The following is a 57,671-nucleotide window of genomic DNA, read 5'->3' as shown; positions in this document are numbered from 1 at the left end:
AGAAGCATGCGCATATGATGGCTCAACCGCAATCAGCGGAGACGCAATCGCAAAGGGTCAATCAACTGCGACGACCGGGGACGTGATCACAAAGTATGACTCATCCGCGGTTGGTGGAACCGCAATCGCAAAAGGTCAATCAACTGCAATCGCAGAAGAAGGCTCAACCGCAATCGCAAAGGGTCAAGCAACTGCAATCGCAACGGACGGCTCAACCGTAATCGCAAAAGGTAACACGATAACAACAACTACGGCAGATGGCACAACCACAATCGAAAAACTCAATAAAGAATAAATGAGTCTCAGCTTCAACGGATGACTCAAGTGAACTACCCCTTCCTAAAATTCTCGCCTGACAGCTATAGTTTTGAGGAAGGGGCTTCATGCTTCATTCCCCTCTCCAGTGAGAACGAGTCCACAGGCTCAGTCTCTTGTTCCAGGAGTGCGATTTCTTGATAACGGTAGCGGCTTAATGTTACAATTGATACAGTTTGGTTTTTGCTTACGGGTTTTTTGAAACAGTATGCTGGAAATCATGTCTCGAGCTGGAAATCAATTATGGATCTTGCCAGCTTATGAACTGTTTTCTCCCGATTCTTAAAACCCCTGACCTTCCTTGAAACTCTTTTCTTCAAACGTTTCAGCAGATTCAGAGAAGCTTTCAGGTATTTTTGGTTCGATATGCTATTACAGTTTCCAGGCTGACCTGGGTAGATCCCAGTGTATCTTGACTTCTGTTTGACTTCTGTGTGTCTCGACTTTTATTCAGCCGAGTTTAGTCAGGAAAATTTCACAGGTAGCTAGGTTAAGTTAGTAATGTTGATGAACCTGAAAGAAAACTGGTTGTCTTTTGTGATTCATTTAAAGATACCCGCATCCATATTTGAAAAAATTTGTAAAGGCTTTATTCAGACTTTTGCTTGCTTGTTGTAGAGTTTAAGAATTGATCTCCTTTAACCAGGGATAAGCTTCCTTAAGAGTCAAGAAGTATGCTATAAACAAATTGAGAGCTACCGAAGTGTTTTTCCATAAGGCTTTTTTGTTCCTTATCAGGGTAAACCTGTACTGTGAATGCGAGCTTTCGATCATATTTATTAGAGATGTTTATCCATATTGTTTATTAAGAAGAGGAAGCATAGGATAAATGTTGACCTGTCCCAGACCCTGCACAGGCTTTATCTTGAAAGAAGAGTAATTTGCCGCAGGCTGAAAAGAGATCGCTTCAAGCTTAAGGGAGAATTTGTCTGTGAAAATGAGAAAGAAAATTGTGTTTATGCTCCTTGCCCTGCTGGTGGTCTTAGTATCGGGCTGTACGGATCAAAACAAAGAAATTGTCGTGGATGAGCCTGGCAATATTTCTAATTATGAGTATGAGGTTTTCCTGAATGAATCGGGGAATCAAACGCTTGCAAATACCACCACGTACTATCTGCTGGAAGATGATACAAAAGTACAGGTTGTAAACATCGCGGTAAATACCAGCAGGCTTGAGATTTATCCCCCTGAAACTCTGGGCGGTGGTCGAGAAGAGAATCCGATTCAGAATTTTGTACTGCTTGTGGACCCTGCTAACGAGCCCACGGCAGCCCCGCAAACTTTTGAAGAACTCTCACGCAGGAATGAGACTTCAGATCTGAATTATACCCTGACTCAGGAAATTAGCCGGAACATGAAAGTTATAAACCTGGAATTCGAAGAGCCTGTAACAGGTTTTATTGCGTATACGCTAGATGTTCCGGGAACTCAGAGCTTTGCATTCCTTAAACCGGACTCCGAATTCATCCGTGTGGTGCTTCCAGAGGGATATGTTACTGGCAACCGGGTATTCGGGATACCCAGACCGGAACCTGAGAGTGTGACCTTTGATGAAAAAGGAAGGCAAACTCTCCTGTGGATTTCCTCGAAGATGGGAGAGCGGGAAGAGGCTATTCAGGTAAAATACTATACCGAGTCTGCACCCCTGTTTTTCTCAGCCGCGATTATAGCCCTGCTGTGTGGAGTTGGCTTTGTGTTGCTGCATTATGCAAGAAGCAGAAAAGAACTTGAATCGGTTCGAGGGATTTTCGAGCTCGAAAAGGAGTATAACCAGAAACGGCGAAGAAGGAAATAATTCAGGAGGAATTCCCTCCAAACTTTTCTTAGCAAATTCCTTTTTTTCAAGAATTCTTGCTAAACTATTTATTACAGTTTTGCCTATTTTCTCATGATGAAATCCTGCGGAAAATTTCGAAATAAAGGTCTCTTCTCATCAGAATCAGGATTAAAAGCTGTAACTCCTATTATAGGTTCTCTTCTTATGCTGCTTATTCTGGTTGTACTTGCGGGTGCGACTGCAATCATTGTATTCAATAGTGCTGGAGAAAGTGAAAATTCTCAACCTTTGATAGCGAAAATTACTATTGAATCCTGCGAAGGAGGACTTTACGGGGTAGGTCCGACGGCAGAGCGGGTCAGGCTTGAAGAAAACAGGATCGTGCTTATGCACGAAGGAGGGGATTCTCTTCCTTTTGATACTGTTTCAGTGATAATCTCAGGGCATGGGAACTCCTTTAAGGGCGATGTTGGAGAAGGTGGAACGTCCGTCGAAGGAAACACTGAAGTTCTTTACAAGCATCTGAACCCCAAAGAGAAAAACAACACATATGTAAATCGAAACAGTGCAGTCCTTGAGGACAACTTATGGGATGTTGGCGAGAAGCTGATCCTGTGCGGGCAGGATAGTTCAAAATACATTAATTCGAGTGTTAAAGTAAGTGTTAACGGAGGCTTTAACACCTCAGATAATTATGGATTTAAAGCAGGTTCTGAAATAATTGTAAAAATTATTGACGTTAAAAGCAGTAATGTTATAGCTCAACAGCGAGCCATTGTAAAACATGCAGATTGATAAATTCCCGCAGTTGAAATCGAGAGACCAGAATCGTTTTCTTTCACCTTCCATAAGTCGATGACCTTCATTATTCCTAGCAGGAAAAGAATTTCAAACCCCTTTTCGAGCATATTGAAAGCCCGGAGTTAACAAATCGAGGAAAAAAGATTATAAGGCGCAAAAAATTAAAAATAGAAAATATATTTCCACACTTAAGAATCAATCAAGATTTAATAATCAAACCTGTTCAATATCCCTCTGAATCAAAACTCAAGCATTCTCTGTTTATATTTTTCCAGCTCTTCAGCCCCTCTTTCCCTTTTCATAGCACTTGCCTCGTAAATTATATGAGACGGAAGTACTTTCATTCCCATATATTCAAAAACACAGTGCGTTATGGATTCGAGGTGTTTGTTAAGGTCGCCGTGCGCTCCTCCTTCAGAATACATTTCCTTCGGAGCCCCTGTTGTAGTAACAAGCATTGCAGACTTTCCCTTGAAGAGCCCGGTATCGTAGGCGCTGTTGGTAACCGGGTTAAACCCGAAACCAGGCGCCAGTACACGGTCGATCCAGCCTTTCATAATGGCAGGCATAGCCGTAAAGTAAATAGGGAACTGAAAAATCAGAAGGTCAGCCCACTTTACTTTTTCCATTTCCTCCTTAATATCAGGTGAAAATGCTCCGGTTTTCACAGCTTTTATAGCTTCAAGAAAGGGATTGAAAACTCCCAGGTTTTTTCTTTCAGGAAAGTCCGAAGCTTTCAGGACAGGATGAAACTTCATTGCATAAAGGTCAGAGAGCTTTACTTCATGTCCTTTCTCTTGCAGGGCAGCAAGGGCTGTATCCTTTAAAGCGCCATTGAAAGATTTTGGTTCCGGGTGTGCGTAAACATAAAGAACTTTCATTCCATTCCCCCAAATTCTATCAATGAGATTAATTTCCCGGAATAAAAATGTAAGGTTGCCCTCTTTTTTGAGCTTGCAACAACGAAAAAATATGCGTCTAAACCATTGGAATCAGCTAAACTACTCATAAGAACGAAGCAGAGCAGAAAAGGCACCATTCTCTAAACGAGAGTCGGGCTGCAAATCTCAGTACCTGTTTATAAGGTACTCCGCCTGAGCGAACGAAGTGAGCGAAACGGACCCTTGCTGTTGCACTTGCAGAACAACCCTCAGAAAATCTTGAATTTTCTGTGATCCTGAAGCGGAATTCGTGCCGCCCTCCCGAAACGGGTCTCGGGCGTTACAGAACTCCTTTAGTGCTCTTTACCTCTTTACCTTCAATTTTTACAGCCCGTTTCATAGCGTAAGCAAATGCCTTGAAAAGAGCTTCGATTTTGTGATGGTCGTTGTCGCCATAGACGCTTGCATGGATAGTAATTTTTGCATTTGACGTAAGCGTTTCAAAGAAGTGTTTTACAAGCTGGGTATTGAATTGTCCCACATGAGGAGCTACAAACTCGGCTTTCAGGACAAGATAGCTGCGTCCGCCTACATCCAGGGCAACTTCGGCAAGGGCTTCGTCCATCGGGATTCTGGCTTCTCCAAAGCGGGCAATTCCTGCCATATCTCCGAGCGCATCTGCAAGTAATTTTCCGAGGACTATCCCTGTGTCTTCCACCAGGTGATGTTCGTCCACATACAGGTCGCCGTCAGCACGTACCTTAAGGTCAAACTCCGCGTGTCTGGCAAAAGAGGTGAGCATATGGTCAAAAAATCCGATCCCTGTGCTGACATCGGCAATCCCTGTGCCATCAAGGTTCAGTTCAAGCTGGATATCGGTTTCCTTTGTCTTGCGGGACATTTTACCTGTTCTCATACAGCACCACATTCTCTTTAAATTTATAAAAGCTTTGTATCCTGTTACCTGCTGAGTTCTGATTTCCTGTTTTTCGGGCAATCTAGAAAATGAACTTATTTAAATGCCTCTACCAGAAAAAGCCGAATTCCATTATTTACACAGGATTGTCTCAATTGCCGCTTCAAGCGTGAACCTGCCTGTATAGAGAGCGCTGCCTACAACAACTCCTGCCGCGCCGGTTTCCTTCAGTATCTGCAGATCCTGCAAAGAACTTACCCCACCGGATGCGATTACAGGAATACTGACAGATTCCACAAGTTCTTTTGTAGGGGCAGAATTTACTCCCTGCATAAGCCCTTCGGTATCTATATTCGTAAAGAGCAAACTGCCTGCACCCAGTTCTTCAAATTTCCTGCCCATTTCCACAGGAGTTTGCGCACATTCCTCAGTCCAGCCTTTAATTGAAATCTTCCCGTTTTTTGCATCCAGGGCAACTGTTATGCATTCGCTTCCAAAGGCACCGGAGAGTTGTTTTACAAGTTCCGGGTCCTGAAGTGCAGCAGTTCCGAGGATAACCCTCGAAGCCCCAAGCTCAAGAAGCGCGGCTGCATCCTCAAAGCTTCGAACACCTCCTCCAACCTGAATTCGCACTCCTTTTTTCTGGCATGCGCTCACTATCTTTTCAATTATAGGGGCGTTTTTACGCTCTCCTTCAATTGCTCCGTCCAGATCTACGAGGTGCAGGGTTTTTGCCCCTTGTTGAACCCAATCAAGGGCAACTTCAAGGGGGTCGTCAAGGGATACAATCTCACTGCCTGGCACTCCCTGCACCAGCTGAACGCATTTTCCACCCCGCATATCTACGGCAGGAATCACTTCAAAAACCATTTAAATCAGCATCTCCGGCAAGTCCTGGGGAAATCTCCTTCTGCTTATCTTTTCAGGATTTTCATTTTTACAGATCTATTCCTTTTTCAGGGCATTATCCTCTCGATAGGTACGACAAGGACATCCCGTGCACCAACTTTCTTCAATTTATTTACAATGGTGAAAATCAGGTCTGCATCCACGACAGCGTGAACTGCGAGAATGGATTCTCCAGACAATTTGCTGGGCTCAACCTTCATAACCGTTGGCCCTGACATCCCTGGCAAAACATCTTTTACTGCCTCAAGGGAAGCCTCGGGAACATTCATCATAAGATAACGTCTCTGTTTTGCATTAAGCACGCTTTCCAGTGCAGTTTTTATATCCAGGATTTTGTCCTTTGCCTTAAGGCTTTCCTTATTTGCTATCAGGTAAACTGTGGAAGAAAAGACTGTGTCAATAGCTTTCAGATGGTTTATCATCAGGGTCGTTCCTGAGCTTGAGATGTCCACGATCGCGTCGGCAATCCCCACATGAGGAGTCATCTCACAGGCTCCGCTGACCTTTATAACTTCAACGTTAACTCCAAGCTTTTCGAAGTACTGGCCTGTAATTTCCGGAAACTCGGTTGCAATCTTTCTGCCTTCAAGATCCTGAGCTTTCTGGAAATCCGAATCTTCAGGGACAGCCAGAACAAGGCTAGCCTTTCCAAATTTCAGATCCAGAAGAGTCTCAACCCTGGCTCCCCTTTCCGTAATCAGATCAATACCTGTAACACCAACGTCCGCAGCTCCATCCTGTACATACTCAGGAATATCAGCGGCTCTGGCAAAGAGGATATGAATATCCGGGTCTGTAGTTTTTGCAAAGAGTTTTCTACTTTCGGCCCCCCCACTGATTGGGAGCCCTGCATCTTTGAAAATAGAGATTGTGGGTTCGTAAAGGCGCCCTTTATTGGGTATTGCAATGCGAATCATCTATTATGTCCTCTTAGGTAACCTGCCGGGTAACTTTCCCCGCTTAAGCTTTTCCAGATAAAAACGTTTATTTAGAATATTTTTGTATAATATAGACTTCACGGTAAGATCAGATAGAAGTTTTCCATTGAGAAAGGCAGATTCATAGATAAATAGCCCACTCATTATTAACTAATTTAGATATGAAGGAATCGGGTGTTTTTAATAATGAGACTAAAAGGTAGCTTTTAGGAAGTATATTACTTTCAGTAATTTGATCAGGGGAAAATTATATATCCCCTAGTAAGTTAATAAAAGCTAGTTTTCGAGTCATATATATAATATTATTAGTGTCATAACGATATAGGAATTAATCAGAACCGAGTGCTAAAAATAGCAGACTGATGATACAACTGACCGAAAAATAGTAAACCAATAACATCAACATTTACTAACAAAACTATTATTAATTTTTAAAAAAGAGGATCCAAATGGCCCGAAATATCAAAGTGGAAGAGCTCTTCCAGACCCCTATAGAGAAGCAGCGGATAGAGCTTGTAGAACGCAAAGGGATAGGGCATCCTGACAGCATATCGGACGGACTGGCCGAAGCCGTAAGTCGCGCACTATGCAGGGAATACATAGGCAAATGTGGAGCCGTACTCCATCATAACACCGACGAAACCCAGATTGTAGCCGGGAGATCCAGCCCCAGGTTCGGGGGCGGAGAAATATTGCAGCCCATATACATTCTGCTGGTAGGCAGGGCAACAAAGGAATTCGAAGGGGTCGAGCTTGCTACCGAGTCGGTCGCCCTTCAAGCCGCCAGAAGATATCTTAAGAATACCCTTGTAAATATGGATCTCGAAAGAGATGTTATCATGGATTGCAAACTCGGAACAGGGTCATCAGACCTCAGGGATGTCTTCAAAAGAGACAGGGTTCCGGTTGCAAATGATACCTCATTCGGGGTCGGGCATGCTCCGTTTTCCGAGCTTGAAAACCTCGTATACAATACCGAAAGGCAACTGCTCACAGATCTTAAATCACGCATGCCTGCAATCGGCGAGGATATGAAGGTTATGGGGCTCAGGGATGGGGAGGATATAACCCTTACAATATGCAGCGGCATGATCGGCAGATACATCGACGATCTGGATAGCTATATAAGCATGACCCAGGAGATGCAGACATATGTCGAGGAACTTGCAACCCGATATACCGAACGCGATGTGAAAGTTTGCATTAATACCGGCGATAACCTGAAAACGAGCTGTATCTTCCTTACAGTTACAGGCACTTCAGCTGAAATGGGAGATGACGGTTCGGTCGGACGCGGAAATCGCTGCAATGGGCTGATTACGCCTAACAGGCCTATGAGTATGGAGGCAACCAGCGGAAAGAACCCGATTAACCACATAGGAAAAATCTATAATCTACTCTCAACCCAGATGGCCCGTGATATTGTAAAGCAGGTTCCGGAAGTCCAGGATGTTTATATCAGGCTGCTCTCCCAGATAGGAAAGCCAATTGACCAGCCGCTTGTTGCAAGTGCACAGATCATACCAAAAGAAGGCACTTCTTTTGCCAAGGTCAAAGCCGAAGCCGAGGTTGTTATGGATGACTGGCTTTCCAATGTGACGAAGATTACCGAAATGGTAATTAAAGGAGAGTTGGACACTTTCTAAATAAAGCAGATGTTACCGAGAAGAACCTTCAGGTTCTTTTCATAAAATTCTATTATAATTATTTTTGGCATTAGTTTAATTATAGTAAGATGCTGTTTATTTTAGTGATAAATTGTCTATTTTAGTGGAAAATATTTGATACTTAGTAAGAAGGTACTCAGTTTTGATGTGAAACTCTTTGTAAGAGCTGAAGGTTATGGCATGAGCCCACATATAAAAGTAGTACAAAATTGAGCCTATGCCCGCACCTAGCGAAAAACATATATATCATCACCATATATGAGATGGTGCACTCAAGCAGTGCGGTAGTGGATTAACATACATCGTCCCGCCTTAACTCAGTGGTAGAGTGCGCGGCTGTAGTTCGGCTCGTGCGGGTAAATTTACCCGTACATTTCCGCGCAGGCACCGCGATGTCCCCGGTTCGAGTCTGGGAGGCGGGACCTGATACATAACCCAGAATCGGAAACCTTCAACGGGAACATTTATATATTAAAAAAGCATTTAAGGTTTGCTCGCAACGCGGGCAAAAACAGTAGCAACAGAGACCGAAGTGTCCGGATAGTGTAGAGGCCTATCATGGAGCCCTGTCGAGGCTCCGACTCGGGTTCGAATCCCGGTCCGGGCGCTTCTTTTTTTTCGATTCGCTTACTTTATATATATTTTTGTTAAGCTTTTTAAGATTCCTGTTCTTAAAATCATTTTTAAAATGTCCTGCATAAACATCCTTTTAATTCATCCAGTCTAACTCGGGTGAAAGTCAAAGTGATGCTTCCAGACTGACCATTTTTTCATTAAAATCCATAAATTCATAATTCTGCAGCGGCAAGGATTAACTATATTTTACAAATAAAGGATGTATGAGTGAGAGAATGCAGGATGAAAACTGAGGTTGCTACTTCTGATGATTCCCAGGAAAAATTAAACCGTATACGTGAGAGATTCGAAGCCACCCGAGAAAGAACGGAACTTGAAGCTCTTGCCTTTATTGAAGCTACAAAACAGTTCGTCTCGGAATGGATTGAGAGAGAAATTGAAACGACCGTGCATTTTCCTGAGAGTGCAGCTTTTTCTGAGAATGTGGAGTTTGGTGACAGGGAAATCGGTGAATCAAACCTGTATCAGAAGGAGTTACCTCTCAAAATCTCAGATATTGTAGAAACGCACCTTAACCGCGAAGAGTACTGGATCCATAGAAACGCATTCTCTCAGCCAGACATTTCAAGGGACTATGTGGAATTTAAGAAAGAAAAAATTCGAAAGGAGCTGACCTCAAGCGTTCGAATTATCCTCGGCTGTGCCACCGAAACTTTCTGGAAACCAGAGGCGGGGGAGCCTGAGAATAAAGGATGGGTAAAAGAGAGGGGAAAGAGAAAATATGTTTGCTTTCTCAGGTTTTCGGATGAGATGACAGCCTCTCTTAACCTTTATTTTGCAATGCTTGAGGAACTTTTTGTTCTGGACTATGAAATGAAGCAGGAGATATTAAGGATCGAAGGAAAAAAGCCCTGATGATAAGACCTTTATGCACGGAAACCAGAAATATCTTGCATGGCAGAGCGAGAATTCAGCATAAAAAAAGCCCTTGAAGAAGCAGGAACTGATGCTTATCTTATGACAGGAAACCTTCACAATTCCGATATTTATTACGTGACCCACTTCCTGGCTTCCGACGATTTCGCGTACCTGCAGACCGGACCCGGAGAAGAGGTACTTTTTATTTCGGATATGGAAAAAGGACGAGCTGAAATCGAATCAAGGGTTTCGAAAATAAAAACCCTGCAGGATATGGGCTACAGAGAGAAGATGAAAGAAAAGAAAGATCCCTCTATTGCCTATGCCGCCTGCATCTCCGAACTGCTTGCAGGAGAAGGGATAAAGAAAGTGGCAGTACCTTATGATTTTCCGATATTCTACTCAAATTTTCTCACAGAAGCAGGTTTTTCCATAGTGCCCGTAAAAAGCCCTTTCAGAAAACTCAGAAGCTTGAAAAACCCGGAAGAGCTTGAAGCCATAAAATATGCCCAGATGGCCGGAGAAAAAGCAATGGAAGCCGCAACAGCCCTGATAGCAGGAGCAGACAAAAGGGAAGGTTTTCTTTACCACGCAGGGGAGGCGTTAACAGGAGCTAAAGTGCTCTCAGTTATAGACCATACCCTGCTTGACTACGGATGTGAGGCAGAAGAGACTATTGTTTCATGCGGCAGGGATACGGCAAATCCGCATGGAACTACGGATGGCCCTCTGAAGGCAAATGCCCCGATTATCCTGGATATTTTCCCCCGAAGCAAGAAAAAACGATATTTTGCGGATATGACGCGTACAGTCCTGCATGGAGAAGCTTCGGAAGAGCTAAAAAAAATGTATGAAGCTGTACTTGCAGCCCAGAAACGAGCGCTTGAGATGGTGAAGCCAGGAGTGCCGGCAGCCGAGGTGCATAGCGCCGTCTGCAATGTTTTCGAAGCACGTGGTTACCATACCTACAAAAGCGGGTCAAAAGTCGGGTTTATCCACTCGACAGGGCATGGGGTCGGGCTCGATATACATGAGCTTCCGGGGGTAGGAGAAACCGAAGTTCTACTTGAGGCAGGCAATGTGATCACCATCGAGCCTGGACTTTATTATCCCGAAACAGGAGGAATACGGCTTGAAGATATGGTCCTGGTTACTCAGAGCGGATGTCAGAATCTTACAGGGCTGGAAAAGAGATTTGTATTATAACAGGTTTACAATTTAAAGAGTATTATATTTTGTTTAGATCTTAATTAAGAGCATCGAATCTGCTCACATAAACTCTTACACTTCAACAAATTCGGTAAAATTCCAGTAAACTATCCAACAAGGGGTTAATATGACCGATAATGTGCACAATAAGCAAGAAATTCTTGAGAAATACAGGGAAGCAGGCAGGATCCTGAAAATTGTCAGGGCCGAAGCCGTGGAAATGATCAGGGTCGGAAACACTCTGCTGCAAGTTGCGGAATTTGTTGAAACCCGGACTATCGAGCTTGGGGGCAGGCCTGCTTTCCCCTGTAACATCTCAAGAAATCAGGAGGCTGCACACGCAACCCCGAAGGCAGGAGATACTGGCGTTTTTGGAAAAGATATGGTCAAGCTGGACCTCGGGGTCCATGTGGACGGATATATTGCAGATTCGGCTGTAACGGTTGACCTTTCAGGAAATTCCGATATCGTGAAAGCCGCCGAGGAGGCTCTTGCCGCAGCCATCGACCTTGCAAGACCAGGGGTCACTACAGGAGAGCTCGGGGCTGCAATCGAGGATAGTATTCGCAGTTACAACCTGAACCCGATAATGAACCTGACAGGTCACGGGCTTTCTCATTATGAGGCTCATGACGAGCCTGCTGTTCCCAACCGGCATGTGGAAGGAGGAGCCGTTCTAAAGGAAGGAGACGTGCTTGCAATTGAGCCCTTTGCAACGAATGGAGCAGGTCTGGTCCATGATGGGAACTGGGCTGAGATATACAGCCTTGTAAGAAAAAAGCCGGTCCGTATGCCCGCAGTCCGGAATGTCCTGAAACAAGCTGAAGAATACAGGGAATTACCTTTTGCAAAGCGCTGGCTCGAATCCGACAGATTGGAATTCGCATTAATTCAACTTGAAAAGGCAGGAATCCTTCATTCTTATCCTGTGCTTCTTGAAAGTGCAGGCGGGCTTGTAGCCCAGGCTGAACATACCATAATAATAACTCAGGATGGATGCGAAGTTACAACAAAATAATACCCGAAAATAAAGAGAAAAATATAACCTGTAAAGGAAAAAACTGTAAAGAAAATAAAATAAAAAAATCGAAAACAAACAGAAAACAAACCCAGGGTTAAAGAGGAGAAAGAGTATAAAAGTTAGAAAAGAGTAAAAAACTAAAAAAGATCTGAGTTGAATGCCTTGAGAGCATATATTCTTTCTCTAGCCGGTTTTTTGTTAATAACCCTTTTTGCGCCCGCTTTTCTCGCGGAGCCCTGTGATGCGGCTTTTGTACCCAGCAATAACATTACACTGGAAAGGGATGGAATGACCTGGGAATACCAGGAACAAATTACGGGTAATGAAGCCGTTCTTTTCAGAAACTTCATAGACCTGCAAGCAGGAAATGATGATAACTTTGTCAATGCATGGGAAATCCTGAAAGCTGAAACCGCTCTCAGAGATCAGATGGAAGAAGCTTTAAAAACCAGACCTGACGTGAAACTTAATGGCACTTCAGACCCGGTTAAGGCTACAAATATCGATTTCTGGCTCTCGAGAGAAGCTCTGGGTAAGGTTGGAAAAAACCTGTCAATTACCAATTCTGCCAGTGTAAGTTATATTTTTGAGAAGGAGCTTCGTCAGGATGCGAATATCTGGCTTCTGGGGACTCCATACTCGAATGTTACAATAACTCTGCCTGCCGATTTCGATATAAAAAAGACCGCCGGGCTGGACAACAAAAGTCAGGATTTCGGGAACAACCGTACCGTGCTTAAAGGTAGCTTCGGCCCGCAAAAGAATATAACTCTCTGGATCTCGGAGAATGAAAGCTCTATAGCCGGGCCAGAAGGTGGAAACGGAAGCGTTGAACAGGATGCAGGAAGCAAAAATAAAGAAGGGATAAATAAAACCGGAAATGCTGGAGAAATAGCGGAAGTTGGGAAACCTTCCGGGTCTTTCAAAGATATTTTTACACAGTTTTATCTGAGTACAAAAAGTTAATCTGGCTTGAAATTTATTCTGAAAAATATGCTTATCAAACAGATTCAGCTTGAGAAAGGGTGTGCTCTTGGTCTCCGCTTTGAGATGCAGAAATACCCTCTTCTGGTCATAAGGGCAGAGAAAGGCTTCCTGATGTGCGGATACCTCAATGTAAACGCTGCAGAAACACTTGGGGATACGGCAGCGAAGGTAAAAGGCGTAAAGAGTTTTGAAGATATGCTTAAAGCCCAGGTCGTTGAGGTAACCCAACAGGCTAGAGAACTCGGGATTGAACCTGGAATTACCGGCAGGGAAGCCCTGGAAAGAATGTTTTAAGGAAGAGATTGCTCTTAACTGAACTTATTAAGGCAGAATTTCAAGATCTACCGATTTCACTTTTCACGAAAGGGATTTAAACATAAGCATTTGCATTTTTTTCATACGCTCAACAATCTCTACTTTATTACAGTTATTTTATCGTAGTTTATTTTATTGTAATTTACTTTACTGTAGTTACTTTTAATTACTACTTCCACGTTTCACGCACGAAGTTTTATATTTACTTCTGCATTGCATGTCACGAACGCTATTTCGAATTATAATTATCAACCTATTCCGGATCACCAATGTTATACGCTTTTGAACTTTCTGGAGAACACGAAGAACTGCCCGCTGCCGAAGTTTTTGCCTGCCTTAAAACCGAGGGGCTTGATTTCCGGCTTCATACTGCGGTTGACCAGTGCCTGGTGGTGGAGATAACCGGCAAAGAAGAGAATGTGGAAAAAATTCTCACAGGTCCGGTAACCGACAGGCTGGCAATGACCCATCATATCCTGAAAGTTGCAGGAATTTCCGAAAACACTCCGGATGCAATCCTGCAACTTTCAGAAGCCTTTGATCCTTCAGATTACATAACGGAAGGACAGAGCTTTGTGGTTAGAGCAAAGCGAATCAAACATCACGTGGATTTTCCTGGGGAACTTCTGGAACGGAAAGTCGGAGGATGCATTTACAGGAAAGGCTTCAGGGCAAACCTGAAAAACCCTGACATCGAATTCAGGGTTATCCTGAGCGAAAAAGCTGTGTTCGGAACTCTCCTGTCCTCTATAGACAGAAGCGCATATGAAGCCAGGACTCCGCAGAATAAACCTTTTTTCCATCCTGGCGTTCTTATGCCTAGAGTCGCACGCGCCCTCGTAAACCTGGCGGAAATAAAGCCAGGAGAATTGATTCTTGACCCCTTTTGCGGGACTGCCGGGATTCTTATTGAAGCCGGGCTTGTGGGAGCAAGGGTTATAGGAATCGATGCGCAGGAAAAATTGGTTATGGGTGCCCGTATGAACCTTGAGGCTTTCAAACTGGATTACGCCCTGATGGAAGGAGATGCCTGCAGAATGCCTCTTAAAGAAGCCACAATAGATGCAATTGTCACTGATCCCCCATACGGCAGATCGGCAGCAATTCTTGCCGAATCCCTGGAAGAGCTTTACTCCTGTGCGCTTAATGAGATCCAGCGCGTGCTTAAGCCAGGAGGCATTGCAATTGTAGTCTCGGATAAAGCTGCATCGGAATACGGGGAAAAAGCAGGGCTTAAAGTTCTCAATATATATGCCCAGAGAGTGCATAGAAGCCTTACCAGGACAATAACCATTTTTCAGAAAGACAATTTTTCAGAAAGAATTGAAGAATAAGAATGGGAAATGAAAATAAAAATCAAAGTAAAGACGAATCAAGGATCAAAGTAAAAATGAAATTGTAATAAAGATTACTTGTGAGAAATCAGTTCTTCCAGTACTTCTGCCATAACCCTGTGTCTGAGGATATGCTTCTGGTTTTGATCGCCTGCTCTTCTGATAGAGTAGTTGTCTTCAATCCATTCTATTTTCTCGTCATAATTCACTTTCAGAAGAGTCAGTCCATAGGCAGGCGCCGGCTCAATCCCTTCTTCATAAATATCCGGATTAAGCATCTGGAGCAGCCAGTCATTGTCACGTACTCCTTTTCCGATCATGGAAAGAGCAGTTACGATTTTCCTGACCATATTCCAGAGGAAACTATTCCCTACAACATCGATTTTTGTAAGGTCTCCATCTACGCGGGCATTGATCCGTTCTATGGTTCGAACCGTACTTTTTTCTCCGTTGGTTCGTGAAAAGTTCTCAAAGTCATGGGTTCCAAGCAGCAGTTTTGAGGCTTCCCGAATCCTGGAAATATCGTATTCTTTCCCGGTCATCACATATCGGTAATGCCTGGAAACCGCATCTCTCCTGGCATCAAAGCTTCGAGGTACTTCCGCGTGAGCCCAGGTCCAGATTGCCGGAGGGAGTTCAGAATTTATAATCCTTGGAATTGCCAGATTAGGTTTATCCGTGTCAAAAGCGACAACCTGTTCAAGGGCATGGACCCCGGCATCAGTCCTGCCAGCGCAGGTATAATTCGCAGATTTGGGGCTTTCTATAATCCCGAGATTCCGGAGAGCCTTGAAGAGTTCTCCCTCCACGGTCTCGATATTGGGCTGGATCTGGGAGCCGTGAAACTCGGTGCCTATGTATGCAAGTTTTAAAGCGACTCTCATAAGAATCTTTACCTGGCTTTCTTCTTAGAATAGATTTCTCTTACAATCAGCAGGACTACTATAAAAAGACATCCTAAAAGGAACCAGATTCCGGGGTGAAGAGAAAGCGTATCATAAAGCCCGTGAATCCCTCCTGCGTGAGTTAACCCTTCAGGTGGGATAGATGGAACTCCCTGGACAGAGTCTAAACCATCTGGCACGGATACGGGAACTTCAGCTGTTTCCTGAATAGGGCCGGCTTCCAGTCCGGAAGAGGTGTTTCCAGTTCCTGTGTCCAGAGCCCCGGAACTTGCATTAAGGGCTCGGCTTTCGGGCATCTGCTGGTCGAGAGCGATTTTAGGACTTATATTGCTGCTCTCGTCCATTTCCATAGCCATTTGCTCCGGGGAAGGCTCAGCCGGTATTTCCATTGTCCCCATTCTCAAAGGTGCAGTCGCATCAATAACCCTTTTTGCCTGCATATACGCCGAAAAATACTCTATTCCTGCAGCTGCGAAAAACGCAGCCCCTATTACCCCCAGGTATTTCTGAAGCAGACTTATTATAGAGAGCCTGTCCATCGGGCTCTTTGAAGGGACAAGCACAATGAGTTTATCTACTGATTCATAGATCTTTACCTGCCGCCCTTTCTGGCTCCACTTTATCTGTTTTATTTTTATAAGATCGGATTCGACAAGGGCGTCAAGATTATACTTGACAGTAGTAAGGGGAAGCTTCAGTTCTTCTGCAATACCGGTTGCAGACATGCTTTCTTTCCCTAGTAGATCAAGAATTTTTAAGGATGTTTCATTGGAAAGAATTTGGGTTATCTTTCTGGATTCTCCGTTTACCGGAAGAACAAGTACCTTATCTCTCTGCTCAGTCTTCTCTGGACCTTCTGAAGGCTTACCCGTGTCCGAGAAACCGTCCCGATTTTCAAGCCCGTCCATAATTACTTCCTGGATTAAAAATCTGCCTATTTTTTATTCAGTCTGCCCTCTGGTTTACGCAGATCTTAATATAAACTTTTATTTTTGTATGTAATATACATCCGCTACTATGTTTATAAATAGAATCCAGACCTTAAACTTAAATATAACATTGTATATTCTAATCTAAATTTCCGCTGGTACCAATCATGATCACAAAACAGCAGGTTCTGGAACTTCTGAAAAATTACGACTTAGATAATATTACAATTGCGACAGTCTGTTCTCACTCAAGTCTTCAAATCTTTGATGGAGCTCGAAAAGAAGGCTTCAGAACTCTGGGAATCTGCGTTGGCAAACCTCCCAAATTCTATGAAGCTTTTCCGAGGGCAAAACCTGATGAGTACCTCATTGTCGATAGTTATGACGATATAATGAATAAGGCTGAGGAACTCAGAAAGAAAAACACCATCATTATTCCACACGGCTCGTTTGTTGCTTACCTTGGCACGGAAAATTTTGCAGAAATGACCGTACCGACTTTCGGAAACCGTGCTGTGCTCGAATGGGAATCGGACAGGAATAAAGAGAGGGAATGGCTTCTCGGAGCAGGTATCCATATGCCCGGAAAAATTGACGACCCTCGCGACATTAATGGGCCTGTAATGGTTAAGTACGACGGGGCAAAGGGTGGAAAAGGTTTCTTTGTCGCAAAAACGTACGAGGAATTCGATGAACTCGTAGACCGGTCCCAGAAGTACACTATTCAGGAATTTATTACCGGAACCCGCTATTATCTGCACTATTTCTACTCCCCGATCCGAAACGAGGGATACACTTTAAGCGAGGGCAGTCTTGAACTCCTGAGCATGGACCGCAGGGTAGAATCCAATGCCGATGAGATCTTCAGGCTGGGCTCACCAAAAGAGCTCATAGAAGCAGGCATCCGCCCGACATATGTGGTCACAGGAAACGTACCTCTCGTAGCAAGAGAATCCCTGCTGCCCCTTATCTTCTCTCTGGGAGAAAGGGTAGTTGAAGAATCCCTTGGACTTTTTGGCGGAATGATAGGGGCTTTCTGCCTTGAAACAGTCTTTACGGACGAACTTGAGATTAAGGTCTTTGAGATCTCAGCCAGGATTGTTGCAGGGACAAACCTTTACGTTTCAGGCTCACCTTATGCAGATCTGATGGAAGAAAATCTTTCAACTGGAAGGAGAATCGCCCGGGAAATCAAAATCGCTGCCCAGACGAACCAGCTTGATAAAATAATATCCTGAGTAGATAATGTCTTAGAATTATTTGAATGTGAAATTTATATTTAGAGGTTGAGGTAACTCCCAACCTCCAGATTTTTATAGATCCTAATTTCCGGAGAAATTTGCCGAACTTTTTAGGATTTTTGATTTACAGATTTTTGATGGCCAAACCGTTAGTTCTCTTTTTGATATTGCTTCCGGAAGTTCTCAAACCTCGAAAATTTAAAAATTGAGTTTTATTTAATCTCATGTGAGTAAATTATTTTAAATAGTTTTCAGTCCGATACTATCAAGATGCCCAAAGTCGAAAACAAAGAGCTCAGACCTGCTTTTGGGGGAAAAATTACCGGGAAGCTTCATGTGCTTGGAAATGAAGGAAACCCCGGAAAAGGTCTCCTGTCCGTTGGAAATTATATGGCACTTGATCACTCCAGGGGGGCTGCTGTTTATCTTGACGCCCTGAAGCCTCACGCTGTTTTGATCTGCGGCAAAAGAGGATATGGAAAATCCTATACTATGGGCTGCTTGCTTGAAGAGCTTACTTTTCTTGAGCCGGAGATTAAGAAAAGGCTTGCATCCCTTGTTATTGACACTATGGGAATTTTCTGGACAATGAACCAGCCAAACACATTTGAAGCCAGGAAGCTTAAAAACTGGGATCTTATTCCGGAAGGGCTTGAAACTGAAGTTTTCGTACCTGCAGGAAAAGTTGAGGCTTACAGGAAACGGAATATCAATGTAAAGCCGTTTTCCATCTCAATACAAGAACTTTCAGGAAGCCAGTGGTGCAGGATTTTTAATATAGAGGAAGTTACTCCCCCTGGAATTCTGCTTGTAAGGGCAATCGAGTCTCTCAGAGAAAGAGGGTCTGCATATTCATTTGAGGAAATTCTTAGTGAGATCAACGGGGACACACGCTCTGATGAGGCTTCGAAAGGGGCTGTAGAGAATTACTTCAGGGCAGTGAATTCCTGGGACCTTTTCTCAAAAGAAGGGACAGCACTATCGGAACTTGTATCGGGCGGGAAGACAACTATTCTTGATGTGAGTACGCTTGAAAATGAAAATGTCTGCGCTGCGGCAGTATCAATTCTTGCAGGCAGGCTGTATGAAGCGAGACTTGAGGCAAGAAGAATCTATGAAAAGAGGCTTATGGGGGAAAGGACTGACGAGGAAGAATTTCCCATGGTCTGGCTCTTTATAGATGAAGCACACATTTTCATACCTGCAAAGACTGAAAGCCTTGCCTCGAAAGTACTCATTAACCGCTGTCTCAGGCAGGGCAGGCAGCCTGGACTCTCCCTGATTCTGGCAACCCAGAGACCTGCAAGCCTGCATCCTGATGTCGTCTCCCAGAGCGATCTTCTTATCTGTCACCGCCTTACTGCGAGCGATGATATCCTGGCTCTGGAAAACTCACGTCCTCTTTATATGCAGGAAAGCCTTCAGTCCCATCTCAAGAAGATGGGAAGTGAAAGAGGAGTTGCCCTGATCGTGGACGACCATTCCGAGTCAGTTCATCTTGTGCGCATCCGCCCGAGATTAAGCTGGCACGGAGGAGGAGAGCCAAGTGCTTTTGAGCCTTTTTCCGAAAAAAAGAGCGCAGAAAATTCAGTTAGGCCATAAAAGTAACCCATTTTTATAGATTTTTCGGGGGAACTCGGGAGTAAAAATATGGGAATTATCAACCAATTTTTATATCATACCAGAAAATAGTTTAAATATTACCTGCGATACTTCAACCCTGTGAATGCAGCTAAATTCAGGCTGTAAGAATTCTAATAATAGCAGCATTTAATTGCAGCAAAAGACCGGTGATGTTATGAAAGGAAGAGCCTGGAAATTCGGAAATGACGTGGATACGGATGCAGTAATTCCCGGAAGGTACCTTATTTACAATACCCCTGACGAGCTTGCAAAGTACACGTTTGAAGGCGTGCGCCCCGAATTTGCAAAAAACGTTCACGAAAATGATATCGTGGTCGCGGGAAGCAATTTTGGTTGCGGCTCCTCACGCGAGCATGCGCCCCTTGCCCTTAAAGGGGCAAAGGTTGCCTGTGTAATTGCAAAGTCTTTTGCAAGGATCTTTTTCAGGAACGCAATAAATATCGGAGTTCCTGTTCTGGAATGCCCTGACACTGACAGGATCGATGATGGAGACGAGCTTGAAGTGGATCTTGCGACAGGAGTTATTGTAAACAGGACAAAAAATGAGACCTACCATGCAACCCCTCTCCCTGATTTCGTGCGTGAAATCGTTGATGAGGGAGGGTTTATAGAATATGCCAGGAAACTGGTCTCTGAGCGCTCAGAAACAGAAAATCTGTCCTGAGACAGCCCTGTCCGCGTTTGACATCTCGCAACAAAAAAGGCAGTTTTGCCTGTAAATTTGAAAGGAGTATAAACATGACGCAGTATAAGATTCCGGTCCTCCCGGGCGACGGGATAGGCCCAGAAATTATCGCCGAAGGCAGAAAGGTTATAGATGCTGCTGGCGAAAGATTCGGTTTTGATGTAGAATGGATTGAATACCCTCATGGAGCAGATCACTACCTTGAGACGGGAGAACTGATTTCGGAAGAGACCTTAAAAGAATTGTCAGGATACCCTGCCATTTACCTTGGCTCCATCGGAGACCCCAGAATTGCCCCTGGCATTCTTGAGAAGGGAATCTTATTAACTGCACGTTTTTACCTGGACCAGTACATCAACCTCCGCCCTATAAAACTCCTTGAGGGGGTCTGGACCCCTATTAAAGACAAGACCTCAAAAGATATCGACTTCGTGGTTGTCAGGGAAAACACCGAAGACTTCTATGTAGGTATCGGCGGCAGGGCAAAAAAAGGAGAGAGCAAAGATCTCCTCGAAGTCAAGCGAGCACTTTATTCCGTGAAATTCGGGCTTGATATCGAAACCGACAGCGAAGAGATAGGATACCAGATAGGCCTGATCTCCAAGGAAGGTACAAAAAGGGTTATCGAGTACGCCTTCGACCTTGCCGAGAACCGGAAAAAACACGTCTCGTCCGTTGACAAGGCGAATGTACTTTCTGATATTTACGGCTTCTGGAGAGAGGAATTCAACGCAGTTGCTGCAGAACATCCCGATTTCACCACGGATTTCAACTTTGTTGATGCCATAACTATGTGGTTTGTAAAAAATCCGGAGTGGTTCGACGTGGTAGTAACCCCGAACATGTTCGGAGATATCATCACGGATCTCGGAGCCATGATTCAGGGTGGCCTCGGCCTTGCTCCCGGCGGAAATATCAACCCTACAGGCACAAGCATGTTCGAGCCTATACACGGCTCAGCCCCGAAGTATAAGGGCCAGAATAAAGTTAACCCGATTGCCACAATCTGGGCAGGTGCCATGCTAATAGAACAGCTTGGAGAAAAAGAAGCCTCAGATATGATCGTGAGCGCAATCCAGAAAAATATTCTGGACGGCAAAGTCAAAACCTACGACATGGGCGGCAAGAACACCACCTCAGATGTCGGGGACGACATTGCAAGAGTAATAAAGGGAGAATAACTCAGGTCTCTCTTTCTTCTATTTTCTTTTTATAAAGATACAATTGCCGGAATAGGAGATTCACTCCAGATTTTAGCCTGTTTTTCAGGCAGCTTATCTCCGGGAAAACTCCTGCAAGAATCTCATATGTAAAGATACAAGTTTTTACAGCAGGGTCATCCTCCATTTCCTGATATTTACGGCTTCTATCTTTTTAGTTTCTTCTTCATCTGTGCCGAAAATTCCAAATCCTTTTACCTCGGTGCCGTCAATCACAGGACAGACAATTGATAGTTTTCCTTCCTAAGGGAAAAATTCCTTCCTGCCGAAGGGAAAATTCCTTCTCCCGTGTTCCCGGATTATTTCTTCAGCCCCAGGCTCGTTTAGGTATCTTGCAGCCTTCAGGATAACGAGAGTGTACACTCGGTTTTTGTAATCATTCTTTCATGTATTCGTCGGTAATCGGTATGGTTCATTCCTCCGGAGAAACTGATAATTACTGAGGAATGAGTGTTAACAGAGGGAATTTATTAAGGTTCTTATTGTGACTTGTTATCAAGTTTCTAATTATAATCTCATATTATTCGCGAACAAAGCCACTAAAAAGAGACTAAAATCTGCTGTAAAAGCGGGAATCTAAAGGTCAGGTTAGCGTTATAACCTCCAGGTTAAAAACCCGGAGATTTTACGCTTCATTGTACAAAACAAAAGCCTTTCATGTGAACGATCGACAGCCCTTTACTCAAGCACTGGATATATCTTTTAAATAAACGGTATTGTGGCATAAGCGATTAATTAAATTCCTGTCATGGCTTACAACAAGTACTCCGATATTGAGTTCTTCGACAGTATTTAAAACTACATTCCAGATCTGGGCTTGAGTAATAGCATCTACCATTGTGGTTATCTCATCAGCGATTAAAAATCTGGTTTTAGGGCTTAAAACTCGGGCAAGGGCGAATCTCTGGAGTTCGCCTCCGGAAAGCTCATTAGGCCATCGGTTAAGCCAGCTCTTTTTTATCCCGAATGAGTCTAAAATCTCCTGTGAAACAACATGCCCTTCGTTTAAAGTATCTTTCATTTTCCATTTAGGATTTACAGCTTTTTCCGGGTGTTGAAAAACAAGCTGGACCGGATTGTAACCTTTTGACAGGATTTCTTTTCCATCTAGACTTACCTTCCCCTGATATCTATTCTCGTAGCCTGCTAATACTTTACATAAGGTTGATTTCCCGCTTCCACTATCCCCGATAAGGCCCAATACCTCTCCGCTCTCTAAAGAAATATTGACATCTTTTAGAATTAAATTATTTCTTTTATATCCGAAAGTAAGATTCTCGCCCTTAAGCCGCATTATTGCACCTCACCATGCCTCCGTTGACCTGCTTAAGCTGGGGGATACCCTGAGAACAGAGAGCTTTCTTTTTAGAGCACCTTTCATAAAAGATACATCCGTCAGTGACCTCATCCTGCATTGGCTGATGACCTTTGATTGCCTGGAATCTGTTCTGGGGGAGTGCGTTCCAGAGTGCACGGGTATATGGGTGCCTTAAATTCTCACCATTGTTTTTAAAGTCCTCAACATTAGCCACTTCCAAAACCGTACCTGCATAGAATACTGCAATCTTATGAGAGATTTTTAGTGCAGCCTCTATATCATGAGTTATAAGTATCACTGCACAGCCCCGGTCTGCCATGCCCTTGAAGTAGCTCAGGGTCTCATTCAATGTTTTCTCATCTAACCCCGGAGTGGGTTCATCTGCAATTATAAGTTCTGAAGAGCTTATTACGGCAGTGGAAACCAGAACTCTCCGGGTCATTCCCCCTGAAAGCTCATGAGGAAGCATTCTTTCAACTTCAGGTCTTAAATTATATCTCTGAAAAACTTCTCTCTGAAGTTTTCTCATTAAGCCTTCATTTTTCCTCTCAACACATCCTATTACCTGGCTGGAGATTTTCATTAAAGGATCAAGATAGGTTGTAGCTTGCGGAATCAGGGCTATTTCATTACCTCTCACTTCTTCTTTTCTTGCCTGGGTGAGTTCTTCGCCATCATATTCTATCTTACCGTCAAGTTTTGCATTTGAAGGTAAAATTCCTAAAATCGCATGAGCCAGAAGACTTTTACCGGATCCGCTTGACCCTACAACAGCCAGAATCTCGCCCTTATAAGCCTGCAGGCTCAAATTAGAGATTACTTTTAGCTCAGTTTGCCTGAGTCCCGAGGCATATTGAGTGAATGAGAGTGAAAGATCCTCTACATTTAATAGAGCTTCCGTTTTTCTCTTATTCCCGGCAACCGCCTTAAACGCAGTCATTAACTCATTTTTAGTGCTTATTTCAACCTTGTCTCCCATATTTAACACCCTTAAATCTGGATTCAACTTATTTTGGATCTAACAGTTTCTAGCCTGAAGATGATTAAATAAAAATTTGAAGCCGTATTCTATTTCGAAATAGATATAGGGCAAAAAAGTTCCTTTATTCCAGCGATTGAAGTTTATTCATGAGCATTCTTCGGGTTCATCAACTTTCCCAAATTTTCTCCAATAATATCAAATGCCAGGACTACGATTAGCAGAGACAATCCAGGGAAAAATGCGAGCCACCAATATCCAGCTGAGAGGTATCGCATAGACTCTGATAGGATTATACCGATTGCAGGTTCATGCGGGGAGAGCCCAAACCCCAGGAATGTGACTGAAGCTTCATGTAAAATCGCGTGTGGAAACATTAAAATCGTGCCTAAAAGTATCTGGGGAACCAGGTGAGGCAGAATGTGTTTTGTAGCTATCCACCATTTTGACCTGCCAAGATTCCTGGAGATATGAATGTACTCCTGGGTTTTCAGTTGCTTGATTTCTGCCCTTACGACCCTTGTTAAGCTTGGCCAATGCGTTAATGCAACTCCGATAATAACTCCTGTTGCTCCCCCTCCCATTCCTATGGAAATGAGAATTATTAACAGAAGATGCGGAATTGAAAGAAATAAATCGACCAGCCAGGATACAAATGCGTCTGCACTCCTTCCTGCGCTTGAAAGTAATCCTAAAATTACAGTCAGTACAGTACTGATCGTGGAAGCAAAGCCCCCGACCAGTATACTTAGACCCAGTCCCTCCAGAGTCCTTATAAACATGTCTCTGCCCATCCAGTCCGTCCCAAACGGATGCTCCAGAGAAGGTGCAAGGTTTTTGGAGCCGAAATCAGTCTGTAAGGATTCCCCTTCCAGAAACACGCTGGAAATTACAATTGCAAGCAATAAAAGTGAGGTTGAGCCTATTATTAAAAGAGTTTTCTGCCTTAGATTCAGTCCCCGGAACAACCCCCTGTTAACTGTCACAACAGCAGTACTCATATTGATGCCTCCTGTTGCTTTATTCTGGGATCAACAAATTCGTAGATAATGTCAGCAATAAGGTTTCCGAAGAAAACAAACAAAGCACTGAAGATAACTATTCCCAGAAGCAGCGGCACATCCGATCGTAATCCTGCTGCAACTGCAGCCTGCCCGATTCCAGGATAGGAGAAAACCTGCTCAACAAGGACTGTCCCACCGAATAATTCACTGAATCCTAAAAATTGCAGGGTAATGGCAGGAAGTGCGACATTTCGGATTCCATGCCTCAATACCACGTCCATTCCTTTTTCGCCTCTTGCTTTTGCAAATAGCACGTAGTCGCTGGACAGGACTTCTATTAATTTTTCCCGGGTGAACATTGCAATCTTGGCAACGTCCAGCAAACTCAGAGTCAGCGCGGGGAGAATTAAACGCTGAACCCAATCAAAAAACGTCACATTGTCGGCTGTAACGCCTATAGGCACACTTAATCCTATGGGGAACCAGCCAAGATACACCGAAAAGATCATCAGAAATACCAGTGCCAGCCAGAAAGTCGGTGCAGCCGCCAGAGCGTAACAATAGATTTTTATTGCCTTATCTACCCACGTTCCCTGCTTTGCGCCTGCTACTATTCCCAGGACAAAACCCAGGAATCCAGCAAAAAGCCATGAGATTCCCATTAGAACCAGGGAAGCTGTAAACCTTTCTTTAATAACATTAATAACAGGCATTCTATAAATTAATGAAGTTCCGAAATCACCTTTGATAATATCTCCAGCCCAGTTCAGGAATTTTTCCTGCGGAGGCGTATTAACCCCCCAGTACTCTTCAAGTTGGGCTTTGTGCTCCGGGGTTACTGGCATTTCCCCAATATAAGCTCTAACAGGATCTATAGGCGAATATTGGATAAGCATGAAACTTGCAAAGCAGACTAAAACCAAGAGGCTTGCCAACCTTAGGGTTTTTTTTCCTATGAAGCCCGCAATTTTTTCGTTCTTTACCACGCTATTCCCTCGTACATTAAATATTTTACACCGAATTTTTCTTTTAACACCATAACTGCAGGGTTGAGAGCCCACAGTTAAAGGGCTAATCACTCATTCCGAATTCGAGCTGGCTGCATCTACCCTTTTCCACTCATAGATATTTCCCAGAATATCAGATCCTGCATTTTTTTGAGGGGTCCCTATATCCAGAGTTTCATCTACCATATAGAGGTAATCGGTTGTTACCAGCCACAGCCAGGGCGCATCTCCTGCAGGCCCATAACCGGCATTTCCATCATAAGCAGCTAGTTGCCAGTATTTTGTAGCCTCATTTTGATCTTCCGACCTTAAAGCTGCATCCAGATATCCATCTACAACAGGATTACTGTAAAGGCCAGGATTTCTGTAAGTGTCGTCTGCTTCTTTGCTGTGGTATTGCAGATATAGAGTAAAGGTATCGATATTACTGTAAGCGTATAAAACGGCTGAATTGTACTGATTAGCGTATATCTCATCCCAGCTTGCGCCTGCAAGGTCTATATTTATACCTAATTTTTTAGCCTGCTCGCTTACAGCTACTGACAGAGCCTGCCTTGTCTGGTCGTCAGAAGAATAATAGAGTTTAAATTCCGCTTTAGTTCCGTCTTTTTCCCGAATCCCATCGCCGTCAGTATCTTTCCATCCTGCATTTTCTAACATTTTTCTGGCTTCTTCGAGATTTGAATCATTTATTCTGGCTTTGGGGTTGCCATAGTCCCGTTGATCTACTCCGGTGTATTCTACGTCTCCTTTTCCGGAGATTACTCCTTCAACCAGGGCTTTCCGGTCGATACCTATGTTTAAAGCTTTTCGAATTGCGATATCGGCTGTTACGTTATTGCCTATCGGGTCTCCTGTGAGGCTTTCTTCGCCGGTATCATTCTGCATAGGGAACGAGATTCCCAGTGCTCTTGCTGCCGGAAGAGCTACTAAATTATATCCGTCTATGGTTTGATTTGCATGACTGATCTCGATTTCAGCTATGTCCACCTCACCTGACTTTGCAGCTGCAAATGCGGTATCCTTATCCAGGAATAACATGGTTATTTTTTTGAAATAGGGTTTTTCTCCATAGTAATCTTCGTTTAATTCGAATATTGCCTGTTGACTTCTGTCCCATTGCACCAGTTTATATGGACCTGATCCTATCGGATTGGACCCATAGGTTTCTTTTTCATATGCATGTTCCGGCACAATCCCAACATATCGGAGTTTCCATATGAAGCTTGACTGGGGTTCTTTTAATTCGAATTTAACCGCAGTATCATTTATTGCCGTAGCCTTTTCGAGATTACTCATATCCAGCTCGGAGTTACTTCCGATTGCCGTATTAAATGTAAACGCTACATCTTCTGCGGTTAATTTTTCACCGTCTGTGAACCTGGCATCACTTCTAATATTCACGGTCCATACTTTTCCATCCGGACTAACCGAATAATTCGTAGCAAGATCATTTATCATGCCCCCGTCATCCGCGGATTTGAAGAGGGTGCTCTGTATCAGCGGCTCGAAATTCACGTGGCCGCAGCCCCATCCGAGAATAGGATCAAATCCGGTTTCGGGTTCGCCTGTATGCCCGTATACATTTACCACAAGTTCATCCGAACCCTGTGAAGTTAATTTATCCGAACCTCCGGAAACTGATTCTTCCGAGACCTGGGTGCCAGGGCTGGTGGGTTCACCGCCCGGCATAAAAATAAAAGCGGCGACCAGAATTACGGCTACTGCCCCAATTAAAAAATATTGCTGGTTTTTCTGAATTCAAACTCCTCCTTTGTTTTATCAAGATCCTGAATATTTAGCAAGAACCAAACCATTAAGCGAGAGTAAACCTTAAGAAACACTTTTGATTGTTGAGAGGATATGAAAATTATTAAATATTATTTTTCTCATATAATATGGCAATAAATGTTACTTATTGCAAAGGAGTTAAGACAAATTAATTAAAACAATTTAACTATAAATAAATTCCGAAATGTATGTGTTACTAAACTCTTATTTTCTAGCCGATTAGTATTACTTAATAGAAATTATATTTTTTTTCCCGTGTGTGAAAGGGGTGAAAGTTTAATACTGAAATATAAGCTTGGATCAGGATAATTCGAAAAGTAAAAGAAGCTATTAAATAAGCTTCACCCACTGAGAAACCTGCAGAAAGCGAGCATATTAACCTGAAGATAAGAATTGGAAAAAATAATCCGGAGGATTTTACATCCCCGGTTTACCCGTGAACTTTCAGAAACAATTCCTGAATGAAATTCGGTTTTCTGTTCAATTTGTCATACGTTTCCATTCCAGGATATTACCGAAAATATCTGCACCATGCGGCTGTATTTTGGGAGTTCCGATATCTAAGTCCTCATCCATAATGAAGACATAGTTAATAGTTGCCAACCACGTCCAGGTTGCATCTCCTTTTGCAGAAAAGCCTGTCGTCCCATCCCAGGCAGCCAGTTGCCAGTTTTTGTTGGCAGTTTCCGGATCAACACTGGTTATGGCTGTCCTCAGATAATTATCGACAACCGGATTGTTGTACATTATTATGTTGTTGTAGCTTGAAGGGTTGTAGCTTTTACTGTAATATTTCAGATACAGGTCAGCCGGATCGAGCGAACCGAAGCCGAAAAGTACCGGATTTGAATGCGCCAGGGTATCGATTTCGTTCCAGCTCTTGCCCTCGATTTTAATGTTCATGCCCAATTTTTTAGCTTCTTCACTCAATGCAATGGCTAATGCTTGCCTTTCCTGTGCATTTGAATAGTATAATAAAGTAAATTCAGCCTTCATTCCATCTTTCTCAAGGATGCCGTCGCCATCGGTATCTTTCCAGCCGCCGTCGGATAAAATCTTCCTGGCTTCATCCACTTTTCCATCTTCAAAAATCGCTTCCTTATTTCCGAATGGCAGTTTGTCCACTCCCGTAAATTCTTCTTCGCCCTGCCCGTTTAATGCTCCGTTAATCAATACCTGTCTATCTATTCCAATGTTCAGGGCTTTTCTTATCGCAGGGTCGAAAGTAACATTGTTCCCGATTGAATAGCCATTTTCCGTTCTCCTGCCTGTATCGGGCTGCATTGGGAAGCTTATTCCCCGCGCGTCGATAGAGTCAAGAGATACTATTTTCATTCCATCTACTTTCTCGTTAGCATAGGAAGAGGGAATCTCGGCAAGGTCAACCTGTCCTGATTTTGCAGCTGCAAAAGCCGTGTCGGACTGCATGAAAAGTAGAGTTAATCTTTTAAAGTATGGTTCCTGCCCGTAATAATCCGGATTCACTTCAAAGATCGCCTGCTGTCCTTTATCCCATTGTACAAACCTGTAAGGACCCGACCCGATCGGGTTATCCCCGTAAGTCTCGTCGTAAGCATGTTCCGGCACAATCCCGAGAACCGCAAGCTTATTGATGAAAGTCGCCTGCGCATCTTTTAATCTGAACTCAACCGTAGAATTATTGAGAGCTACAGCATTTTCCAGCATGGAGAGATCCACTCCACTGGAATTTGCCGCAGTATTGAGAGTAAATGCAACATCCCGGGCAGTTAAAGGCACTCCATCATGGAATGTGACGTCATCCCTGATAGTGACAGTCCAGGTAAAACCGTCCTCACTAATAGAATAATCAGTTGCTAAATCACGGATCAGATACCCGTTACTATCCTTTTTGAAAAGAGTACTTTGAACCAGAGGCTCGCGATTGTAACCCCATCCGGTAATCGGATTAAAACCTGTCTCGGGTTCTCCTCCATGGGTGCCTATTGCTGCTATAAGTTCATCCGAGCCCTGCGAAGTTAATTTGGCCGAGCCCCCGGCAATCGATTCCTCCGAAATCTGGCTTACAGGAGCAGCAGGCTTACCGTCCGGCATAAATACAAAAGTAGTCGCTAGAATTACGGCTATTGCCCCTATTAACAAGTATTGCTGGTTTTTCTTAATTTAAACTCCTCCTTTCCCGTACTTATGATAAATTGTCAGGGTTGTACTGCCCTACCGTAGTACTTTTAATGATCTTGAGTCATAAAAATAACACGAGATGAGCAGAAGGTAATACTTTTGCGATACGTTTTTAACGGTAAATAAGATTAGAAGATTAGAAGGATTTTGTTATAAATACTTTCCTAAATTAAAGTAATATTAAGTTAGTTGTTTTGTTAAAAATTGTGATACAAGATAAGAGTTTATTATTTTATAGAGCTTAGACTGATCACAACCTCCGGATGAAAAAGATAGCCTAAATTTTGATGTTTTTAAAAATCAAAAATTATTACATTAAGCCCATCTCTCAATCTATCTAAAACGGTAAAACGGATCTAAATACAAAAATTTAATAGAAAGAAAGGCGTATTTTGAAACGTACGCAAACCGCTAAAAAACCCTGTTTTTCTTGTATTTATAAAGGGTTTGATAATATCCCAACAAGAAATTTAGTTTTAATATAGGGCTGATCTAAGGCTTTTTCTAGCCAAATAACGGAAAATTTTGCCCTTATTCGTGAGCAAGATCCACTAAAACAAGGATTGAAACGAAAGCCTTAGATTAAACCGAGTTTAGACTGTTTATTCGTGAGCAAGATCCACTAAAACAAGGATTGAAACAAATAAAATCAGAGGGGCTGAATACACTTATTACATTCGTGAGCAAGATCCACTAAAACAAGGATTGAAACCAGTATGCAGCCTGATCCGTTATACTGCCGTCCGGATTCGTGAGCAAGATCCACTAAAACAAGGATTGAAACTTTTCATTTTTCCCGCAATTAGTATAATCTAAACTATTCGTGAGCAAGATCCACTAAAACAAGGATTGAAACTAAATAAAAGTGCGTCATCATCCCGAACATGAACATTCGTGAGCAAGATCCACTAAAACAAGGATTGAAACTAAATGTAATCCATTCGCCTGCTGGATAGCAAATTGTATTCGTGAGCAAGATCCACTAAAACAAGGATTGAAACGAGCCAGACGCCAGGCAAGGAGAGCGCCAGTATAAGATTCGTGAGCAAGATCCACTAAAACAAGGATTGAAACAATGCGCCTGCGGAAATGTCTGGCGTGATAAAGTAGAATTCGTGAGCAAGATCCACTAAAACAAGGATTGAAACCAGGATTGGGGCCCTATTTCCCATAAAACCCCCTTATTCGTGAGCAAGATCCACTAAAACAAGGATTGAAACGTCTTTGCATTTGTCTTTGTTGGCCTGGTCAGACTTAGATTCGTGAGCAAGATCCACTAAAACAAGGATTGAAACCCTCCATATATATAGAATGTGCTAAAGAAATCATATTCGTGAGCAAGATCCACTAAAACAAGGATTGAAACTTGTCCCAAAAGAAACGCAAGCTCGTATTCCTCTCATTCGTGAGCAAGATCCACTAAAACAAGGATTGAAACGGACAGCCTGGGAAGCCTTGCAGCCCCTTTTTGATATTCGTGAGCAAGATCCACTAAAACAAGGATTGAAACTCTAAAAGCTCTCTTCTTCGGTCAATATCATGAATCATTCGTGAGCAAGATCCACTAAAACAAGGATTGAAACCACTTAATAAGCTCAATAAAGAGAACTGCTATAAAATCATTCGTGAGCAAGATCCACTAAAACAAGGATTGAAACTTATTTTCAAACTGTTTTTTAATTGTTTTTTAAAAAATTCGTGAGCAAGATCCACTAAAACAAGGATTGAAACAAGAGACCTATTATGGCATTTATGAACCCTGCGAAAGATTCGTGAGCAAGATCCACTAAAACAAGGATTGAAACAATATTGAGTTGCTGCACCTCTTTTTAGTGTGCCATTATTCGTGAGCAAGATCCACTAAAACAAGGATTGAAACAGTTTGTCCTTCCACTTGAAGAGCTCCTGGACTATCTCATTCGTGAGCAAGATCCACTAAAACAAGGATTGAAACACAACAGTTGGGACCGGTTCAGGCAGTTCCACATTCGTGAGCAAGATCCACTAAAACAAGGATTGAAACACTCTAAGCGTTCGCTCTCTTAATCCGCGTTTTTCTATTCGTGAGCAAGATCCACTAAAACAAGGATTGAAACTTTCCACGATTAAATACACTAATTATACCGCCTCCATTCGTGAAAAAGTACGGGAAGGCTTATGCTGTCGATTATGGGAATTCGTGAGCAAGATCCACTAAAACAAGGATTGAAACTTAATCGAAAAGGGAGTAACTTTTAAAACTTTAAATATTCGTGAGCAAGATCCACTAAAACAAGGATTGAAACTTTTGCAGGCCTGCTCTCGGGGATAAGGAGAACATCCATTCGTGAGCAAGATCCACTAAAACAAGGATTGAAACCCCGATCTTCATCAATACCAATCAGACAAGGTTTCAAATTCCCTGCTTGCTTTTCTTAGCTTAAGACCTTTTATGTTCGTGACTCTGTCTATTTCAGACTCGTCTTCGCTAAGAATATAGCTATCTCTTTCATGAGCTGTATTTACCAGCCATGGTTTACCACTCTTATAAAAACTCAAATCTTCGGGAAAATCACACTGCACCCATCCATATAATGAATTTGAAACCTCTTTTATTATCTCTCTGGCTTCCGGACTGGTATGGTAATGATAAACATATGCAAGACGCCCACATCCAAGTATTGTGCCTGGCCATTCCGATTGCTTTTTCATTTCTATTAAATGATCATTTAGTTTTTCCAATATGGACTTACCTTTATCGTTTAATTTAATTTCTTTACGTATAACGAGAGTAAATTCATCACATAAATCAAAAGCCAGATCTATCAGGCGCCTATAAACATCGTTTTTGGGTTCAGAAGTAATATACATCAGGTTTCTCTCATACATCAAGTTACTACTCCGTAAAAACTGATTTAAGATCATATCATGCAAATGCGATTAAACAATTAATTAATCAAAGAAGTTTTTGAATAATACAGAGAGATTCTGGCAAAAGAGAACAACTTTGTATGAAATTATTTATTTAGTTATTTAGTAGATACTTAGTACTTTCTCTAATCTATTCATTTTTGCTGGTTCTTTGCTATATCAAGAAGAAACTTCGCGATAAAAGCTAAAACCAAAGCCTAAAATACCTCAAGAAGTTATTATTTAACAGGGTGAAAAATTATGAGCAGCCAAATTCAGACTCAGGAATGTTGTCCTCGGTTTGATCCCGCCCCCTGGGACGGGAAAGTGTTTGAATGGAACAATAAGAAATTCATTAAAGATTCGGTTATTACGCAGTTTTACATGCCTCTGAACTTTGGAGAGGTAATAACGAGGATGATCGAGAAAGTTGCAAGGGAAGGGGCAGAAATGCCGGACTGGCTCTGTCTGTCGGACCATACCTCGGAAAGTAACATGGATCTTTATCTGGCTGTTGATAAAGAGGTTGTCAGCGCTGAAAACGTAACACTCAGCGGAAAATTTCTGAGCAAAGTGTATGAAGGGAATTTTGAAAAAACCGCAGAGTGGTGCAGGGACTTTGAAGACTATGCCGAAGGCAAGGACCTGGAAATTAAAAAATGGTATATGTGGTATACAACCTGTCCCGCCTGTGCTGAAAAATATGGGAAGAATTATGTCGTGATTATTTCTGAAGTAGAATAAAAACTCAACTATTCTTTTTTTCAGTTGCTTTTAAATCCCATAAACTATCTACTATTTCCTGATCGACGTGGCACGGAGAAAACAATTTGAAAAGCCCCTGCATGGGGATAAGGAAAGCCTGCGCTTCGCAACCCCTGAGCCCATTGCCCGCTACAGGGCACAGCGCCTTAGAGCCGGAACTCTTGCTGACATTAGCTGCGGGATAGGAGGGCAGACCGTCTTTTTTGCACAGCAGTGCGAGTTCGTATATGCAGTGGAAATCGACCCTAAAAAAATCGAGTATGCGAAACAGAACTGCGCGATGTACGGGCTTGAAAATGTGAAATTTATCTGCGGGGATGCCCTTGACCCGAAGGTTATTGAGCAGATCCCGGCTGTTGATGTAATATTTTCGGACCCCTTCCGCCCGCCCGAAGAAAGCGAAAGGCAGGTCTCAAGCCTTGAGCCGGGGATTCCGAATGTACTGGCTGCGTATGGGGAGAAGACCCGGAATTTTGCCTTTGAAGCCCCGCCCCAGATGCCGCCTGAAAGGATTCCTTTTGACTGTGAAAAAGAGTATATATCACTGGACGGGCAGCTCAATCGGCTTACCCTTTACTTCGGAGGGCTGAAACAGTATGACCGCATGGCTGTGGCTCTGCCTGCAGGAGAAGGGCTGGTTCCAAAGCCGGGGGCACTCCCACAGGTAAAGGAAACTGAAAAAATGAAACTCTGCGCCTATGAGCCTGAGCCGTCTGTGGTTGCAGCCAGGCTGTTACCAGAACTTGCGGAATCCATGATGCAGGTGGCAGGGCCTTTTATGGGAGCTTTCGAGCTCTTCAGGATTGACAAAAAGAGGCTTTTACTGACCTCGGATGCCCTGATAAAGCAGTCCATGATCAAAAATCATTATCTGGTGCTCAAAGTCTGTCCTTTTGAACCAAAAGAGATCAATAAATTCCTGAAAGGCCGGAATATCGGGAGTGTTGTACTCAGGGCAGGTGTGAAGCCCGAAGATTACTGGGAAGTCAGGAACGAGGTTGAAAAGGGCCTCGAAGGAAATAAAACCGTACATCTCTTTGTAAAAGACGGAACTGCAATCCTTTGTGAAGTTATATTTAATGACTGAAAACAGGGCTGGCTTGAAAAATTTAAGAGAGAAAAATTGCCAAAAATTGAAAAAACGAGAAAAATAAAGAAGAAATACCGGGATTCAAAAACCCGGTAATTTCAGACTTAGCTGTAGACTTCGGTCCGGATTTACCTGCAAACTTCCTTGCAGGCTTCTTTTACAAGTTCAAGCCCACGGGCAAGTGCGTCCTGAATTCTTGAAGGGTCCGTTCCACCGCCCATAGCAAGGGCAGGCTTTCCGCCTCCGCCACCACTGACAAGCTTTGACATCTCGCGGACAAGGCTTCCGGCATTGATTCCACAGTTCAGGGCTTTTTGTCCGGCAGACGCAACGACTTTAACTCCTTCGACATCGCTTACAAGAAGAGCTACCACATCTTCTTGTTTCAGGAATTCAGTGGCGATCTTCTGGAGTTCAAGGGAATCAGCCCCTGGAATGAATTCGGCAATAACCTTGAGGCCGGCAACCTCGGAAGCTTCTCCAAGCAAACTGTAAACTCTGGCGCGGGCGAGTTCTTCCTTGAGTTTCTCATTTTCCTTTTTAAGGTCTTTCCATTCCCCGAAGAAGCGCTCGACACTTGCCGGAAGCTGTTCGGGAGGCACGCTCAGGGTCTTTGCGGAGTCAGTCAGCAGAGAATCCAGTTTTTGCATGGCACGCACGGCTGCAACGCCTGCTGCAAACTCAATTCTCTCCACGCCGTCCTGGATTCTCTCGGTCTTCAGGATTTTAATCGGGCCAATGATACCTGTACTGACACAGTGCGTACCTGCGCAGGCTTCCACATCGTCTCCGACCTTTACAATCCTGATCTTATCTCCCGGAGGCACTCCTCCCTGATAGAGCCCAAAGCCATATTCCTGCTCAGCTTCAGTCCTCGGCATCCATTCCGTGATAACCCGCTTGTTTTCCATAGCCGTGAGGTTTGCCAGAAGTTCGATTTGCCTGATCTCTTCAGGGGAGATATGTTTGTAGTGTGAAAGGTCAAGCCTTGAATGATCCTCAAACTTCTGGGCACCTGCCTGCCAGATGTGTTTTCCGAGAACCTTCCTGGCTGCATCGTTTACTATATGCGTTGCCGTGTGATGCCTCGCAAGGGTCATCCTGCGCTTTTCGTCCACCTTGCCAGTGACAATATCGCCTTTGGTAATCTCAAGCTCCTCATCAGGATTTTCTACAGTATGTACGATTACGCCGTTGTAGACCTGGACGTCCTCAACCCTGTACACCGCATACCCTGCACTAATTGTTCCTATATCCGCAGGCTGTCCTCCGCCTTCAGCATAGAAGAATGTGTTATCCAGTACTATATGGTTGTCAAAGACATCCAGCACAACAGCCTCGAATTCCAGCCGAGTGGGTTCGTCATAGAAACTTCGCTTCGTCTTGGGGAGGTGCTTAATCCGGTCTGCAAAAGGAACAACTTCCGTTTCCTTTTCTTCGGCCTTGTTATGCAGTTCACCAATAATGGAATAAAAATTGTCAGGGAATTCTACACCTACCCCGATTTCGGCTGCAACTTCTTTTGCCATTTCGGGCGGGATTCCGTGGGAATCATAAAGCTCGGTTAACTGGGATAGAGGAATCTTTTCCCCGGACTTCTTGAAATGGGACGCCGATTTCTGAATGATCCTGCGGCCTCTCTCCATTGTATTGTTGAATTTCTCTTCCTCAGACTCCAGAATATCCTGTATGACCGGGAAATTATCCCTGAACTCCGGATATTCCGGCATATTCTTTATATGCATATCCACGATCTCGGAAAGAGGAGTACGGATATCAAGATCGCCCATCATTCGTAAAGTCCGCCTGAGGACAAGCCTGGCAAGATACCCTGCCTTTACATTTGAGGGAATAATTCCGTCCCCAAGCATGAAAGTCAGACAGCGTGTGTGGTCAGTAATTCCATAGACCTTTTCTACGGGTTCCATTATAGCCGAGAGCTTATCCACAGTCATTCCAATACTTGAGGCAACCTTTTTCCTGAGTTCCATAAGGTTTGCCTTTTCGCCGACATCCATGAGCCCTGCGAGCCGAGCGTTCTGAGCCAGGATGTTTGCGTACTCGGAATTATCAAGTTCATGCTCAAGCCCTGCAAGTTCCATGAGCTCGTTTACTATGCCAGGGAAAAGCGCATCATAAATCGTAGGGGAACCCTTTGAAGCCCAGACAAAACGTTCAAGCCCGTATCCCGTATCCACGATGTAGTTGTCCATCTTCGAATACGTCTCACCCTTGATCAGGATATCGCCTTTTTTGTCGGCTTTCAGGTCCATGAAAACAAGGGTAGCAAGCTCAAGCCCGTGTACGATGACCTCGACACAGGGTCCTGCATTTCCTCCGCCTGCCCAGGGCTCTTCCTTGTAACTTACGGCAAAAGGATCTACTTTAAGCGAGTTCAGGAGCTCGTCGCAGAGTTCCAGGGTGTGTTCTTTCCAGTAAATCTCGTGATCCCTTTTATTAAAGGTATGATGTGCCATCATCTCAAAGTTTGTAAGATGGCGTCCACTCCTGCCCACTGAGTCCAGGTCATTCAGGCGAATACAGGGCTGGGAAATTGTGAGGGGATTTGCAGGCGGGGGAACCTGCCCTGAGGTTACGAAAGGCTGGAAGTCTGCAATGGATGCAATGGTAAGATAAATGTCATCCCTCCAGCGGGCAACTACAGGATAACGATCAATTCTTGTATGACCCCTTTCCTCAAAAAAGGAGAGGTAATACTCACGCATCTGGGAGATATCAAATTCCCTGGAAAAGACCGGGCTCCCTATAAAAGAATAAGGATCGCAGGGCGCATCTCCGCATGTCTTTCGATCAAGGTCGCGTGTCCAGAAGAACTTGCCGCATGACTGGCACTGCTTCCGGACGAACCCGTTATTTTTGAAAAATTCAAGTTGATATTCATCTTCAAGCATAACAATCTCTCCGGAGGGTGGGGGTTTGCTCTGCCCTGATGTATCTGAAAACAAAAGGAGAAATACCCCAACTCAACCGTTTCAAGGAACTTCCAGGCACTTTAAGTGCAAATATGATGGAATTTTAAGTTCATATACGATAATTCCATTTATTCATCCGTTAACTCTTATACAACTTATAGGGGGATTAACCTGAAATAATGAAATATCCGTAATCGCATGCGAATAATTTTGCAACTCGAAGTTGCTTTTGCAGCATAAATAACTTACCAACATAACGAGATAACAACAATTTTATATTAAGCAACTGCATACATATAGACTTTAACCTATACAGGTATTCTACGGAAAAACCTTATTCTTCATTTTAAAAAACGGGGAGTTATTTTTACGAAATTGAAGATAGGCAGGATATGGGGAGGTTCGCTAAAAATCGGAGTCAGGAAATAGTTCCTGCGCCTGGATTCTTATCTGTACAGAACTACAGTCCTTCCTCGTACCTCGATAAGGGTGGATCTTGTAGAAGCTGCAATTTCTTCCGCGATAGCCTGTAAATCTTTTCCTTCTTCCGCACTCTTCAATACCCTTACCTTTACAAGCCTGTTAGCTTTTATCTGCTTATTCAGTTCTTCGACCAGAGTGTCCGTTACCCCGTTCTTCCCGATATTAAGAATAGGGGAGAGCTGGTTTGCTTCGGCTTTCAACCTGTATAACTTTTCTTTCTCCATTGCCTTTCCTCACATTGGCAGGTGTAAACTCATTATGCCAATTATGAAACACTTATATTGTTACTCATATTATTATAATTTTATTATGAAAAAATTATACGATTAATAATAAAAAGATTACTTGCTTCTGAAAGTTATTTGTCATTTATCCGGGATTATTTACAATTCATCCGGATTTCTCCCTTTTCTCACCAGCACCTATATCAACGTTTCCTAGTAAATCCGGAAGAAGTCAGTAAACTTTCCAGATTCAATCTGGCAGTCAGCCAGGCTTCGTAACTCGAACTGGCACTCAGATAAAAAGGAAAATAAAGCCTATAGCAGGACGTCAGTCCGTTAGTTCGCTAAGTTTTACTGTCCTCATAATTTTATAAGCAGCAGACCGGGATCTTTAAACAATTTCGACACATTTATTAGCAGTCTGGCACTCATTAAGGATTATAAAAAACGTAACCGTAAAAACGTAACCGGTGAACGGAACTTTTTTTCTAATTCAGGACGGCGACTGTAAAATGAATTCCGGCTTGCTTGATCTTATCCTGTTTTCAGAGAAGAGAAAGGATTTTCTTCTGCTCCTAAAAGAAGGCCCAAAGGATATTGAAGAGATACTTGAGAAACTTCAGGTGCCCAGAACGGCTCTTCTTCCGCAGATAAAGAAGTTGAAAGAAGAGGATCTGGTAATACATGAAGACGGATTATACCGGCTCAGCACAATAGGGGAAATTATTGTAGAAAAAATGCAGCCCCTGCTTGATACTCTGTCAGTGTTCGAGAAAAATGAAGATTTCTGGGCTGACCGGAAGCTTGCCCCTATTCCGCCCCACCTTGTAAAAAGGATCAGTGAACTTGGAGATTATCGCCTTATAGAACCGGACCTGAGCCATACATTTGATCTGAATCCGGAATTTGTAAAGTACCTTTCAAATTCAAGCTGTATACACATCTTTTTTTCTTATTTCCACCCTCAATTTCCGGCGCTTTTTCTCAACCTGGCGAAAAAGGGCATTGAAATTTCCCTTGCTCTGAGCGAAGCTGTATACTTACGGCTTATAGAAGATTTCAAGGAGGAAGGGAGAGAATTCCTCAAAAAGGAAAATACAAGCCTTTACATCCTTGAAAAAGAAAAAATGGAGATTCCTGCACTTATTACTGCGGTTGACAGGATAATGATTCTAGGCTTGTTTAACGAGAGCGGTAGGTTTGATCGTCAGTATGTGATAAGTCTCGAACCGCAAGCAATAAAATGGGGAGAAGAACTGTTCGAATATTACAGGGACATGAGCAGAGAAGTTGAAATTAAATAAACGGCAACATAAGACCCTCAAGTCGTTGGCTCGTAGGTATAAACTGAAGATTTAGTTAAAGACCTAAGCTAAAATCTAATTTTAAGATTTAAAAATTAAATTAAAAATTAAATTAAAAATTAAATTAAAAATTAAATTAAAAATTAAATTAAGAGTTAAGCTAAAAACTTTTTATTTAAATTTTACAAGTATCTGTTTTCCGGACAGGCAGTTTGAGAGAATGGCTCAATTGCATTAGCCTTAAATATTAGGTACGCCTAAATGCGAATAAATCTGAAATTAGGTCTACCTAAAAAATGAGAGCAAAAGTATGAAACTGCCAGTTATCTGTCCTGAAGGAGAATGTTGTTGCGGAAATAAGGGGTGTGCTCCGGGAAAAGGGCTTCCGAAAGTTGTACTCATCGGGAATCCTAACGTTGGGAAAAGCAGCCTTTTTAATGCCCTCTCCGGAAGCTATACACTGGTTTCCAATTATCCGGGGACCTCAGTCGAAATCAGCCGTGGGAAGACAAGGATAAGAGAAAGGGAATACGAGGTCATTGATACGCCCGGAATGTACTCCCTGCTTCCTGTAAGTGAAGAAGAGAGGGTCTCCCAGCTTCTGGTTTTTGAGGAAGAGCCTCTTGTTTACCTCCACGTGCTGGATGCCCGTAACCTCAGGCGCATGCTCTCTTTTACCTTGCAGCTTCTTGAAGCCGGGCTTCCTCTTATCCTTGTGCTGAACATGATGGATGAGGCTGAAGAAAGGGGAATTGAAATCGATATACCTGAACTCAGTCGGATTCTCGGAATCCCGGTAATCGGAACGGTTTCAAGCGAAGGGAAAGGAGTAGAAGACCTTAAAACTGCAATCTCGGAGTATAATTCTGAATACTATGCCCTGAGTATCAAGAAATTCCAAAAACTCGATTACGGGATAGAGACCGAACCATACATCGAAGCCGTTGAAAGTCTGCTTGGTCACGCAAAAGAAACCGGGATTTCAAAAAGAGCTATCTCACTCCTGCTGCTTCAGGAAGATAGGACAGCCCTTGAATATCTGCCCGGGGCTGAGAAATCACCCGAATACGGGAGAGCAGGTAACGGAAAAAACTATGAAGAAATCCTGAAGCTTATAGAAGAAGCTTCAAAGTTATCAGCAGTCCCCCTTTCCTACTTCTTCACGCTGAAACGTCAGGAAAGTGTAAACGGAATCGTGGAACAGGTTATGGAAATACCTGAGAGGATGGAAAGGGAAAACCGCGTAAGAGCTGCAGTAACATTGACAGGGAAAGGCAGCTGGAAAAAAGGACATTCTGCCTGCACAGGACAGGAAAAAGTTAAACCCGAAAAAGAAACAAAGCATGCAGGACCAGGTAAAAAGAAAAGGACCCAGCAAAGAAATATTGATTTCTCTGAGAAAATAGACAATATTCTCATCCATCCTGTGCTCGGTATACCTGTACTATTTCTAGTCCTGTACTTCGGGCTCTACCAGTTTGTAGGCGTCTTTGCAGCCGGGACTGTTGTTGATCTTCTGGAAAACACGGTATTTGGAGAATATATAAACCCGCTGGTAACTTCATTATTTGAATCCTTTGTGCCCTATCCTGCCTTGCAGGACCTCTTTGTGGGAGAATACGGAATCTTTACCCAGGCGGTAACGTATGCAATTGCTCTCATACTTCCTATAGTTGGAGCCTTTTTCCTGGTATTTTCTATCATTGAAGATACCGGATACCTCCCAAGGCTTAGCCTGCTACTTGACAGTATGTTCAAAAAGATCGGGCTCAGCGGAAGAGCAGTAATTCCTATGGTGCTTGGATTTGGCTGTTCCACAATGGCTACTATGGTCACCAGGACCCTTGAGACGAAAAGGGAAAGACTGATTGCGAATGTTCTGCTGGCACTTGCAATACCCTGCTCGGCACAACTGGGCATAATCCTTTCAATCCTTTCAGGAAATCCGAAAGCACTGCCTATCTGGGCAGGTGTTATAGTGCTTGAGTTTATCCTGATAGGCTACCTGGCATCAAGAATCCTGCCAGGAGAAGCCCCTACATTCATACTTGAAATGCCTCCTCTAAGGCGTCCGAAACTCTCGAATATACTGGTGAAAACCTACTCAAGGATGCACTGGTACTTCCTTGAAGTCCTGCCCCTTTTTGTTGTGGCAAGCATTCTGATCTGGATAGGAAGATTGACAGGCATTTTTGACCTTGCCTTAAAAGTGATGGAATACCCGACAGTCTGGATTGGCCTGCCTCCCAACGCGGCTGATGTCTTTCTCTTCGGCTTCTTCAGAAGAGATTTCGGGGCAGCCGGACTTTACGGGATGTATGATTCAGGACTGCTGACAGGTTTGCAGCTCGTAGTTGCAGCCGTCACTCTGACCCTTTTCATGCCCTGCATAGCCCAGTTTATGATGACAGTAAAGGAGAGGGGATTGAAAACAGCCCTTGTAATCTCGGGATTCATTTTCCCATTTGCGTTCCTCACAGGTTTTATTGTAAATACTTTACTGACCGCGCTGGGGGTAAGCCTGTGAAGTGTCCTCTTTGCGGAAACGAATTTGAGAAAGCTGACGAAACGAAATGTACCGGCTGCGGAAAGCTTCACAGCTGCAACAAGCAGTGCTGTCCCAACTGCGGATACGAACTTGTAAAAGAAGCAAAGATAATACAATCTATAAGGAAGTTTTTAAAATGTTAATGGAAAGCTCACACCTTGCCCTGAAAACTACAACGCTCTGCGCAATGGAGCCCAGAAAGACCGGAAAGATCTCACACCTTGAGACTAAAAACCCCGGCATTTTGCAAAAGCTTGTATCAATGGGCATTCTGCCAGGCATGCCCGTTACTTTGCTCCGGCGCTCTCCGTCATATCTTTTTGAGGTGGATCAGACAAGGTATGCCGTTGACAGAGAGATTGCAAATCATATTTACGTTAGCTATTGATCCGCCAGCTTATGGAAAGATCAGGTAGAGGTAACAAAAAACTGCCATAAAAACGAGCAGGGCAAAAAGGGAAGCTCATTCCCTTACATGCCTGACAATATGCCCGGCTTCAGGGATGAGAATTTCAGAAAGGGCCAGCCTTACGGCATTTGGCGAACCAGGTAGGCAAAATACCGCTTTTCCTGTAATTACGCCTGCTGAGGCTCGTGTGAGGATTACGGACGTCCCTATATCTTCAAGACTTTTGTACCTGAACAGTTCTCCGAAGCCCGGGATTTCCTTCTCAAAAAGAGGAGTTATAGACTCGATTGTAAGGTCTTTTGGTGCAAGCCCGGTGCCCCCGCTTGTAATTACAATATCTGCGGAACTTTCAAGCGCGGAAAGCACAGCTTCTATTACCTGGATTTTTCCATCGGGAACGAGCCTGTAGAATGTGACTTCATGGTTAGCCGCTTCAAGAAGCTCTTTCATAGCCTTTCCTGAAAGGTCTTCAGCTTCTTCTGGCGAGGCAGAATTTCCGTACTTTTCATACCTGGAGGTAGAAATCGTAATCAGGGCAAAAGAAAAGGATTTTTTTGCTTTTTTTTTGTGGATTTCCGGGGTGGATTCTTTCATGAAAATAACGCTCTCCATTTTTGATACTTTATCCGGCTTTCTATTATCTGAAATTCTATTATCCGGATTGCTGTTTATATGTTCCTGTTATCCAGTTTTGTACTTACTTCTACTTGCCTGCCTATAGTTTAATATCTTGTCAGCCAATGCACAAACGCTCGCCCGTTTGATCCGCGGCTTGACTGGCCGGACCAAATATTAATACCTTATCAGCCAATGCACGGGTATGCGTATACTTGCAGCGGACATAGGAACAGGTACGCAGGATATCCTGCTTTTTGATTCGGAAAAAGAGCCGGAAAATAGCCTGATTATGGTAATGCCTGCTCCGACCAGGATTATTGCAGAGAAGATTCGGAAAGCGACTAGAGAAGGAAAAGCAATAGTGCTTACCGGAAACATAATGGGTGGAGGGCCTTCTGCATTTGCCATCCGGGCTCATCTGAAGGCAGGTTTTCCTGTATATGCTACTGAACAGGCTGCTCTGACCATCCATGATAATATCGAGAAGGTGAAGGCTTTTGGGGTTCGGATTGTTACGGAGGAAGAGGCAAATCAGCTTACGCGTGAAGGGAGCGCACTGAATATTATTATGGAGGATTTCGATCCGGAATCGGTTTCGTCCGCACTTTTGGCTTTTGGGGTTTACATGCCTGAAAACTATGCTGTAGCAGTGCAGGATCACGGGAATGCTCCAGATAAGAGCAACAGGGTCTACAGATTTGAACTTTTCAAAGAGTTTATTGACAGGGGAGGAAAGCTTGAATATTTTGTATACACGCCTGAAGAAATTCCTGAGGCTTTTACCAGAATGAAAGCTCAGGCAGATTCCCTCCTTAAATTCGTGGGGAGGCCAGATACCCGGGCTGTCTTTATGGATACCGGCCCTGCAGCTATCTTCGGGGCTCTTACCGACCCTGCCGCAATTCAGCCTTCGCTCGTGGTTAATATCGGTAACGGTCATACTCTGGGTGCCCTTGTGACCGAAAACAGGATCACAGCGCTTTTTGAGCATCACACTTCCAGTATGAACCCGGAAAAGCTTCAGGACTATATTATAAGGCTTGCCGACGGGAGCCTGGGTTTTGACGAAGTATTTGAGGATGGAGGGCACGGGGCGTATGTAAGGGAGGCTCCAGGCTTTGAGCAGGTTAGATCTATAATGGTCACAGGCCCGAAAAGGGAGATGCTTGAAAAGCTTTCAGAGACCGGGGTCAGGAAGGAGATATCAAATAAACTGCATTTTGCCGCACCTTTTGGAAGCATGATGCTTTCAGGCTGTTTCGGGCTGCTTGCGGGATTCTTTGAAAAATATCCGGAACCATCAATAAAATTTATAAACCACTAAGTAGTAGGGAGTAAGTCACATACGCCCGGAATATGCAAACTTTCAGGGGTTACGAATTTCAAGCAAAATCTCAGGCCCTGATACTTTTAAAGGGCAAAAGGGCAAGGGAATGCAATTTCCTGCTAAAATCCGCCAGGACCGGTTTACAGATAAATGTAAATATAGGCAGGTATCTCTATATGCACATATCTCATACTGAGTGGTTTGCTAAACGGTTTTTTGAGAACTTGATGCAAACGTTTATATGCGGAAAGCAATCCGTTACAATAAATTTCGATTAGACTCGATTAAACTGAATTAAACTAAACTAAGTTAAACTCATTATCTTTCAGGAGAATCAAGCTTATGGTACGAAAGCCAGGAAGTATGTACAGAAACGTAAGGCAGCGCTCATTTACCAGAAGAAAATACATGGGCGGTGTTCCAGGCAGTCAGGTTATTCATTATGACATGGGAGACAAAGCAAACACTACCTTCCCGATAAGAATCTCCCTGCTTGTGGAAGAAAAGTGCCAGATAAGGCACACTGCGCTTGAAGCAGCCCGTATTACAGCGAACAGGCACCTGACTTCAGATGCCGGAAAGATGGGCTTTTACATGAAGCTCCGTGTTTATCCCCATGAAGTACTCAGGGAAAACAAGCAGGCTACCGGCGCTGGTGCTGACCGTGTATCCAGTGGAATGCGCAGGGCTTTTGGAAAGAACGTAGGTACCGCAGCAAGGGTAAACCCGATGCAGAAGATCTTTACAGTGGCTGTTGAAAAGCAGAATTTTGAGGCCGCAAAGAAAGCTCTCTGGCATGCAGGGCAGAAGCTGCCAACCCCCTGTAGAATCGTTGTCGATCGAGGGGCAGAACTGGTACAGTAATCAGTTAAATGCTAACATCAAAAGGAGTATAATATGTACGATTACGAAGAGCTTTTGAACCGTGCAATGGCAAAAATGCCTGACACCGAGACTACGGATGCTCGATTCGTAATCCCTGAGCCCAGGCTCTTCTCCGAAGGCAAGACCACAATTCTGGAGAACTTCGGAAATATTGCAGATATCCTTAACCGGGACCCTGACCACCTGATGAAATATCTCACAAGGGAACTGGGGACTGCAGGGAAAATAGAAGGCACACGCGCAGTCTTCCAGGGAAGGTTTACGAGAGCTCAGCTTTCAGATAACATTCAGGCTTATGTAGACGAATACGTTATGTGTTCGGAATGCGGACGCCCGGACACCCAGCTTGTCAGGGTGGAAAGGGTACTTATCCTGAAATGTTCGGCTTGCGGGGCTCACAGACCTGTCAAGAAGAGAAAGGTCAGCAATGTGGTTGTCAGGGATGCTATCGAAGAAGGCGGAACCTATGAGCTCCGGATCGATGCTGTCGGGTCCAAAGGTGACGGGATAGCAAAGATCGATAAGTATACGGTTTTCGTGCCCGGAGCCGCAAAAGGCGACGTGGTCAAAGTAAAAATAAAGAAAATCAGCGGAAACCTCGCCTTTTCAGAAAGGGTCTGAGGTTTAAGTTTATTTTCTAATATAAGTATAAATACACTTAAGGCAGCTCAGGCCGATTACATCAGTTCTCGTGCCCGAGCATTTAAAATTCTTCTTTTATACTATTAACCATTTTCAATCAATTCTTTTTAAAAAGACTTGCTGTGAGGAGAAATGACTTCTGAAAAAAAGGATGCGCCGGAAGTTTCATTGAAAAAAATTGCAGCAGAGGAAAAAAATATAGAAATCCTTTCAATGCCCGGGCTATCAGTAAACCTTCGGTATGCAGTGGAGAACCTGGAGCTTACGGCAAGCGGGACCTTGAAAACAGCTTGCAATCCTATTCTGAAAAAGATAAATTCCCGCCTGAAAGAGGAAAAGCTGGCCCTTGTGAAGGAAGACAGGGTAATTCCCTCAGCCTGGCTTCCACCGATACCGGGCCCGGTCTTCAAGCGCCTTATTTTTTCTGAGATCCAGATTGCTCTCGGGAGATACATTCCTGAAACCGTATCCATTGAACTTACCCGCCAGAACAGCTCAGTATATGCGTCAGGGACGGTTGCAGACGAGCTTGATGCGAGCACTGTAAAGAGAATAATAGATGAAGCCCTTGAATACGGCACTTTCATTATCACATTTACCGAGAATGACCCCCTGCTGCGTGAAGAAATTTTTGAGCTAATCCGGTACGTGGACAAAAAGCGGGCTATAGTAAACTGTTCAACCTGGGGCACGGACTTTTCAGCAGAGACCGCCTCCCGCCTTAAAGAAGTGGGGCTTCATTCCCTGATGGTCGGGATTTACTCCACTGACCCCAAGAAGCACGATGCTGTCCGAAAATCCGAAGGAGCATATGAAAAAGCGGTTTCTGCCGTAAAACTGGCACTTGAAGCCGGGCTCATGGTTGTAATGACAACACATGTTTCTCCCTCAAATATTCAGGAGCTCCCGGCTCTCTACGCCCTTGCATCGGAACTTGGAGTCCATGAATTTTCGGTATGGGAATCCATGCCGAAAACTAGGAAAGAACCTGTTATTACGGATGGAGACCGAAAAACCATTCTTGATATGTACCAGAGAATAAATGCCAGCCCGGACGGCCCGCGCATGTTTGCGAATACTTATTTCGAAGGGAAAATGTTGAGTGCGATGGAAGGCAGGCGCTGGATGCATATAACGGCTGACGGAGATGTAAAACCCGGTCCTTATCCGCCTTTCAGTTTTGGGAACATAAAAGAGGAATCCTTAAAAAACGCCTGGCAGAAAATCAGGAGTTACCCTTACTTCCAGAAGCAGAAAAGTTTGAGTCCTATGCATGATCCGGAATTTCTTAAATTCGTTGACAGGATTCCGGCAGGAGCAAAGTTACCTTATCCTTTCGAAAAAGTTTGTGGAAAGTGAAGTTGAATAAGCTGTTCATGGTATCCTTTTACTGCGTTTCTCTCTGGCATATTTAGATTCCTTTAAGCCTTTTTTTCAATCGGGCGGTGCCCGAAGATAAACATTTACATATAAGCAGGTATTTTAAAAGAGAGATTTAGCTGGAACTGCGTTCATATCTTTAGTTGTTTCCAGCAAGAAAAGGCTGCCTTCCGAAGGTGTTTCTTCAGGAAACGACAGCAATGAGGGATTTAATGACTAATAAACTTGACCCATGGAGTTCAAGCGACATTACTGACTATTCCAAATTATTCGAAGAATTCGGGATTTCTCCTTTTGATGAGATTCTTCCGGAAGTTCCTTCCCCAAGCACGTACATGCGGAGAAGGGTCATCTTCGGGCACCGTGATTATGAACAGATTGCAGAGGCTATGCGCACAGGTGCTCCTTTTTCTGTTATGGACGGTTTTATGCCTTCGGGAAAAGTTCACCTCGGGCACAAGATGGTTATGGACCAGATAATCTGGCACCAGCAAATGGGAGCGTCGGCTTTTGTCGGGATCGCAGACAGGGAAGCTTTCTCAGTACGCGGCTTTTCCTGGCAAAAATGCAGGGAGATCGGGACAGAAGAATATATATTAAGTCTTATTGCTCTCGGTTTCAAGCCCGATGGTCTTATTTACTTCCAGTCAGGCTGTGAAAGCGTAAAAGATCTGGCATTTGAACTCGGGGTCAAGGTTAATTTCTCGGAACTGAGCGCGATATATGGTTTTTCAGGAGAAACAAACCTCTCTCACATGATAAGTGTGGCAACCCAGGCTGCAGATATTCTCCAGCCTGAGCTGGAAGAATTCGGAGGACAAAAACCCGTTGTAGTTCCTGTAGGTCCGGACCAGGATCCTCACCTTCGCCTTACAAGGGGACTCGCAGGCAAAATGAATATGTTCAGGATCGAGGAAAGGGAAAACGCAAACGGATGGAAATATCTCAGCATCAGAGGAAAAGGGGCTCCGAAGGAAGCTTTACGGGAACTCAAAAAACGCATTCCTGGGAAGGTAAAACTCTACGAAGAGCATATTGATGTGCTCCAGACTCCTGATTATCCGTTCCTGACAAGGCTTGGTTCGGAGGTCAGAAAAACTGATAGGAAAGAACAGTACCTGGCCGAAATTGAAGATGCTTCCAGGTTTATGAAAGAAGCCAAGCCGCCCGAATTCGTTGAGTACGAAAAATATTTTGTTTTCAGAAAAATCTGGAAACTTACCAGAAAGATGCTGGAGCAAATCGTTGCAGAAGTTGCAGCCGAGTTCGGAGGTTATGCTTTCATTCCTCCTGCCTCCACCTATCACCGCTTTATGAGCGGACTGCAGGGGGGAAAAATGTCGAGCAGTGTTCCTGACAGCTATATTGCTCTCACTGACGACCCGAAGGAAGGGGCAAAGAAGGTAAAGAGGGCAAAAACTGGAGGCTGTGTAACACTCGAAGAGCAGAAAAAACTGGGTGGAAAACCTGAAGAATGCTCAGTCTTTGAGGTAATGCTTTTCCACCTGCTTGGAGATGATGAGGAATTACTGGAAATCAGGCAGGAATGTATCTCAGGGTCCAGGATGTGCGGCTCATGCAAGCAACTTGCAGCCGAAAAAATGTCCGAATTCCTGAAAGACCATCAGGAAAAAAGAGAGCTTGCAAGGGAACAGCTCGATGAATATAAGATAATCTCCAAAAAATAAACTTACAGATTAAATTACCATAAAGTAATCATAAAATACCGTTTTTAGGATTTTCAAAAATTCCAGGATGTGACTATAATATGAGTATTCAGGAAAACCTCACAATTAACGAGAAAAAAGTCCTGCTTGCCCTTGAGGCGCTGGGGTCTGCAACTCCCGAAAAACTGGAGGAGAAATCAGGGTTGCAGGTAGACGCGGCAATGCAGGCAGCTTTCATGCTTGCGGAAAAAGGTCTGGTTTCAGTTTCCGAAAAGGTACTGGAACGCTATTCTCTTACAAAAGAAGGGGAAGAGTACACAAAAAACGGGCTTCCTGAGCGCCAGATTCTTGACTCCCTCAAAGCTCCGACCTCACTTGAAGAGCTGAGGAGCCGTTTCTCTCCGCAAATGGTTGGAATTGCTACGGGCTGGCTCGTAAAAAAAGGATGGGCAAAGGTTGAAAACGGGGTGATGGTGCCGTCCGGAAAAGTAAATGCAGAGAAAGATGAGGAGACGCTTGCGGCTTTCACAGGCAAAGTAAAGACTCTGGAAGAGCTTGCATCCGACGAAGGAACAATAAAAGATCTGCTCAAACGCAAGCTCATTATAAAGCATGAAGAAAAATTCAGAACGGTTTCCATAACTGATTCAGGGAACGCACTTGCAGCCCGGGGACTCGTGCTTGAGGAGGAAATTGCCCAGCTCACACCCGATTTACTGAAGAGTGGAGCCTGGAAAGGGAAAAAGTTCAGGCCTTACCGTCTTGACATTACTCCGAAAGCCCTTTACGGTGCCAAGCTTCATCCTTACAGGCGCCTTATAGAGCAGATGCGCCAGATCTTCCTGGAAATGGGCTTTACCGAGATAAAAGGCGGAATAATCCAGAGTTCTTTCTGGAATTTCGACGCCCTTTTCCAGCCGCAGGACCACCCCGCAAGGGATATGCAGGATACCTTCCACCTGAACACTGCCTGCCAGCTCCCTTCTGAATACTTTGAAAAGGTTGCCGCAATGCACGAGCGAGGAGGAGAGATCGACTCCTGCGGCTGGGGAGGAGTCTGGGATAAGGAACTTGCAGGACGCAATGTGCTGAGAACCCATACAACAGCCGTCACTATCAAGTATCTCGCAGACAATCCCGAACCGCCTGTAAAAGCTTTCTGCATTGACCGAGCTTACCGCAGGGAAACGATCGACCCTACGCATACCCCGGAATTCGAACAACTTGAGGGTGTCGTAATGGATAAGGATATGTCTTTTGCGGACCTGCTCGGTTTACTGGCAGAATTCTACCACAGGCTGGGATTCGAAGAAATTCGCTTCCGCCCGGGATATTTCCCCTACACTGAACCGAGCGTGGAACCCGAGGTTTATGTGGACGGCCTGGGATGGGTTGAACTTGGAGGCGCAGGCGTTTTCAGGAAAGAAGTTACTGAACCTCTGGGGATTAAAGAGCCTGTTCTTGCCTGGGGACTTGGGGTAAGCCGACTTGCTATGCTGAAACTGGGACTTAAAGACCTCAGGCTCCTTTACCAGTCTGATATTGACTGGCTCAGGAAGAACGAAGTTTGCAGGACCTGAAATTGGATTCCAGGCTCATAACCTGAGGTTCTCAGGTTAAAACTTTTATTTTTACCTTAAAACCGGAAAATACGACTATCAAGGTTACGGAAGATGGGGGGTGTAAAGTCGGGAGGATACACCTTACGGGATTTTAGTTCCTAAACATATTTTCGTAGACTAATATATAATTATATGTGTATTAGTTGAAAGATCAGGCAAGATTATACGTCATAGCACTTAACTAAAAGAGGTAAACAGATGACAAATAACTCGTCAGAATCTGGGACTTCACCTGAAGACCTGCCGAATGTCCCGGAAAATGAAAAGGGAGCGGATACACAAGCGGCAACTGCAGAAACTGGCATCGCGATTCGGTACTGGCTTGAACTGATACCCTATCCCGCAGGCAGCGCAAGAAGTTTATGGCTTTTTGTCAATGATGAGTGGAGGCATCTCGACGACCCGGACCTTGGTACCCAGATCTCTGTGCAGAATGCCTTTTGCAAATGTCCGGAACGCCTGGAAGTACAGGTCTGGTACTCTGGCGATAAAATTCAGGGACTATTAGTAAAGACAAAATAAGTGAACAAAATATGGGCTCCATTGGAGTTTCTTTACTTTTTTGTTATGCGGATAATTTTGACTAAAAGGCTGTCAGGACTAGTTCCGGATCAAACCTGCAAGTTTCGGGCACAATCAACTTTTTACTATTTCTGATTTTTACCTTCTCATAGTAAGTTTTTAAGCATCCTGGGTTTTACAGAGTTTTCCGATGACTTAGCCCGAAGAGAAAGGGCGAAAATACCATTAAATATCCCAAATTCCATTTTCTAATATAGAATGTTAGGGGAAGAAACAGGACCGGGGGGTCAGTTACGAGCAGAAACAGGTATAGAGGAATCTCACAGAGCGATTGGTACGGAACAGTTCTGGTACTTTTAGTGTTCATGGCAATAATTGTAATATCATCGGTTTTCCTGCTTCCTGATTACTGGTATCTCTGGCTCATTATAATAGTCGGAGGCGTCTCCCTGCTTGTAGTATGGCACACAAAAAACTTTGCCTATCTCTGTCCCGGATGCGGTGAAGTGTTTGAGGTTTCAACGTTTGAAGATTTCCTCAGCCCTAATGGTGGGAACAAAAAGTACGTGAAGTGCCCTAAGTGTGGGAAACGCGCCTGGGCTGATATTCTTAAAATTAAAGAGTGAGTTATCCTTAAAAAGTAGCCATTATTTGGAAGCTGAGTATACCGGTTATGGAAGAAGGGAACCTGAAAGTCTGGAAAGGTTTTCGGGAACAAACCCCAGGGAAGACATGGAAAAAGAAAAAAGAAACCGGAAAAACAAACCAGAACCTCATACCGGAGAAAACAGTTCCCTCCTTCCAATCCTTGCTGTCAATTTCATAGGAACGCTCGGGTTCAGTATTGTGCTCCCGTTTCTGGTATTTCTTGTTAACAGGTTGGGAGGAAATGCTTTCATTTACGGCCTTGCAAGTGCTATATATCCGGCTTTCCAGCTAATAGGCGCCCCTATTCTCGGCAGGTGGTCTGACACTTATGGTCGTAAAAAACTTCTGTTTTTAAGCCAGCTAGGCACGCTGCTCTCGTGGATTATTTTTCTTGGAGTTCTTTTTCTTCCCGTTATAAGTCTCTTTAAGGTCGATTCCAGAGTTCTGGGAGCTTTTACTATTACCCTGCCCCTTGCAGTACTCTTTTTTGCCAGAGCGCTTGACGGGTTGACCGGGGGAAATGTATCGGTAGCCAATGCCTATCTGGCCGATATTACCTCAGAGGGCAATAGAAGTCGGAATTTCGGGAAAATGTCGATTTCCGAAAACCTTGGATTTATAGTTGGTCCTGCCCTTGCAGGAATATTGAGTGTGACAGAATATGGAGACATAGCCCCTGTCCTGGGAGCAATAGCAATCTCGGTTATTGGAACATTGCTAATCGTATTTTATCTTCCCGAAAGTAAAGAGTGTGCATTTGAGAGGTTTGAAGGAATAGACAATGTACGAAAAGTTTTCGGTTATGAGATTAGAGAATGCAAAACCCCCCACGAAACAAGGAAACCGCATTTCAGGGAAGTTCTTAGACTTCCGGATATTCCTTATATGCTGGGCCTGTATTTCCTAATCGATCTTGGTTATAGTATATTCTACACAGCTTTTCCCCTGCACGCGGTTTTAACTCTTAACTGGAGCATTGCGGATATGGGCGTTTATTTCACTGTACTTAGCGGGCTTCTGATAATCGTACAGAGTACTGTACTTCCCAGGGCTTCAAGAAAATATTCGGATGCAGTCCTTATGATATTTGGAAGCCTTATGCTCGGTACGAATTTTTTACTTCTCATTCCTGGAAATTTTTTCCTGACTTACCTTGCAGCAGGATTTTTCGCACTTGGAGACGGGCTTATGTGGCCTTCCTTTCTTTCCCTTTTATCGAAAGTTGCAGGAAGAAAATGCCAGGGCACGATACAGGGGTTTGCCAGCAGTTTCGGAGGCCTTGCCGCCATTACCGGGCTAATCCTTGGAGGCCTTTTATACGAAACGCTTGCAGGATTTTCTTTTTTAATTGCGGGCCTGGTGATCTACACCGTTTTTTTGCTCGATTTCCGGCTCAGGCATTTTGAAGAAAATTTAAAATACTGACCTGCTAACCTGGTTCAGGAATTTTCATCATCTTAGATAAAGACTCAAGAGAAAATTTAAGTTATACATTTAAATCGCATATTTTAAACTAAATAAATTACATTTTCAAAGACAATTATAATTAGACGAAAGATCGAACCGGAAAATCCCGGCAGATAAAAAACGGGATCTCAGACCGAGGTTTATTATGAGCAATACAACCAAATTATTGATGATTATTCTCCTGGTCGTGACTGCGTTAGTAGTTGCACAATTGATTGATCGGCCTCCGGGAGAAAACGGAGCAGTGAATCGAGAAGACATCATTGGGAAAGGATCTCTTGACGCATTCGTAAGCGAATCCCACAGCTACGAAGACAGGTTTGTGTTTACCTGCGCTCCAAGAAGCCCGGACTCCAGATTTGATTGCTACATGAGTTATGAGTTCAGGGAAGATGGAAATATCCTCGAAACTGCTGATAAAAAATTTTACGGGAATGTCTCGTCTGAAAATCCTATTGTGCTCGAATTCCCAAGAAAGGAAAATTCCACATATGAACTGGAAACTGTGATTGAGGATAAAGGCGGAATCAACCTGCATAAAAGCGAGATCAAAATCGGTTCTGCAACTGTAGAGAATGAGACCGTAAATTGAATAAAAAAGAGAAAAGTTTGAACCGGCGCTTACACGAAGGTTGTATAGAAGCTGGAAAGTGAAATATACCTGCTTTTAGTAGCTTACTTGAGGCTAATTCCTTTCCAGCAGCTTTTCGTGAATTTCCCGAGCTATAACTTTCTATCCGAACCTTAAATTTATTACTTCTTTTTCTTTCCCATAAGTCTTGAGATAAATCCGACTACTGCCGAAGCTAGTGCGGCTAAAGCGATTATCTTTTTTATACTGCGGAATATTCCAAACACTAAATCACCCCATCTTTAAAGTTCTCGCATTTACTGCTACTATGACGGTACTCAGGCTCATAAGAACGGCACCTATAGCAGGGCTCAGCAGGATTCCGTATCCATAAAGCACCCCTGCTGCAAGGGGAATTGCAAAAAGATTATACCCTGTTGCCCAGAGAAGATTCTGATACATCTTGGAGTAAGTTTTCCTGGAAAGCCCGATAATATAAACTACATCTCTCGGATCGTTTTTTACCAGGACTATATCAGCGGTTTCGATTGCGACATCCGTACCAGCCCCTATGGCTATTCCGACATCAGCCTGAGCCAGGGCAGGTGCGTCATTAACTCCATCCCCGACCATGCCTGTAATGTACTGAGCCTGAACTTCTTTGACCTTTTCAGCTTTCTCATGAGGAAGGACTTCTGCGAAATAATCATCAAGCCCCAGTTCCCGGGAGACCCAGGCTGCAACATATCGGTTATCCCCCGTAAGCATGAGGCATTTAATTCCCATGCTTTTAAGTTTCGAGATAGCTTCCCTCGATTCCTTCCTGACAATATCAGCAAGTGCAAGGGCTCCGAGTATCCTGTCCTCCTCAAGCAGAAACACAACGGTCTTTCCCTGTGCCTTGATTTCTTCAATTTCCTCGTCTTTCAGGGTAAGCCCTTTTTCTTCAAGATAGCCAGGGCTTACAACAAGGAACTTTTTTCCTTCAACCATACCCTGTACCCCTTTTCCCGGAATAGAACTGAATTCTTCTACGGATTGGGTTTGCAGCCCTTTTTCCCGTGAACTTTCCACAATGCCTGTCGCAATTGGATGTTCCGAACTGGCTTCCAGCGAGGCGGCAAGGCTTAAGATTCTTTCATTATCTTCTCCGTTTTTCTCGCCAGAAAACGAAACCACATCCGTGATCCCAAACCTTCCTTCGGTAAGTGTACCGGTTTTGTCAAAAATAATAGCCTGAAGATTGCGTGCTTTTTCAAACGCCTGCCTGTCCCGAATGAGAAGTCCGGATTTTGCGGCAATAGACGTTGAAACTGCAACTACTAGAGGTATTGCAAGCCCAAGGGCATGAGGGCAGGTAATGACCATTACAGTCACTGCCCTTTCCAGCGCAAAGACAAGCTGCTGACCAAAGAGAATCCAGAGAGTAAAAGTGAGAGTTCCCACAGTAAGGGCTATAATTGTCAGGTATAGCGCAGCTCGGTTTGCCAGATCTTGAGTTTTTGATTTGCTTTCCTGGGCAGTCCTGACAAGTTCAATAACCTGGCTTAGATAGGTGTCCTTTCCTGTTTTTTCTACCCTGACGACAAAAGCGGCTTCCCCGTTAATCGAACCGCCGATAACATCGTTTCCGGGCTTTTTCGTGACAGGTTTCGACTCCCCTGTAAGCATGGACTCGTTGACACTGCTTGCCCCCTCCACAACTGTCCCGTCCACAGGCACCTTTTCTCCGGGTTTGATGAGAACCTCATCCCCGATTTTTAGCTTGTCAACCTCTACATCGACAAAGTCTCCATTTTTCTTCAGGTGGGCAACCGAAGGCATGATTTTTACCAGTTCTTCAAGGGCTCTTGAAGCTCCCATGACCGAACGCATTTCAAGCCAGTGCCCGAGCAGCATTACATCAATAAGGGTTACAAGCTCCCAGAAAAACACCTCCCCATCCAGCCCGAAAACCACAGCCGAGCTGTAAAAATAAGCCACGCTGATTGCAATGGCTATAAGGGTCATCATTCCGGGCGATTTATCAGAAAGTTCTTCTTTTATCCCCCTGAGAAATGGGTACCCGCCGTAGAAGTAGACGACCGAGGAAAGCAAAAAGCTAAGGTAATCCGCTCCCGGAACCTGAAGCTCGAAGTTAAAAAAATCCTGGATCGTAGACGAAAGCAGCAAAACCGGGAAAGTTAACACTAAAGAAACGAGAAATCTCCTTCTAAAGTCTTCAAGCATATGGGCATGATGGTTGCCGTGCCCTTTCCCGCCAGCAGCCCCATGACCCTCATGCTCCGCTCCTTCGTGTTTCATTCCTGCATGCGGTTCATGAGCCTTGTGTTCCATTTCACCTTGTTGTCCGTGTTCCGTTTCTGCATGCTTCATCTCTTCGTGCTGCTCAGGGCTTCGCTCCATTTCTTCGTGTTGACCGTGATCCAGCGATTTCTCTTCGGTAAGCATAGTTTGATCTTCGGGATGTCCCTGATGTATTGTGTTTCCAGCAGGTTTATTTCCGGCAGGCTTATTCCCGCTTTCTCCATGAGATTCATGGGAATTCCCTGGCGTTTCTCTTCCTGAGCTATGACTTTTATCATGAGAGGAAGGTTCATTTACCTGAGTTTTAGAACTATCAGTATTCACTCCCCTCTCTTCAGCCTGCATATCTTCCCAATTCCCCTGATTTTAATTATAATAAATATTATAATTTTTAATATATTTGAAAATAAAAGAACCAAATATCCTGAGTCAGGAAAAAGATAAACCTTTTATGACCAGCCAGTCCAGAGAACTGATATCCGAAGAATAAAAAACAGGAGAACTTGGAAAGAAACTAAGAATATTCTAAACAAACGCAGGGAAAAAGAACCAGAGCTAAGCTACTATAGGACATCCTGAAAGGGAAAACAAAAGAAAAACACGTAACACGCATGTAACGGGACTTAACTGCTCTGAGCTTTCCTCATACTACGACGCACGGCAAGAACCAGAATAAAGAACATAACAACGCTTAAGATCCCGATGAGAATAGCATCCCTAAAGGCTACGTCCAGAGGAATGTGACTGATAGACCCATAATCCTCAAGCAATGTAGTCATATTTTAATCTACGTGCTTGGATATAATAAACTTATCTAATTGTCTTATACAGCGGAAAGAATGCTTTAATGTGTATCAGATTTAAAAAAGCAGCATCTTTTGAGCAGAAACCGAAATCCATGAATGGCATACTCTTTCTAGAATATCTATACATCAATTTCCTCCTGACTGGATGCATTAGAATTCACGGAAAAAAAGAGAGACAGTTTAAGCCGGAAAAAAAGAAAAAGAAAAGAGAACATGGAGGGGATAACTTTCTCTTTTCTTGCCAGAATAGTAAACTTTCCTATTGCTTAAAAAACTTTTGAAAGTTCGTTTTGCATTGTCAGGAAGCTTTATTAGCTTAAAGGCATTGTTGAAAAACTGAAGAAGTTGAGAATATTCTTTATTGGCTGGTCTGGAAACGAGAACTCCGTTTCTGGCGGACTGCCCGCCTTCGCTATCTTATAAAATGCTGCATAAATCTTCACACGAGATCTCTTTTTGTTCGGTTTTCCCACGCGCGTACAATGATTTTGCTTAATTCACGCAGCCATAGCACCGAGCTCGCTACTGCTGCACAGAGTAGCCAATCGCCAGGGTTCAGGCTCACGGTCGAAAATGCCTGTTGCAAAAACGGGATGTAAACAACTGCCAGTTGCAGTAGAAAAGATAACAGGACCGCTCCCCACAGCCATTTGTTTGAGAGCAGTCCGACAAATGCGCTCTGCTTATCCGAACGTGCATTAAAAACGACGAACAGTGAAAAGAAAACCACAGTAGTAAAGGCCATCGTTTGCGCATACCGCAGATTGCCCGCTCCTTCGATCAGACCGCCGGGTAGGCTGGCATCCAGTACTAGCAGAGTCCCGACTGCCATGATTGCCCCGGTAAAGAGATTGCCAGCCCACATGCTGCGGGTGATCACTCCTTCTTCCCTGGGGCGCGGTGGTTCTCTCATCAACCCTGGCTCCGCAGGGTCAACTCCGAGCGCGAGCGCAGGTGGCCCGTCTGAAATAAGATTGATCCAGAGGATCTGAGTCGCCAGCAGAGGCAGCACTATCCCGGTCCCGCCTTCCGCAGTCAAACCTATTACGTCCGCCAGCAGCAAACCGAAGAACATTATCATTACTTCCCCGAGATTTGATGACAGCAGGTAGCGCAG

At 43.9% G+C, this 57,671-nt stretch carries 50 protein-coding genes, 2 tRNA genes and 1 CRISPR repeat array (2 of these 53 cut by a window edge); of the genes, 32 read left to right on the top strand and 20 right to left on the bottom strand.

All coding sequences use genetic code 11. The annotated features are described in order from the left end of the window. Positions 1–295 carry the 3' end of a hypothetical protein gene (locus tag EQO05_RS02410; protein ID WP_128503413.1) on the top strand. It extends 524 nt beyond the left edge of the window, so 295 of the gene's 819 nt are visible here — the last part of the coding sequence; its start codon lies off the left edge, out of view; its stop codon occupies positions 293–295. Positions 296–973: 678 nt separating this feature from the next. Here the strand turns inward: EQO05_RS02410 and EQO05_RS16195 are convergent. Further along, positions 974–1,102 carry a helix-turn-helix domain-containing protein gene (locus EQO05_RS16195; protein WP_370273543.1) on the bottom strand — a complete coding sequence of 43 codons (129 nt, stop codon included), beginning with the start codon at positions 1,100–1,102 and terminating at the stop codon, positions 974–976. A gap of 150 nt (positions 1,103–1,252) precedes the next feature. On the opposite strand from EQO05_RS16195, the gene EQO05_RS02400 reads away from it, so the two are divergent. Both EQO05_RS02400 and EQO05_RS02395 read left to right on the top strand, forming a co-directional pair. Beyond that, a complete protein-coding gene (locus EQO05_RS02400) occupies positions 1,253–2,110 on the top strand; it encodes a DUF5803 family protein (RefSeq protein ID WP_240664291.1) in 858 nt (285 codons plus the stop codon). A 186-nt stretch (positions 2,111–2,296) separates the two neighbouring features. Continuing rightward, positions 2,297–2,887 (top strand): type IV pilin, encoded by a 591-nt coding sequence (locus tag EQO05_RS02395; protein WP_240664290.1) that lies wholly within the window; start codon positions 2,297–2,299, stop codon positions 2,885–2,887. A gap of 245 nt (positions 2,888–3,132) precedes the next feature. Here EQO05_RS02395 and EQO05_RS02390 read toward each other — a convergent pair whose 3' ends face one another. The 4 genes from EQO05_RS02390 to hisG form a co-directional block, all read right to left on the bottom strand. Further along, complete coding sequence (locus EQO05_RS02390) at positions 3,133–3,774, bottom strand: NAD(P)H-dependent oxidoreductase (RefSeq protein WP_128503409.1); 642 nt, start codon at positions 3,772–3,774, stop codon at positions 3,133–3,135. 340 nt (positions 3,775–4,114) lie between these two features. Continuing rightward, complete coding sequence (gene hisB / locus EQO05_RS02385) at positions 4,115–4,690, bottom strand: imidazoleglycerol-phosphate dehydratase HisB (RefSeq protein ID WP_128503407.1); 576 nt, start codon at positions 4,688–4,690, stop codon at positions 4,115–4,117. A gap of 132 nt (positions 4,691–4,822) precedes the next feature. Further along, the gene (hisA, locus tag EQO05_RS02380) at positions 4,823–5,560 is read right to left on the bottom strand and encodes a 1-(5-phosphoribosyl)-5-[(5-phosphoribosylamino)methylideneamino]imidazole-4-carboxamide isomerase (RefSeq protein ID WP_128503405.1); all 738 of its coding nucleotides are present in this window, start codon (positions 5,558–5,560) and stop codon (positions 4,823–4,825) included. Positions 5,561–5,646: 86 nt separating this feature from the next. Beyond that, positions 5,647–6,516, bottom strand: a complete 870-nt coding sequence (gene hisG, locus EQO05_RS02375) for an ATP phosphoribosyltransferase (protein WP_128503403.1) — start codon at positions 6,514–6,516, stop codon at positions 5,647–5,649. Between the two features lie 470 nt (positions 6,517–6,986). Here hisG and EQO05_RS02370 point away from each other — a divergent pair, with 470 nt between their 5' ends. From EQO05_RS02370 to EQO05_RS02335, 9 genes are all read left to right on the top strand, one after another. After that, positions 6,987–8,183 carry a methionine adenosyltransferase gene (locus EQO05_RS02370; protein WP_128503401.1) on the top strand — a complete coding sequence of 399 codons (1,197 nt, stop codon included), beginning with the start codon at positions 6,987–6,989 and terminating at the stop codon, positions 8,181–8,183. A 327-nt stretch (positions 8,184–8,510) separates the two neighbouring features. Next, positions 8,511–8,626 (top strand) — tRNA-Tyr (locus EQO05_RS15375). A gap of 112 nt (positions 8,627–8,738) precedes the next feature. After that, positions 8,739–8,811, top strand: a tRNA-Asp gene (locus EQO05_RS02365). 251 nt (positions 8,812–9,062) lie between these two features. Next, positions 9,063–9,695 carry a hypothetical protein gene (locus tag EQO05_RS02360; protein ID WP_128503399.1) on the top strand — a complete coding sequence of 211 codons (633 nt, stop codon included), beginning with the start codon at positions 9,063–9,065 and terminating at the stop codon, positions 9,693–9,695. Positions 9,696–9,734: 39 nt separating this feature from the next. Beyond that, complete coding sequence (locus EQO05_RS02355; protein ID WP_128503397.1) at positions 9,735–10,904, top strand: Xaa-Pro peptidase family protein; 1,170 nt, start codon at positions 9,735–9,737, stop codon at positions 10,902–10,904. A gap of 130 nt (positions 10,905–11,034) precedes the next feature. Next, positions 11,035–11,925, top strand: coding sequence for a type II methionyl aminopeptidase (gene map, locus EQO05_RS02350; protein ID WP_128503395.1), 891 nt, complete (start codon positions 11,035–11,037; stop codon positions 11,923–11,925). 165 nt (positions 11,926–12,090) lie between these two features. Next, a complete protein-coding gene (locus EQO05_RS02345) occupies positions 12,091–12,894 on the top strand; it encodes a hypothetical protein (protein WP_240664289.1) in 804 nt (267 codons plus the stop codon). Positions 12,895–12,921: 27 nt separating this feature from the next. Beyond that, positions 12,922–13,209, top strand: coding sequence for a YunC family protein (locus tag EQO05_RS02340; RefSeq protein ID WP_128503393.1), 288 nt, complete (start codon positions 12,922–12,924; stop codon positions 13,207–13,209). A gap of 290 nt (positions 13,210–13,499) precedes the next feature. Further along, positions 13,500–14,564: a TRM11 family methyltransferase gene (locus EQO05_RS02335; RefSeq protein ID WP_128503391.1), complete on the top strand. Its 1,065-nt coding sequence runs from the start codon at positions 13,500–13,502 to the stop codon at positions 14,562–14,564. Between the two features lie 74 nt (positions 14,565–14,638). Here the strand turns inward: EQO05_RS02335 and truA are convergent, their stop codons facing one another. Continuing rightward, the gene (gene truA / locus EQO05_RS02330) at positions 14,639–15,448 is read right to left on the bottom strand and encodes a tRNA pseudouridine(38-40) synthase TruA (RefSeq protein WP_128503389.1); all 810 of its coding nucleotides are present in this window, start codon (positions 15,446–15,448) and stop codon (positions 14,639–14,641) included. Between the two features lie 8 nt (positions 15,449–15,456). Continuing rightward, the gene (locus EQO05_RS02325) at positions 15,457–16,377 is read right to left on the bottom strand and encodes a transcriptional regulator (RefSeq protein ID WP_128503387.1); all 921 of its coding nucleotides are present in this window, start codon (positions 16,375–16,377) and stop codon (positions 15,457–15,459) included. 188 nt (positions 16,378–16,565) lie between these two features. On the opposite strand from EQO05_RS02325, the gene EQO05_RS02320 reads away from it, so the two are divergent. The 4 genes from EQO05_RS02320 to EQO05_RS02305 all read left to right on the top strand — a co-directional run bounded on the left by EQO05_RS02320 (position 16,566) and on the right by EQO05_RS02305 (position 21,149). Then, positions 16,566–17,636, top strand: coding sequence for a formate--phosphoribosylaminoimidazolecarboxamide ligase (locus EQO05_RS02320; RefSeq protein WP_128503385.1), 1,071 nt, complete (start codon positions 16,566–16,568; stop codon positions 17,634–17,636). A gap of 273 nt (positions 17,637–17,909) precedes the next feature. Beyond that, the gene (locus EQO05_RS02315; protein WP_128503383.1) at positions 17,910–19,241 is read left to right on the top strand and encodes an ATP-binding protein; all 1,332 of its coding nucleotides are present in this window, start codon (positions 17,910–17,912) and stop codon (positions 19,239–19,241) included. Positions 19,242–19,437: 196 nt separating this feature from the next. After that, positions 19,438–19,947, top strand: a complete 510-nt coding sequence (locus EQO05_RS02310; protein ID WP_128503717.1) for a 3-isopropylmalate dehydratase small subunit — start codon at positions 19,438–19,440, stop codon at positions 19,945–19,947. A gap of 74 nt (positions 19,948–20,021) precedes the next feature. After that, a complete protein-coding gene (locus tag EQO05_RS02305) occupies positions 20,022–21,149 on the top strand; it encodes an isocitrate/isopropylmalate dehydrogenase family protein (RefSeq protein WP_128503381.1) in 1,128 nt (375 codons plus the stop codon). A gap of 721 nt (positions 21,150–21,870) precedes the next feature. Here the strand turns inward: EQO05_RS02305 and EQO05_RS02300 are convergent. The 7 genes from EQO05_RS02300 to EQO05_RS02270 form a co-directional block, all read right to left on the bottom strand. After that, a complete protein-coding gene (locus EQO05_RS02300; RefSeq protein ID WP_128503379.1) occupies positions 21,871–22,482 on the bottom strand; it encodes an ABC transporter ATP-binding protein in 612 nt (203 codons plus the stop codon). Continuing rightward, complete coding sequence (locus EQO05_RS02295) at positions 22,472–23,485, bottom strand: ABC transporter ATP-binding protein (protein WP_240664288.1); 1,014 nt, start codon at positions 23,483–23,485, stop codon at positions 22,472–22,474. Before EQO05_RS02295 ends, EQO05_RS02300 begins: the two co-directional genes overlap by 11 nt. 143 nt (positions 23,486–23,628) lie before the next feature. Beyond that, positions 23,629–24,486, bottom strand: coding sequence for an ABC transporter permease (locus tag EQO05_RS02290; protein WP_128503377.1), 858 nt, complete (start codon positions 24,484–24,486; stop codon positions 23,629–23,631). Continuing rightward, positions 24,483–25,475, bottom strand: a complete 993-nt coding sequence (locus EQO05_RS02285) for an ABC transporter permease (RefSeq protein ID WP_128503375.1) — start codon at positions 25,473–25,475, stop codon at positions 24,483–24,485. Before EQO05_RS02285 ends, EQO05_RS02290 begins: the two co-directional genes overlap by 4 nt. 93 nt (positions 25,476–25,568) lie before the next feature. Next, positions 25,569–27,188, bottom strand: coding sequence for an ABC transporter substrate-binding protein (locus EQO05_RS02280; protein ID WP_128503374.1), 1,620 nt, complete (start codon positions 27,186–27,188; stop codon positions 25,569–25,571). Positions 27,189–27,767: 579 nt separating this feature from the next. Continuing rightward, positions 27,768–29,360, bottom strand: coding sequence for an ABC transporter substrate-binding protein (locus tag EQO05_RS02275; protein ID WP_128503713.1), 1,593 nt, complete (start codon positions 29,358–29,360; stop codon positions 27,768–27,770). Between the two features lie 620 nt (positions 29,361–29,980). After that, a CRISPR array of direct repeats spans positions 29,981–31,615; the repeat unit is 37 nt; unit sequence ATTCGTGAGCAAGATCCACTAAAACAAGGATTGAAAC. Between the two features lie 202 nt (positions 31,616–31,817). Next, complete coding sequence (locus EQO05_RS02270; RefSeq protein ID WP_240664287.1) at positions 31,818–32,315, bottom strand: stage III sporulation protein AH; 498 nt, start codon at positions 32,313–32,315, stop codon at positions 31,818–31,820. 282 nt (positions 32,316–32,597) lie between these two features. Here EQO05_RS02270 and EQO05_RS02265 point away from each other — a divergent pair, with 282 nt between their 5' ends. Beyond that, the gene (locus tag EQO05_RS02265) at positions 32,598–33,080 is read left to right on the top strand and encodes a hydrolase (RefSeq protein WP_128503372.1); all 483 of its coding nucleotides are present in this window, start codon (positions 32,598–32,600) and stop codon (positions 33,078–33,080) included. Positions 33,081–33,147: 67 nt separating this feature from the next. Continuing rightward, complete coding sequence (locus EQO05_RS02260; RefSeq protein WP_240664286.1) at positions 33,148–34,188, top strand: class I SAM-dependent methyltransferase; 1,041 nt, start codon at positions 33,148–33,150, stop codon at positions 34,186–34,188. Between the two features lie 131 nt (positions 34,189–34,319). On the opposite strand, the gene alaS is transcribed toward EQO05_RS02260, so the two are convergent. Further along, the gene (alaS, locus tag EQO05_RS02255; protein WP_128503370.1) at positions 34,320–37,103 is read right to left on the bottom strand and encodes an alanine--tRNA ligase; all 2,784 of its coding nucleotides are present in this window, start codon (positions 37,101–37,103) and stop codon (positions 34,320–34,322) included. Between the two features lie 467 nt (positions 37,104–37,570). Beyond that, positions 37,571–37,831, bottom strand: a complete 261-nt coding sequence (locus EQO05_RS02250; RefSeq protein WP_128503368.1) for a YhbY family RNA-binding protein — start codon at positions 37,829–37,831, stop codon at positions 37,571–37,573. 512 nt (positions 37,832–38,343) lie between these two features. Between EQO05_RS02250 and EQO05_RS02245 the strand changes: the two genes are divergently transcribed. From EQO05_RS02245 to EQO05_RS02235, 4 genes are all read left to right on the top strand, one after another. Beyond that, positions 38,344–39,135, top strand: a complete 792-nt coding sequence (locus EQO05_RS02245; protein ID WP_128503709.1) for a winged helix-turn-helix domain-containing protein — start codon at positions 38,344–38,346, stop codon at positions 39,133–39,135. A 310-nt stretch (positions 39,136–39,445) separates the two neighbouring features. Then, positions 39,446–41,662, top strand: coding sequence for a ferrous iron transport protein B (gene feoB / locus EQO05_RS02240; RefSeq protein WP_128503367.1), 2,217 nt, complete (start codon positions 39,446–39,448; stop codon positions 41,660–41,662). Then, positions 41,659–41,826, top strand: coding sequence for a hypothetical protein (locus EQO05_RS15370; protein ID WP_164888444.1), 168 nt, complete (start codon positions 41,659–41,661; stop codon positions 41,824–41,826). The genes feoB and EQO05_RS15370 overlap by 4 nt, the downstream gene beginning before the upstream one ends. Then, a complete protein-coding gene (locus tag EQO05_RS02235; protein ID WP_205793677.1) occupies positions 41,820–42,071 on the top strand; it encodes a FeoA family protein in 252 nt (83 codons plus the stop codon). Before EQO05_RS15370 ends, EQO05_RS02235 begins: the two co-directional genes overlap by 7 nt. A 75-nt stretch (positions 42,072–42,146) precedes the next feature. Here EQO05_RS02235 and EQO05_RS02230 read toward each other — a convergent pair whose 3' ends face one another. Next, complete coding sequence (locus EQO05_RS02230) at positions 42,147–42,686, bottom strand: molybdenum cofactor biosynthesis protein B (protein ID WP_128503708.1); 540 nt, start codon at positions 42,684–42,686, stop codon at positions 42,147–42,149. A gap of 226 nt (positions 42,687–42,912) precedes the next feature. Between EQO05_RS02230 and EQO05_RS02225 the strand changes: the two genes are divergently transcribed. From EQO05_RS02225 to EQO05_RS02180, 10 genes are all read left to right on the top strand, one after another. Further along, entirely contained in the window at positions 42,913–44,034 is a 1,122-nt protein-coding gene (locus tag EQO05_RS02225; RefSeq protein WP_128503363.1) for a DUF1786 domain-containing protein, read from the top strand. A gap of 345 nt (positions 44,035–44,379) precedes the next feature. Beyond that, the gene (locus EQO05_RS02220; protein WP_128503361.1) at positions 44,380–44,901 is read left to right on the top strand and encodes a 50S ribosomal protein L16; all 522 of its coding nucleotides are present in this window, start codon (positions 44,380–44,382) and stop codon (positions 44,899–44,901) included. A gap of 33 nt (positions 44,902–44,934) precedes the next feature. Next, on the top strand, positions 44,935–45,543 hold the full coding sequence (locus EQO05_RS02215; protein ID WP_128503359.1) for a translation initiation factor IF-2 subunit beta: 609 nt from the start codon (positions 44,935–44,937) through the stop codon (positions 45,541–45,543). A 153-nt stretch (positions 45,544–45,696) separates the two neighbouring features. Then, positions 45,697–46,923, top strand: coding sequence for a radical SAM protein (locus EQO05_RS02210; RefSeq protein ID WP_128503357.1), 1,227 nt, complete (start codon positions 45,697–45,699; stop codon positions 46,921–46,923). A gap of 233 nt (positions 46,924–47,156) precedes the next feature. Continuing rightward, the gene (locus tag EQO05_RS02205; protein WP_205793661.1) at positions 47,157–48,632 is read left to right on the top strand and encodes a tryptophan--tRNA ligase; all 1,476 of its coding nucleotides are present in this window, start codon (positions 47,157–47,159) and stop codon (positions 48,630–48,632) included. An 80-nt stretch (positions 48,633–48,712) separates the two neighbouring features. Beyond that, a complete protein-coding gene (locus tag EQO05_RS02200) occupies positions 48,713–50,191 on the top strand; it encodes a phenylalanine--tRNA ligase subunit alpha (protein WP_128503355.1) in 1,479 nt (492 codons plus the stop codon). 240 nt (positions 50,192–50,431) lie between these two features. Continuing rightward, entirely contained in the window at positions 50,432–50,755 is a 324-nt protein-coding gene (locus EQO05_RS02195) for a hypothetical protein (protein ID WP_128503354.1), read from the top strand. 365 nt (positions 50,756–51,120) lie between these two features. Further along, positions 51,121–51,381, top strand: a complete 261-nt coding sequence (locus EQO05_RS02190) for a zinc-ribbon domain-containing protein (RefSeq protein WP_240664285.1) — start codon at positions 51,121–51,123, stop codon at positions 51,379–51,381. 106 nt (positions 51,382–51,487) lie between these two features. After that, positions 51,488–52,828 (top strand): MFS transporter, encoded by a 1,341-nt coding sequence (locus EQO05_RS02185; protein WP_128503705.1) that lies wholly within the window; start codon positions 51,488–51,490, stop codon positions 52,826–52,828. 187 nt (positions 52,829–53,015) lie between these two features. After that, a complete protein-coding gene (locus tag EQO05_RS02180) occupies positions 53,016–53,462 on the top strand; it encodes a hypothetical protein (protein ID WP_128503350.1) in 447 nt (148 codons plus the stop codon). Positions 53,463–53,732: 270 nt separating this feature from the next. On the opposite strand, the gene EQO05_RS02175 is transcribed toward EQO05_RS02180, so the two are convergent. The 3 genes from EQO05_RS02175 to EQO05_RS02170 all read right to left on the bottom strand — a co-directional run. Next, positions 53,733–56,093: a copper-translocating P-type ATPase gene (locus tag EQO05_RS02175; RefSeq protein WP_240664284.1), complete on the bottom strand. Its 2,361-nt coding sequence runs from the start codon at positions 56,091–56,093 to the stop codon at positions 53,733–53,735. A 278-nt stretch (positions 56,094–56,371) separates the two neighbouring features. Beyond that, on the bottom strand, positions 56,372–56,527 hold the full coding sequence (locus tag EQO05_RS15365) for a hypothetical protein (protein ID WP_164888443.1): 156 nt from the start codon (positions 56,525–56,527) through the stop codon (positions 56,372–56,374). Between the two features lie 466 nt (positions 56,528–56,993). Next, positions 56,994–57,671 carry the 3' portion of a cation-translocating P-type ATPase gene (locus EQO05_RS02170; protein WP_128503348.1) on the bottom strand. 2,142 nt of this gene lie beyond the right edge of the window, so the window shows 678 of its 2,820 coding nt (coding positions 2,143–2,820); its start codon lies off the right edge, out of view; its stop codon occupies positions 56,994–56,996.

Source organism: Methanosarcina sp. MSH10X1 (assembly GCF_004099695.1).
In the GTDB taxonomy this organism is placed as follows: domain Archaea; phylum Halobacteriota; class Methanosarcinia; order Methanosarcinales; family Methanosarcinaceae; genus Methanosarcina.
Note: the sequence above shows the minus strand (reverse complement) of the source record. Positions and strands in the feature narration are given on the sequence as shown.

What these genes read in the sequence shown, in the direction of transcription:
- EQO05_RS02315 (WP_128503383.1), top strand. Translation starts at nt 17,910, where the DNA reads ATGCCCAAAGTCGAAAACAAAGAGCTCAGACCTGCTTTTGGGGGAAAA.
- hisA (WP_128503405.1), bottom strand. Translation starts at nt 5,560, where the DNA reads ATGGTTTTTGAAGTGATTCCTGCCGTAGATATGCGGGGTGGAAAATGC.
- EQO05_RS02320 (WP_128503385.1), top strand. Translation starts at nt 16,566, where the DNA reads ATGATCACAAAACAGCAGGTTCTGGAACTTCTGAAAAATTACGACTTA.
- EQO05_RS02390 (WP_128503409.1), bottom strand. Translation starts at nt 3,774, where the DNA reads ATGAAAGTTCTTTATGTTTACGCACACCCGGAACCAAAATCTTTCAAT.
- alaS (WP_128503370.1), bottom strand. Translation starts at nt 37,103, where the DNA reads ATGCTTGAAGATGAATATCAACTTGAATTTTTCAAAAATAACGGGTTC.
- EQO05_RS02250 (WP_128503368.1), bottom strand. Translation starts at nt 37,831, where the DNA reads ATGGAGAAAGAAAAGTTATACAGGTTGAAAGCCGAAGCAAACCAGCTC.
- EQO05_RS02180 (WP_128503350.1), top strand. Translation starts at nt 53,016, where the DNA reads ATGAGCAATACAACCAAATTATTGATGATTATTCTCCTGGTCGTGACT.
- EQO05_RS02360 (WP_128503399.1), top strand. Translation starts at nt 9,063, where the DNA reads ATGAAAACTGAGGTTGCTACTTCTGATGATTCCCAGGAAAAATTAAAC.
- EQO05_RS02395 (WP_240664290.1), top strand. Translation starts at nt 2,297, where the DNA reads ATGCTGCTTATTCTGGTTGTACTTGCGGGTGCGACTGCAATCATTGTA.
- EQO05_RS02275 (WP_128503713.1), bottom strand. Translation starts at nt 29,360, where the DNA reads ATGCCGGACGGTAAGCCTGCTGCTCCTGTAAGCCAGATTTCGGAGGAA.
- EQO05_RS02290 (WP_128503377.1), bottom strand. Translation starts at nt 24,486, where the DNA reads ATGAGTACTGCTGTTGTGACAGTTAACAGGGGGTTGTTCCGGGGACTG.
- EQO05_RS02210 (WP_128503357.1), top strand. Translation starts at nt 45,697, where the DNA reads ATGACTTCTGAAAAAAAGGATGCGCCGGAAGTTTCATTGAAAAAAATT.
- feoB (WP_128503367.1), top strand. Translation starts at nt 39,446, where the DNA reads ATGAAACTGCCAGTTATCTGTCCTGAAGGAGAATGTTGTTGCGGAAAT.
- EQO05_RS02220 (WP_128503361.1), top strand. Translation starts at nt 44,380, where the DNA reads ATGGTACGAAAGCCAGGAAGTATGTACAGAAACGTAAGGCAGCGCTCA.
- EQO05_RS02265 (WP_128503372.1), top strand. Translation starts at nt 32,598, where the DNA reads ATGAGCAGCCAAATTCAGACTCAGGAATGTTGTCCTCGGTTTGATCCC.
- EQO05_RS02175 (WP_240664284.1), bottom strand. Translation starts at nt 56,093, where the DNA reads ATGCAGGCTGAAGAGAGGGGAGTGAATACTGATAGTTCTAAAACTCAG.
- EQO05_RS02225 (WP_128503363.1), top strand. Translation starts at nt 42,913, where the DNA reads ATGCGTATACTTGCAGCGGACATAGGAACAGGTACGCAGGATATCCTG.
- EQO05_RS02355 (WP_128503397.1), top strand. Translation starts at nt 9,735, where the DNA reads ATGGCAGAGCGAGAATTCAGCATAAAAAAAGCCCTTGAAGAAGCAGGA.
- hisB (WP_128503407.1), bottom strand. Translation starts at nt 4,690, where the DNA reads ATGAGAACAGGTAAAATGTCCCGCAAGACAAAGGAAACCGATATCCAG.
- EQO05_RS02195 (WP_128503354.1), top strand. Translation starts at nt 50,432, where the DNA reads ATGACAAATAACTCGTCAGAATCTGGGACTTCACCTGAAGACCTGCCG.
- EQO05_RS02295 (WP_240664288.1), bottom strand. Translation starts at nt 23,485, where the DNA reads ATGGGAGACAAGGTTGAAATAAGCACTAAAAATGAGTTAATGACTGCG.
- hisG (WP_128503403.1), bottom strand. Translation starts at nt 6,516, where the DNA reads ATGATTCGCATTGCAATACCCAATAAAGGGCGCCTTTACGAACCCACA.
- EQO05_RS02305 (WP_128503381.1), top strand. Translation starts at nt 20,022, where the DNA reads ATGACGCAGTATAAGATTCCGGTCCTCCCGGGCGACGGGATAGGCCCA.
- EQO05_RS02200 (WP_128503355.1), top strand. Translation starts at nt 48,713, where the DNA reads ATGAGTATTCAGGAAAACCTCACAATTAACGAGAAAAAAGTCCTGCTT.
- EQO05_RS02280 (WP_128503374.1), bottom strand. Translation starts at nt 27,188, where the DNA reads ATGCCGGGCGGTGAACCCACCAGCCCTGGCACCCAGGTCTCGGAAGAA.
- EQO05_RS15365 (WP_164888443.1), bottom strand. Translation starts at nt 56,527, where the DNA reads ATGACTACATTGCTTGAGGATTATGGGTCTATCAGTCACATTCCTCTG.
- EQO05_RS02370 (WP_128503401.1), top strand. Translation starts at nt 6,987, where the DNA reads ATGGCCCGAAATATCAAAGTGGAAGAGCTCTTCCAGACCCCTATAGAG.
- EQO05_RS02325 (WP_128503387.1), bottom strand. Translation starts at nt 16,377, where the DNA reads ATGGACGGGCTTGAAAATCGGGACGGTTTCTCGGACACGGGTAAGCCT.
- EQO05_RS02400 (WP_240664291.1), top strand. Translation starts at nt 1,253, where the DNA reads ATGAGAAAGAAAATTGTGTTTATGCTCCTTGCCCTGCTGGTGGTCTTA.
- EQO05_RS02215 (WP_128503359.1), top strand. Translation starts at nt 44,935, where the DNA reads ATGTACGATTACGAAGAGCTTTTGAACCGTGCAATGGCAAAAATGCCT.
- map (WP_128503395.1), top strand. Translation starts at nt 11,035, where the DNA reads ATGACCGATAATGTGCACAATAAGCAAGAAATTCTTGAGAAATACAGG.
- EQO05_RS02270 (WP_240664287.1), bottom strand. Translation starts at nt 32,315, where the DNA reads ATGTATGAGAGAAACCTGATGTATATTACTTCTGAACCCAAAAACGAT.
- EQO05_RS02185 (WP_128503705.1), top strand. Translation starts at nt 51,488, where the DNA reads ATGGAAAAAGAAAAAAGAAACCGGAAAAACAAACCAGAACCTCATACC.
- EQO05_RS02190 (WP_240664285.1), top strand. Translation starts at nt 51,121, where the DNA reads ATGGCAATAATTGTAATATCATCGGTTTTCCTGCTTCCTGATTACTGG.
- EQO05_RS02235 (WP_205793677.1), top strand. Translation starts at nt 41,820, where the DNA reads ATGTTAATGGAAAGCTCACACCTTGCCCTGAAAACTACAACGCTCTGC.
- EQO05_RS02340 (WP_128503393.1), top strand. Translation starts at nt 12,922, where the DNA reads ATGCTTATCAAACAGATTCAGCTTGAGAAAGGGTGTGCTCTTGGTCTC.
- EQO05_RS02245 (WP_128503709.1), top strand. Translation starts at nt 38,344, where the DNA reads ATGAATTCCGGCTTGCTTGATCTTATCCTGTTTTCAGAGAAGAGAAAG.
- EQO05_RS02335 (WP_128503391.1), top strand. Translation starts at nt 13,500, where the DNA reads ATGTTATACGCTTTTGAACTTTCTGGAGAACACGAAGAACTGCCCGCT.
- truA (WP_128503389.1), bottom strand. Translation starts at nt 15,448, where the DNA reads ATGAGAGTCGCTTTAAAACTTGCATACATAGGCACCGAGTTTCACGGC.
- EQO05_RS02300 (WP_128503379.1), bottom strand. Translation starts at nt 22,482, where the DNA reads ATGCGGCTTAAGGGCGAGAATCTTACTTTCGGATATAAAAGAAATAAT.
- EQO05_RS02310 (WP_128503717.1), top strand. Translation starts at nt 19,438, where the DNA reads ATGAAAGGAAGAGCCTGGAAATTCGGAAATGACGTGGATACGGATGCA.
- EQO05_RS02205 (WP_205793661.1), top strand. Translation starts at nt 47,157, where the DNA reads ATGACTAATAAACTTGACCCATGGAGTTCAAGCGACATTACTGACTAT.
- EQO05_RS02230 (WP_128503708.1), bottom strand. Translation starts at nt 42,686, where the DNA reads ATGAAAGAATCCACCCCGGAAATCCACAAAAAAAAAGCAAAAAAATCC.